Annotated in this window: 40 protein-coding genes and 3 pseudogenes; 17 read left to right on the top strand and 26 right to left on the bottom strand. The window is 47.5% G+C overall.

The genetic code is table 11. The annotated features are described in order from the left end of the window. Positions 1-537: hypothetical protein (locus tag Q0537_RS09600; protein ID WP_299227584.1), on the bottom strand; the 537-nt coding region annotated here is incomplete at its 3' end. Positions 538-651: 114 nt separating this feature from the next. Then, positions 652-768 carry a helix-turn-helix domain-containing protein gene (locus Q0537_RS10450; RefSeq protein ID WP_366811470.1) on the bottom strand — a complete coding sequence of 39 codons (117 nt, stop codon included), beginning with the start codon at positions 766-768 and terminating at the stop codon, positions 652-654. A 121-nt stretch (positions 769-889) separates the two neighbouring features. On the opposite strand from Q0537_RS10450, the gene Q0537_RS09595 reads away from it, so the two are divergent. Beyond that, complete coding sequence (locus tag Q0537_RS09595; protein ID WP_299227582.1) at positions 890-2,050, top strand: PepSY-associated TM helix domain-containing protein; 1,161 nt, start codon at positions 890-892, stop codon at positions 2,048-2,050. Positions 2,051-2,154: 104 nt separating this feature from the next. Here Q0537_RS09595 and Q0537_RS09590 read toward each other — a convergent pair. The 15 genes and pseudogenes from Q0537_RS09590 to Q0537_RS09520 all read right to left on the bottom strand — a co-directional run. Continuing rightward, positions 2,155-2,271: pseudogene (locus Q0537_RS09590) on the bottom strand (hypothetical protein); the annotation flags it as partial. Continuing rightward, positions 2,229-2,372 carry a hypothetical protein gene (locus tag Q0537_RS09585; RefSeq protein WP_297944854.1) on the bottom strand — a complete coding sequence of 48 codons (144 nt, stop codon included), beginning with the start codon at positions 2,370-2,372 and terminating at the stop codon, positions 2,229-2,231. The gene Q0537_RS09585 and the pseudogene Q0537_RS09590, both read right to left, overlap by 43 nt. Continuing rightward, positions 2,369-2,644: a hypothetical protein gene (locus Q0537_RS09580; protein ID WP_297944858.1), complete on the bottom strand. Its 276-nt coding sequence runs from the start codon at positions 2,642-2,644 to the stop codon at positions 2,369-2,371. The genes Q0537_RS09585 and Q0537_RS09580 overlap by 4 nt, the downstream gene beginning before the upstream one ends. A gap of 63 nt (positions 2,645-2,707) precedes the next feature. After that, complete coding sequence (locus Q0537_RS09575; RefSeq protein ID WP_299227580.1) at positions 2,708-3,667, bottom strand: zeta toxin family protein; 960 nt, start codon at positions 3,665-3,667, stop codon at positions 2,708-2,710. Beyond that, complete coding sequence (locus Q0537_RS09570; RefSeq protein ID WP_297944863.1) at positions 3,627-3,827, bottom strand: hypothetical protein; 201 nt, start codon at positions 3,825-3,827, stop codon at positions 3,627-3,629. Before Q0537_RS09570 ends, Q0537_RS09575 begins: the two co-directional genes overlap by 41 nt. Before the next feature lie 306 nt (positions 3,828-4,133). Continuing rightward, positions 4,134-4,625: a threonine/serine exporter family protein gene (locus Q0537_RS09565; protein WP_298028923.1), complete on the bottom strand. Its 492-nt coding sequence runs from the start codon at positions 4,623-4,625 to the stop codon at positions 4,134-4,136. A gap of 1 nt (position 4,626) precedes the next feature. After that, positions 4,627-5,442 (bottom strand): threonine/serine exporter family protein, encoded by an 816-nt coding sequence (locus Q0537_RS09560; RefSeq protein WP_299227578.1) that lies wholly within the window; start codon positions 5,440-5,442, stop codon positions 4,627-4,629. A 25-nt stretch (positions 5,443-5,467) separates the two neighbouring features. After that, entirely contained in the window at positions 5,468-5,938 is a 471-nt protein-coding gene (locus tag Q0537_RS09555; protein WP_297960555.1) for a hypothetical protein, read from the bottom strand. 2 nt (positions 5,939-5,940) lie between these two features. Next, positions 5,941-7,323: a peptidoglycan DD-metalloendopeptidase family protein gene (locus Q0537_RS09550; protein ID WP_299227576.1), complete on the bottom strand. Its 1,383-nt coding sequence runs from the start codon at positions 7,321-7,323 to the stop codon at positions 5,941-5,943. Then, entirely contained in the window at positions 7,320-8,135 is an 816-nt protein-coding gene (locus tag Q0537_RS09545) for a hypothetical protein (protein ID WP_299227574.1), read from the bottom strand. Before Q0537_RS09545 ends, Q0537_RS09550 begins: the two co-directional genes overlap by 4 nt. Then, positions 8,122-8,811: an ATP-binding cassette domain-containing protein gene (locus Q0537_RS09540; protein WP_299227571.1), complete on the bottom strand. Its 690-nt coding sequence runs from the start codon at positions 8,809-8,811 to the stop codon at positions 8,122-8,124. The genes Q0537_RS09545 and Q0537_RS09540 overlap by 14 nt, the downstream gene beginning before the upstream one ends. Further along, the gene (gene trmB, locus Q0537_RS09535) at positions 8,799-11,006 is read right to left on the bottom strand and encodes a tRNA (guanosine(46)-N7)-methyltransferase TrmB (RefSeq protein WP_299227569.1); all 2,208 of its coding nucleotides are present in this window, start codon (positions 11,004-11,006) and stop codon (positions 8,799-8,801) included. Before trmB ends, Q0537_RS09540 begins: the two co-directional genes overlap by 13 nt. Positions 11,007-11,009: 3 nt before the next feature. Further along, complete coding sequence (locus Q0537_RS09530) at positions 11,010-11,675, bottom strand: fibronectin type III domain-containing protein (RefSeq protein ID WP_298051325.1); 666 nt, start codon at positions 11,673-11,675, stop codon at positions 11,010-11,012. After that, positions 11,605-11,931: pseudogene (locus Q0537_RS09525) on the bottom strand (RluA family pseudouridine synthase); the annotation flags it as partial. The pseudogene Q0537_RS09525 and the gene Q0537_RS09530, both read right to left, overlap by 71 nt. A gap of 642 nt (positions 11,932-12,573) precedes the next feature. Beyond that, a pseudogene (locus tag Q0537_RS09520) lies at positions 12,574-13,206 on the bottom strand (RluA family pseudouridine synthase); the annotation flags it as partial. A gap of 53 nt (positions 13,207-13,259) precedes the next feature. On the opposite strand from Q0537_RS09520, the gene Q0537_RS09515 reads away from it, so the two are divergent. Beyond that, positions 13,260-14,366 carry an FtsW/RodA/SpoVE family cell cycle protein gene (locus Q0537_RS09515; protein ID WP_298051326.1) on the top strand — a complete coding sequence of 369 codons (1,107 nt, stop codon included), beginning with the start codon at positions 13,260-13,262 and terminating at the stop codon, positions 14,364-14,366. Between the two features lie 103 nt (positions 14,367-14,469). Here the strand turns inward: Q0537_RS09515 and Q0537_RS09510 are convergent, their stop codons facing one another. The 9 genes from Q0537_RS09510 to Q0537_RS09470 all read right to left on the bottom strand — a co-directional run bounded on the left by Q0537_RS09510 (position 14,470) and on the right by Q0537_RS09470 (position 24,827). Continuing rightward, positions 14,470-14,796, bottom strand: a complete 327-nt coding sequence (locus Q0537_RS09510; protein WP_299227567.1) for a hypothetical protein — start codon at positions 14,794-14,796, stop codon at positions 14,470-14,472. After that, the gene (locus Q0537_RS09505; protein ID WP_299227565.1) at positions 14,793-15,485 is read right to left on the bottom strand and encodes a hypothetical protein; all 693 of its coding nucleotides are present in this window, start codon (positions 15,483-15,485) and stop codon (positions 14,793-14,795) included. Before Q0537_RS09505 ends, Q0537_RS09510 begins: the two co-directional genes overlap by 4 nt. Before the next feature lie 669 nt (positions 15,486-16,154). Next, positions 16,155-17,996, bottom strand: a complete 1,842-nt coding sequence (locus tag Q0537_RS09500; RefSeq protein ID WP_299227563.1) for an N-acetylmuramoyl-L-alanine amidase — start codon at positions 17,994-17,996, stop codon at positions 16,155-16,157. After that, a complete protein-coding gene (locus Q0537_RS09495) occupies positions 17,980-19,068 on the bottom strand; it encodes a nitronate monooxygenase (RefSeq protein WP_299227561.1) in 1,089 nt (362 codons plus the stop codon). Before Q0537_RS09495 ends, Q0537_RS09500 begins: the two co-directional genes overlap by 17 nt. Then, complete coding sequence (gene tyrS, locus Q0537_RS09490) at positions 19,068-20,273, bottom strand: tyrosine--tRNA ligase (protein ID WP_177389336.1); 1,206 nt, start codon at positions 20,271-20,273, stop codon at positions 19,068-19,070. The genes Q0537_RS09495 and tyrS overlap by 1 nt, the downstream gene beginning before the upstream one ends. Before the next feature lie 14 nt (positions 20,274-20,287). Beyond that, positions 20,288-22,480 (bottom strand): RelA/SpoT family protein, encoded by a 2,193-nt coding sequence (locus Q0537_RS09485; protein ID WP_299227559.1) that lies wholly within the window; start codon positions 22,478-22,480, stop codon positions 20,288-20,290. After that, positions 22,458-22,676: a DNA-directed RNA polymerase subunit omega gene (locus tag Q0537_RS09480; protein ID WP_005872285.1), complete on the bottom strand. Its 219-nt coding sequence runs from the start codon at positions 22,674-22,676 to the stop codon at positions 22,458-22,460. Before Q0537_RS09480 ends, Q0537_RS09485 begins: the two co-directional genes overlap by 23 nt. 23 nt (positions 22,677-22,699) lie before the next feature. Further along, the gene (gene pyrH / locus Q0537_RS09475; RefSeq protein WP_005872284.1) at positions 22,700-23,419 is read right to left on the bottom strand and encodes a UMP kinase; all 720 of its coding nucleotides are present in this window, start codon (positions 23,417-23,419) and stop codon (positions 22,700-22,702) included. Positions 23,420-23,483: 64 nt separating this feature from the next. Beyond that, positions 23,484-24,827, bottom strand: a complete 1,344-nt coding sequence (locus tag Q0537_RS09470) for an apolipoprotein N-acyltransferase (RefSeq protein WP_299227557.1) — start codon at positions 24,825-24,827, stop codon at positions 23,484-23,486. On the opposite strand from Q0537_RS09470, the gene yajC reads away from it, so the two are divergent. From yajC to Q0537_RS09395, 15 genes are all read left to right on the top strand, one after another. Further along, a complete protein-coding gene (gene yajC, locus Q0537_RS09465; protein WP_005872282.1) occupies positions 24,803-25,075 on the top strand; it encodes a preprotein translocase subunit YajC in 273 nt (90 codons plus the stop codon). The two genes, Q0537_RS09470 and yajC, sit on opposite strands and share 25 nt — an antisense overlap. Further along, positions 25,065-26,669 (top strand): protein translocase subunit SecD, encoded by a 1,605-nt coding sequence (secD, locus tag Q0537_RS09460; protein WP_298041906.1) that lies wholly within the window; start codon positions 25,065-25,067, stop codon positions 26,667-26,669. The genes yajC and secD overlap by 11 nt, the downstream gene beginning before the upstream one ends. Further along, positions 26,653-27,621, top strand: coding sequence for a protein translocase subunit SecF (secF, locus tag Q0537_RS09455; protein ID WP_299227555.1), 969 nt, complete (start codon positions 26,653-26,655; stop codon positions 27,619-27,621). The genes secD and secF overlap by 17 nt, the downstream gene beginning before the upstream one ends. A 9-nt stretch (positions 27,622-27,630) precedes the next feature. Further along, positions 27,631-27,972 (top strand): DUF6394 family protein, encoded by a 342-nt coding sequence (locus Q0537_RS09450; protein ID WP_005872279.1) that lies wholly within the window; start codon positions 27,631-27,633, stop codon positions 27,970-27,972. 9 nt (positions 27,973-27,981) lie between these two features. Continuing rightward, positions 27,982-30,429, top strand: coding sequence for a leucine--tRNA ligase (gene leuS, locus Q0537_RS09445; protein ID WP_299227553.1), 2,448 nt, complete (start codon positions 27,982-27,984; stop codon positions 30,427-30,429). Between the two features lie 6 nt (positions 30,430-30,435). Beyond that, a complete protein-coding gene (gene lptE, locus Q0537_RS09440) occupies positions 30,436-30,975 on the top strand; it encodes an LPS assembly lipoprotein LptE (protein ID WP_297961050.1) in 540 nt (179 codons plus the stop codon). 7 nt (positions 30,976-30,982) lie between these two features. Then, entirely contained in the window at positions 30,983-32,527 is a 1,545-nt protein-coding gene (locus Q0537_RS09435; RefSeq protein ID WP_299227550.1) for a bifunctional folylpolyglutamate synthase/dihydrofolate synthase, read from the top strand. Then, entirely contained in the window at positions 32,520-33,413 is an 894-nt protein-coding gene (locus Q0537_RS09430) for a M23 family metallopeptidase (protein ID WP_299227549.1), read from the top strand. The genes Q0537_RS09435 and Q0537_RS09430 overlap by 8 nt, the downstream gene beginning before the upstream one ends. Next, positions 33,413-36,373 carry a DEAD/DEAH box helicase gene (locus Q0537_RS09425; RefSeq protein WP_299227547.1) on the top strand — a complete coding sequence of 987 codons (2,961 nt, stop codon included), beginning with the start codon at positions 33,413-33,415 and terminating at the stop codon, positions 36,371-36,373. The genes Q0537_RS09430 and Q0537_RS09425 overlap by 1 nt, the downstream gene beginning before the upstream one ends. Continuing rightward, entirely contained in the window at positions 36,357-37,340 is a 984-nt protein-coding gene (locus Q0537_RS09420) for an ATP-binding protein (protein WP_299227546.1), read from the top strand. Before Q0537_RS09425 ends, Q0537_RS09420 begins: the two co-directional genes overlap by 17 nt. Beyond that, a complete protein-coding gene (locus tag Q0537_RS09415; RefSeq protein WP_299227543.1) occupies positions 37,337-37,462 on the top strand; it encodes a hypothetical protein in 126 nt (41 codons plus the stop codon). Before Q0537_RS09420 ends, Q0537_RS09415 begins: the two co-directional genes overlap by 4 nt. Then, positions 37,459-38,157 (top strand): 3-methyladenine DNA glycosylase, encoded by a 699-nt coding sequence (locus Q0537_RS09410; RefSeq protein WP_299227540.1) that lies wholly within the window; start codon positions 37,459-37,461, stop codon positions 38,155-38,157. Before Q0537_RS09415 ends, Q0537_RS09410 begins: the two co-directional genes overlap by 4 nt. A 149-nt stretch (positions 38,158-38,306) precedes the next feature. Further along, positions 38,307-39,443 carry a UDP-N-acetylglucosamine 2-epimerase (non-hydrolyzing) gene (gene wecB, locus Q0537_RS09405; RefSeq protein ID WP_299227538.1) on the top strand — a complete coding sequence of 379 codons (1,137 nt, stop codon included), beginning with the start codon at positions 38,307-38,309 and terminating at the stop codon, positions 39,441-39,443. Next, entirely contained in the window at positions 39,437-40,630 is a 1,194-nt protein-coding gene (gene wecC / locus Q0537_RS09400; RefSeq protein WP_299227586.1) for a UDP-N-acetyl-D-mannosamine dehydrogenase, read from the top strand. The genes wecB and wecC overlap by 7 nt, the downstream gene beginning before the upstream one ends. Beyond that, positions 40,627-41,610: acyltransferase (locus tag Q0537_RS09395; RefSeq protein WP_299227536.1), on the top strand; the 984-nt coding region annotated here is incomplete at its 3' end. The genes wecC and Q0537_RS09395, both read left to right, overlap by 4 nt.

Here is a 41,610-nt window from a genome sequence, read left to right as displayed (position 1 = left end):
GCCTCTTATAAACCATGTGGCGTAGTTCATCTCATCAAAGTATATCTTTTCCGTATGCCTAAACGGCAGAACCTCCCATTCTTTGCAGATGCCGCTTTTATCTATTCTGATTCCTTTTTGAATTAGCACGATAAATGAAAAAATTATGGCGCAGACAGATATGATTTTGCCGAGTATTAGTCTAGGCTCGCTTATTTGCAGATATCCATCCACACATCTGGGATCGCCTTCTTCGAAGCATCTTAAATTTATGCCTGCCGCTTTGTATTCCTGCGAACAAATTTTATCGTGGGTGTAAAAGCAGGGTATCGGCTCGCCGTTATGTTTTGCTACGTGCGAGCTGGATAGAGTGACTACGCCGAAGCTTAGGAATATTATAAACATCTGCATTTTTAAAAGCGGATCGGTGGAGATAAACAGAGTTCCGTGATCTACGGTTTTGAATGATCTGTTTTTATCAAGCAATGAAACAAGAAGGCAAAAGCCTATCGTAACATAAAGGATTATCGAAGCAAACTCGGTTATACTTTGCGACATAATAATGACCTTGTTTTTTGGATTACGCAAGCTCGCGTCTTTGGTAATTTTAGCGCAAAATTTCTAAATTTACGAGATTCTAAGTGCGCTTTTTATAAATTTGAGATTAGAATTTTATCTCGCTAGCGTGATTTTGCCGCGCGAAAGGCGGATTAAATTTTTAGCTTTGAGATCTTGAAGTACGCGGTTTATGACATTACGCGAAGTGCCTAAGCGCTCTTGTGATATCATAACACGCCTTAAAATTTCGCAGCCTAAATCTTAATGATAATTATCTAAATATTTAAAATCGCACAATATAATTGCGAACCTCAATCAAATAAAGATTAAATTTATCTCGCAAGGATCTACAATGAGCTCGCTTTTGAGGCAAAACAAAATTTTGTTTAACATCCATCTGATTTTGTCGATCGTTTTTTCTATCCCGCTGCTTATTATAGGCATTACAGGCGCGATTTTGTCGTATCAGCACGAGCTTGAGGCGCTAATAAACGCGGGCTCTAAAAAGGTCGAAAAAACGGGCGAAATGCAAAGCGTGGAGAAAATCCTGCAAAGCTTTAGCGAGCAAACAGGCGCTAAGCAGCCCGTAAGGCTCGTCGTGCCCAAAAGTGATGACGAAGCCTTCGTCATTTACGCAAACAGAAATGATGCGTATCTGGTCGATCCATACACTGCGCAGATCATTGGCAAGGATCGCGGCACGAGCTTTGTGCTAACGGTGATGGCGTTGCATCGAAATTTGGGTCTAGCGCTAAGTGGCAATAAAACCGCAGCCGAGGTCGGCAAACAGATCGTGGGTGCGAGCGTCGTGGCGATGATACTGCTCGTAATAAGCGGCGTATGGCTGCATTTCCCAAGGCTTAGGCGCAAATTTATCGAAGCTATAAGACCAAATTTTAAACTCAAAAAATACGCTCTTTTTTACAATCTGCACACGAGTCTAGGCTCGCTGAGTGTAGTGATTTACCTACTTATCTGCCTAACCGGGCTTAATTGGTCGTATAGCTGGTATAACGATGCTGTGATGAAGCTTTTCGTAAGTTCGCAAAATTTACCGCAAGCTAGCGCGCCTAAAGCCGCTGCTTCTAAAGATCACGCCGCCGCACCTGCTAAAGAGGAGAGCAAAAAGCCCGCTACGTATAAATTTAGCGACGCGCAGAGGGCTTATGAGATATTCAGATCAAGTGGCATAGAGTATAAAGAATTTACCCTAATGCTCGCAGCCGGAGATAAGATCGGCGTCAGGTATTATGAGCCCGATGCGCCCGCTACCGCCCGTCCAAAAGGCGCGAGCGTGAAGCTAAAGGAGGGCAAGGTCGCGGAGCAGAAGCAGACGGAGGGTATCACCGTGGGCGAGTTTAAAGATGCGAACTATCAGCTTCACACGGGCTATTTTTTCGGGCTAGCGGGTAAAATTTTATGGTCGCTCGTTTCGCTTTGTATGGCGCTTTTTATCTTTAGCGGCTTTTATATGACGGCAAAAAGGGCGTTTAAGTCAGAAAAGCCCGGCTAAATTTTACCCTCTCGGTAAGAGGTGCGACGAGCGGCGCAAGAGAGCCGAATATCTACGAATCATTGAGATGAAATTTGCCGAAGCGGATCAAGAAAAGCCCTGATTTAACGATTAGAAAAATTTTGTATGCTCGATGGCGTGGAGCAGCAATCATCAAGATTTATCGCAATACAATCATTTATTGTGGTGCTTTTCCCAGCGCCAGGTTGACCACCAATAAGATAAAGTTTTGGCGTGGAAGTTTGATGATGACAATATCTTGTTCAGAAACACGCTTTACATCTTCTTGGCTAAATTTTGATAATTTTTCAAGGTCTGTCATTTATACAAATCCTTTCCGTATTTATTTTCCAAAGCATCCATAAGTTCCGTGATTTTATTATCCCAGTATTCTTCTGTTTTATCTTTTTCATCAAAAATTCTTTCTTTAATTTTACTCAATTCTATCCATAAGTTTTCACTCCAGCCATCTACACCTATTTTTGCTAATTTTGCAAATGAATTGGAGGCTGCACTTTTAGCTTCAGCTACAACTGCCTCTAGCTCATCTCCACTCATTGCGTAATCCCATTGGATAGTGTCAATATTTTTCATTTTTTAATCCTTTCGTGCTATTCAAGGTATCTTATATATCGTATTAAGTTAATAGAAAATATATTAACTTAATGTTATTCCGCCTGATTTATCTCTATCTTTTTTGCTTGAGTTAAGGACTTTGCGCGCGTTTCGCTCTAGCTCGCTTTTAAATTTTGCGATTTCGGCTTTATCGATTTGGATAGACATGATTTTATTTAGCTTCGTTTCGTTCGCCTGAGCAAAACAAGCTTTGTCGATTCTGCCTTTTTGAAAATCTTGGTCTAATTTGACTTTTAAGCGTTTGAAAATTTCTTCTTTTGAGCCGATACTGATTAGTTTGTAGATCTCTTTTTCGTCGGTTAAAATTTTATTCTTATCGCTATTTCTATTAATGGCGATAATATTAATTTTATCCCCGAAATGCTCTTTTAGCTTTTTTAAACCGCTCGGCAAGTTGCCTTGGATGCTAGACATAACTTCAATGCTCCCGCCGCGCCCATATTCGTTAAAGCGCTTAAAAGTATTGTCTAAAGCCTTTTCGGGCTCTATATGCACTGCAGCAATTGTAACGTCTAATCTCTTTTGCAAGCATTGCTCTATTTTTGGGATAGTCGGCGCCGGGTTTGCCAACTGCCCTTCAAAAATAAGTTTAATTTTATCATCGTTCATACAATTTTTAACCGAGGTTGTTTTCCCGGCTCCAGGAATTCCGGTGATGAAAATTGCTTTGGTTTTATTAGGCTCATCGCGTTTCAGAACCTCTTCAAACCGCGTCGCCGCCAAAACAGCGGAGGAATTATGTATCGCGTCATTTACTAGAGCCCTATTTTCTTTTGCTTCAAAGCAAGGAAAAAGTTCTTTGAATGTATCGGAACAAATATAACGACCACCCATGGTATCAGAGTGTTCATTATATTCTTTCAAAAAATCCTCTAGAGAATTCTCAGCAAGAGCAATCGCTTCGTCTTGAATTCTTCCCAATTCGGCATTAGAGCCGAAATCAATCTTTTTTATTGCGCTTACTAACTTTGATTGAGCCATTTTTTATACCTGCTTGTCGTATTCTTTCAATACTCTCTTTTGGAGCACCGCGATAAAGTTGCTTTTCGATTTTCTTGCGGTATTCGTCGTCGTTTTCCATTCGCGTCAAATGATCGCTCACGCCCTGCCACATTTTCATATCTTCTTCTGTTAAAGCCATTTCAAGTCCTTTCTAAGAAATTTGTAGTATTTTAATACATTCTAATTATAGCATTTATCTTTCTAATAATTATGCAACAAATGTATCTTGGGCCGCAGGAATACGCTTTTGAGTTATATGGGATATTACTACGATGAAAAAGAGAAAACAATAAAACAAATATTGGATAAGGAGCGATAAATGGCGGATATAACTAAATTTTACCTTCGCGGCAAGAGCGGTAAATTTATAAAATTTTACCTCGGTAGAGAAGATCATAAATTAAAATTTACCCGCCGCGCCTGCTTTAAAATTTCTTGCTTAGCGTTATTTGCCTCTTGCGCCGCGAGTGATCATCAAGGACTGCTCGTAGAAAATTAGCAGCGTTATTGAAACGCCCGTGCCTAGCGCCAGCGAGATCGAGATCGTGGCGAGGGCGTTGTCGAAAAACGAGATGAGGTGGGCGAGTTTATGCTCTGCGCCCACGGCTCTGATATAAGAAAACAGCGCCAAAACCGCCTTGTAGGCGTAGATGCCAGGTATCATCGGAAGCAGCGCAGGAAAGGCGATGATCTCTGCGGGCACCTTGAGGCGCTTGGCGCAGAGCATTCCCAAAACGCCGATCAGAAACGACGCAAAAAGCGTCGCGGCGGCGATTGAAAAAATTTGGCTCTGTATCAGCAAAAACCTGCATGAATGCGCTACCGCGGCAAGCAGCGCCGAGAAGGCAAGCGTCTTTTTGGGTGGCATGCACGCATACGCAAACCCGAGTCCCGCCGCAGCGGCAAAGCAAGCGTCCTTAAATACCAAAAGTGCTATATCAAACATTTACAAGCCCCAAATTTGAGATGCTAAGTGTCAGAAAGAGCCCGATCGCGATGCAGATGATCAAAAGCCCGGTGTTCAGCCCTCTGCTGATACCTACGAGCATATTTTCGTTTAGGATGTCAAATACGGAGTTGATCAGCCAGACGCCGGGGATTAAAAACAATATGCTCGATCCCACGGCTACGTCGGGCGTGGCGCTAAGCCCGTAGCGAGCGCCTAGCGAGACGATGAATGAGACTGCGAACGAAACCGCGATGTATTGGATTTTTAGATTGATTTTGAGCCTACTAAGCAGATAGCGGGCGCAAATTCCAAAAGCCGTAGCCGCAAACACTAACGCCATCGCGCCGCTATCGCCGCCGAAAAGCTCGCAGAATGCGGCATTTGCGACGCTTAGCAAAACAAGAGTTTTGGCAAAGCTTTTCTTCTGCGAGGCTAAAATTTCGGCAAATGAGGCTCTGGCGCGCGCAAGAGGGATTTTCTCATCGTAAATTTCCCAGCTAAGCGCGCTTAGCTCCGAGATCAGATCGAAGCTGATACGCGCTGCAGCGCCTGTTTTGACGTAGGTGCGGCGGATAGAGTTGTCCGCAGGGTCCATCACGCTGATGATGAAGTGGCGCACAAAGATCATCAGGCTAGCCTCATAGTCGTAAGCGTCCGCTATCCTGCGCACGCAGCGCTCGATGCGCGCGGTGTAAGTGCCGATACTAAGCATCTTGGCGGTGTATTCGCTAAGAAAATTGGTGAGCTCTTGGATTTGCGGCCTCGCCGCTTCTGCTTCTTTTGCTGCCGCTATTTCTGTTGTCATTATTTCCTCCGCTACTCTTGTAATCTCAATATCGTTTTGCGCTGTTTTCGTCGTTTTTACTTCTACGACGCTCGTTGTAGCTTCCTGTTTTTGCGGCGCCCGCCATCGTTTTTGATGTCGCTATGATGTCCGCCGCCGCGGAATTTTTATTTTTAAAATTTAATGCAGTAGCGCCCGTGGCGGAATTCTCGCCATCTAAATTTGACATGGAGGCGATACCTATGGCGGCAAAGCTTTGGTTGCTTAAATTTTGATCGTTTAAATTTAACGTCGCTTTGGAATTTTCGTCATTCAAATTTAACGCTGAGGTTGAATTCTCGCCGCTAGAATTTTTTGTCGCAGCAGCGGAGCATTCATCGCTCAAATTTGAAGCGGCGGAATTTTGCTCTTTTAAAGAATTCTGCTCACTTAAATTTAAATCGCAGCCCAAATTTTGCTCACTTAAATTTAAACTTTCGGCATCCTCGCAAGATTCGCTAAATTTAGAATTTTTCACGCTTACCTCAGGCTGATGAGATCGAGCGGGTTGATGTGGTAGTTCTGCTGCGTCACTTCAAATGTCAGATCCGAGCCGATGCGCCCGATGATGTAGCCCTTTTTGACGTTGGAGCCTACGCGCACGGTAGGCGGGATCTGATTTAGATGCGCGTAGATCGTGTGGATGCCGCCGCTGTGCTCTAGGATCACGACCTTATCGAGCACGGCGGTTTCTTTAGCAAAGACCACTTTGCCCGGTAGCACCGCCTTAACCTGCGTGTCGCCGCTGTTTGAGCCCAGCACGATATTTTCGTTGAAAAGCTTGATGTTATAAACGGGATCGTTGTAATTGCCGAATTTTCGCTTCAAATACGCGCCGCTTAAAGGCGCTGCGGTCTTGGCTCCGCTGTATTTTTTAACGCGCGAGGACTGATAGCTAGAGCCGTACTGCTTGACCTTTTGGTTGATCTTGCTTACGCGCTCATCCGCTGGTTCGTTCACTTCGGGCTCGGGCTCGCTAGGAGGCGCAGGCTCGGGCTTGCCCGCCTTTTTGGCAGCCGCCTTTGCTTTGGCGTACTCTTTTTCGCGTGCCTGGCGCTCCTTTTGCTTCTGCGCTTCAAGCTTTGCTTGGCGCGCCGTTTCCTCCTTCTGCGCTTTGGCTTTTTCCTCGGCGTCGTCGATGATCTTAAGCTCCTGCAGGGTCTTAGATATGGCGTCTTGCTCGTCGTTTATCTTCTCTAGGCGCGCGATATAGTCCTCTTTGTCCTTTTTCATCTGCGCGAGCTTCTCTTTTTGGGTGGTTTGCTTGGCGTTGAGATCGGTTTTTTTCTTGTCGTAGTCCGCCATGCTCGCCTGGATCGATTTGATCTTTTTGTTCTGCTCGTTGATAAAATTTTGATTATTTTCGTAGTCTTTGATTAACCCCTTCAGCTCGTCGTTCATAACGACGCCGAGCCCCTCTAAAATTTCGCTAGCCATGATAGAATCAGGCGTGGTTGTGGAATTTACGTCGGTGATGAGATCAAATGATAACTCTTGCGAGATCACGCTTGCGATCTTGCTTTCCAGATCGCTTTGCACGCTAAGGAGAGTGGCATTTTGGCTATTTAGCTTCTCAAGCTCCTGCGCTTCGGCGGCGTATTGATCTTTTAAGCCCTCGATCGCGTCGCTTAGCTGTTTGATCTCGCCCTCGCGCTTTTTAAAGCCCTCCTGCTCCTTTACGATCTGGCCTGCGATCTCGTCGATCTTTTGCGAGAGTTGCATCCCCTCCTTTTGCGAGCTTTTGAGCTCTTGACCCGCTTTGGCGATCTTATCTTTCGTGCTTTGTCCCTTTGCGGGCGCGGCATAAGTAAGAGCCGCGGCAAGCCCTAGCGCAAGAAGCGGCGCTAAAAAAGCCCTTTTCATGCTCGTTTATTTCCGATTTGCAGCATCACAAAACTTACCGCGATGATAGATAGCGCCAAGGCGACACCCAAAAGAATCAGCGCATCGTAAGGCAGCACTATGGCGGTGCGCAGATCGCCGATGCCCTTAAGCGTGGTCGAAAACACCTCCCAAGAAGGAAGCGCAATGTAGAAGCAGGTCACGATCAGCGTGGCGATGAAAGAGTCGATTATCGCCATTCGGTAGAGCTTGCCGCTTTTTATAAGAAACGACGCGCCGAAAAGCTCCATGATCTCGATGCGCTCTTTGTGTTCGTAAACCCAGATACGCATCTGGCGGTGAATTAACATCACGCCTAAAAGCACAATGAGAAACGCAAAGCCGTAAACGAGGCTTTTGATAAGCAGTAAAATTTTAAAAATTTCATCGTGGGTTTTTTTAAAAATTTCTACCCTCGTAAGCGAGCCAATAGATTTTAGATCCTGCTCGATCTTGGCAAGCTGCGCGGCGTCGGGGAAGCTTTCAAGCTTGACGCTATAAAATTTAGGCAAATTTTTACTAAGCTCGGCAAAGGCGTTTTGTGAAATTTTATCCTTCAGGCGCTCGGTGATGCCCGCTGTGGAAATTTCGCTAATCGAGCTGATTTTAGGTACCGCTTTTTGCGCGTCTTGCAGGCTGAGCGGGGTTTTGGAGACTAGCACGATGTTGTATTCGTTTTGGATCGAGCGCTCGTAGCTTTTGGTTAGATTGCTCATAAAAATTCCAAACTGCACGGAAAAAAGCAGCGCGACGAGCGAAAAGATCACGCCGAAATGGGTTTTAATCGATTTCATTTACTTTAGCGTCCTTAATCTCAAAATGTCGGTGCCTAAAACGCAGCGTGGCGGGCATTTTGTGCGTTACGATGACGACGCAGGCGTTCCACGACTCGCACGCCGAGCGCAGCAAATTCCAAATAATGGCGCTGGAGTAGTCGTCCAAATTTCCCGTAGGCTCGTCGCACAGCAGCAGGCGCGGATTATGCGCCATCGCACGCGCCAAAGCCACGCGCTGCTGCTCGCCGCCGCTAAGCTCGAGCGGATACTTGCCCATCTTGTGCCCGAGTTCGACATGGCGCAGTAGCTTTTTGGCTTGGTCTTGGCAGACCTGCTGATTGTAGCCCATTATCATTAACGGAAGCATTATATTGCGCTCGATCGTCCATTCGTTGATCAGGCGGTAGTTTTGAAAGATAATGCCGATACGCTGGCGCAGGGTGCGCAGATCGGAGTTCGTGATGCCTTTTAGATCGCACAGACAGACGTTCAGCTCGCCGCCGATGATGTCGATGCCGCCGTAGAAGGACTTAAGCAGCGTGGATTTGCCGCTGCCGCTCTTGCCCGTGATGATGACGAAATCCTTCGCGCCGATGCCGAAATTTGCGTCTTGGATGACCGCGCCCGCCTTTTCGTAGCCCAGCGTGAGGCCCGCTGCGGTGATGATGTTGTAATCGTCCGTTATCTCTGCCATTGTGAAAATATCTCCGAAATTTTTTGATGTGCCGCGTGATTTTCGCGCGTAGGAAGCGGGCGGCAGATAAAGTAGCGCGTACCGCTTGCGTTTACGCGGATGAAACACTGCTGCGGAAAGTCGAATGCACCTAGCGAAAGCAGGATTAGCACGTCTTGCGGCTCAGCGGTGCACGGCTTGCTTTGCTGTTCGTTTTGCTGCTCGGCGCAGCACGGCTTGCTTTGCTGTTTATCTTGCGGCTCGGCACGATTTAATTTGTCTTGGTGTTCGGCTTGTAGCTCGGCTCGCTTCGGCTCACTTTGGCGCTCAACTTGCGACTTGATAGAGTTTGACTTATTTTGTAATTCTGCTTGCGATTCGACAGCGTGGTTTAGCTCGTTTTTTAGTTCGGCTTGCAATTCATTTTTGCAAAGTAAGACGCTTGCGTTCGTTGTATTTCTAGCACTCACTGCGCCGCCGTCTGTTAAATTTATGCCCTTTACGCTCAAGCGATCCTCGTTTAAATTTGCGCCCGTTTCATCTGCATGGTTTGTATTTAGTGCGTCGCTCGCTTTTTTTAGAATTTGCGTAACGTTCGCTTCATCCGTGTGGGTTGCATTTGATGCGGCGCTTGCTTTTGCTGCACGGGTCGCTGCGAATGAGCCATCCAAATTCGGCACATTGTTTGTATCTATTGTGCTGATCGCTTCGGGTGTAGTGCTTGTGCCTGTCGCGCCGATAGCTGCAAGCGTGCCCTCCGTGTCGCTAGCATTTAGCGCGCTGCTTGTCGCGATCTGCTCGCAGGCTAAAGCGCGCTTTTCGCTTGGGGCGGGGCGGCTAAATTTAGCGCTTACTGCGACAGGAACGTCACTCATTAAATTTACGCCGTTTGAGCTAGAGCAATTTTGATTTAAATTTATACTCTCTTTTGCGCCCGTCTTATCCGCGCGGTTTGTATTCAGTGCGCCGCTTGCTTTTTTTAGAATTTGCGTAGTGTTCGCGCAAGCTGAAATTTTATCGCCCGCTGTCGTAGTTAAAATTTTGCCGCCGCTTGCCGAAATTTTATCCATGCTCGCGCGCTCGGTTAAATTTTTGTCGCGCGTCGCGTCTAAATTTATAGCTTTGTCGTTTATCGCTTCTCCCGCGCCGCTTAAATTTACGCCGTCCTCTGTGCAAGCCCCACCCGTGCCTAAGCTTTTCTGCGCGTCAAAGTAAAAAATTTCCTCAAAATGCACGAAAAAATCCTCACCTTTGAAGGTGAAATTTTTAAAATTTCGCGCAATTGCCGCCGCGTCAAATTTTAAAAATTCCATCTCAAACTGCTGCGGCTCGCCACGGCTCGCGGTTTTGTTCTCGTAGATCAGATCGTAGATATCTTTATCCATTTTGCGCCATCTATCCTCGTATTTGCTAGCTACCGCGGCGTCGCGGTTTTTGAAGTGCGAAATTTCACCCGCTTTGCGCTGCACGTAGGGCGAGAGTTTTTGCATCGCGTAGAGGAAGTACTCCTCGCTGTCGGTACGAAGCTCGAAGCGGCCGCCGAGCCCGAGCGTGCGCGCGATCTGCGAGGCGAACTCGTCGCTTATGACGCGGCGGTGCGGTGCGTCGTCCCACGGCACGGGGAAGTGCAAAAACACGCGCTGCAGGCAGCCCGCGGGAAGCAGGCTCAGTAAAACCCGCGCGTCAGTGGCTATGAGAGCGATGTTTTGCAGCCCCTTGCGGATCGCTAGCTTTGCGACCTGCTCGATTGCGGGCTTGTAAATTTCGATGCCGATTAGCAGCGCGTCTTGATTTGAGCGCGCTTGATGAAGTAGGTGTCTGCCCGAGCCGAAGCCGATCTCGATGAAAATTTTATCAAATTTAGAGCTTTTTACGAGGGATAAAATTTCATTCTCGTCCAAAATCAGCGGCGTTTTTTCGGTAAGCGAACTGTCTTTGTAAGCAAACGCTTGCGAAATAATCCGCCCGCAGAAGCGCTCTTTAAAAATTTCAAGCGCTCGCTGCAGATGACCGATCTTGGCGGGTTTGGTGATCTTTTCGCCCTTTACTATCACCTTGTCGCCGCTGGGCTTCAGGGTGATAAAAAACTCGCTATCAAAGCTCTTGGTTCGCACAAGCGTTAAATTTCTGCCGAGAGCCGTCTCTAAAAACTCGGTCTCGCCGAATTTCGCAGGCAGCGGCGGCAGACTCACGCTTTGGGCTATGAAATTCGGCAAACTTTATTCTGCCTGCGCTGCGGCAATGACTGCACTAGGCTTGGACAGCTCTCCGTTTTCGGTTTTGACGGTAATACGGTATTCGTATCCTTCGCCGTAATCGATATTGTCGATATACTCAGCGCTAAGTCTGCCGCGAACCTCTTTAATCGTGCTCCATGACTCGCCTCCCTTAGGACGGCGCTCGATTAGATAGGAGCTTACGCGAAGATCCGGATGCGGGCGCCAGATGATCTTAACGCGGCCCGGAAGCCCGTAGATCGCCTGCGCAAACGGCACGGACTCTAGCATCTTAGCGGTGCTTGCGATAGCGACCGGAGAAGGAGCCGAAACGCCCTTGGCGCCGTATGTGCGCACCGTGTATTTATACGAAGTGCCCGGCTGCAGCCTCGTATCTACGTAGTGAGTGGAGTATGGGTCTGCGATGGTGGCGATCTTTTTGGCTTCGCCGCCGCTTGCAGGCGCTCGGTAGACTACAAACCCCAGCACGGCGGTATTGCTGTCATATCTAGGCCACTCAAGTCCGATTTCATTGTCGCTTGTGATCGTCCTAATACCCTCTACGCGCGGCAGGCTTTCGTCGCTTGCGCTAGGCGCGCTAGACGTAGCGCAGCCAGCCACTAGTATCGCTAAAGTAGCGCTCAACGTTAGTTGGTAAAATTTTTTCATAAATTTCATCCTTTACCTTTTGATTTGTCGTAAAATTTAGAAATTCGCTCGGCAAGCCCGCGCATATTTTCACCTCTTTGCCGCTTCGCGGATGGATGAAATAGAGCAAATAGGCATGGAGCAAAATCCTGCTAATTTTAGCGTTTTCGCTCTTAAATCCGTATAAATGATCGCCCAAAATGTGCCGATTTATCGAGCTTAAATGCACGCGGATCTGATGCGTGCGGCCCGTGAAGAGCTTTGCCGCGACGAGATTAAAGCTCTTTAGACTTAGCGGCGGCAGAATTTGGTTTTGAGCGGGATTTTTAAAATTTAAAAATTTATTCTCGGCGAGACGGGCGGGGTGGGTTTGATCCGCGCTCATTTTGGCGGTTAAAATTTTATCTGCGTTATCCGCGCGGCTGCTTGGAATTTTATCTGCGCTTTGGATTGAAATTTTATCCGCGCTCCGCATGCAATTATTTGAAATTTCATCCGCGTTATTCGCGCCTGCGTAGTCGTTTAAAATTTCATCCATGCCCGCGTTGGGATTCGCGCTTGCGTCGGTCGCTAAAATTTTACTCGTATCCGCACCCCTGCTAGCGCTTAAAATTTTATCCTTGCCTGTGGATACGGCTGAAATTTTGCCTATATCTGTGGTCGCATCTGAAATTTTATCGGTCGCCGAAATTTTATCCGCATCACCCATTGAAATTTTATCCGTAGCGTCACCCAAAATTTTGTCCTTAGCCGAAATTCTACTTGCGCCTGCGTTCGCAGCTAAAATTTTATCGGCGGCTGAAATTTCATCCATGCCCGCGTTATTGCCCGCAGCTGTACTATCGCCCGCGCTCGTACTTAAAATTTCATCGCACTTCTGGGCGGAGTTTTGAAGCTCGCTTAGTTCCGCTCCGCTTAAAATTTCATAAAACGCGCTCTTTGCATTGCGTCCGCCGGGCACGATCCCCATTTTTAGACGGTTTGCGGGGTTGCGAGCGATCGGGCGCTCGATCACGCAGGGCTCTTTCAGCGGTAGGTCGATGAGCGCGAGGTATATCCGCCCCATGCTCTTGTCGCTTAGCTGCGCCGAGAGCGCGGCGTGCGCGGCGTTGTTTTTGGCGACGAGTAGGGCGCCGCTGGTGAGCTTATCCAGGCGGTGCACGATGCCTGCGCGAAGCTCGCCGCCGAGGCTAGAGAGCAGATAGCCGCGAGACTTGAGCCAGTCCACGAGCGTGGGCTCTTTGACGCTTGCGGCAGGGTGGACGGTAAGGCCTGCGGGCTTGTTTACCACTAGCAGATCCTCGTCCTCGTATAAAATTTCAACGTCGAAATCTAGCCGCTCTGCGCTTGTTTGCTGCGGCGCGGGCGCGGGGTAGTCGATGTGCACGAGTTCGCCCGCGGATAGCTTGTAGCCAGGCCTGCTCTGCACTGCGCCATCCACTCTGACCGCAGCGGATTTGATTAAATTTGATATTTGGTTGCGCGAAATTCCAAGCTGCGAGCTTAAAAAAACATCGAGCCTTTCGCTGCATTGTGCTATTAGATTATCCAAATTTATACCTTTTTTGGCTATTCTTACGTCAAAATTTTAATTAGGATTAAGCGTTGTTTAAAATTGACAAAAAGATTTTAGCATATTTTGATTTCATTCAACCTTTTTTGATCGTGCCGATAGTGGTTTTTTCATACGTTTTAATAAGCGAGGCAAACGACGTGCTATCCTCGAAGCAGGTGGTTTATTTCGGCGTCGGATTTGCCGTTTTTACGCTGTTTTTTCTCTTTCCGATACGCAAATTTTTATATCTGATCCCGATATTTTATTGGACCAACATCATATTGCTGCTAAGCGTCGATTTTTTCGGCGTTAGCAAGCTAGGAGCGAGACGCTGGCTGGAGATCCCTTTCGTGCATTTTACGCTGCAGCCCAGCGAGGTGATGAAGCCCGCGTTTATCCTAATGCTGATGTATCTGATACACAAAAATCCGCCGCCGAAAAACGGCTACGGGCTGAAGGATTTTTTGCGCCTAAGCTTTTACATACTTCTGCCCTTTGTTTTGATCGCTAAAGAGCCTGATCTGGGCACCGCCGCGATACTTTTTTTGACGGGATTTGCGATCCTTTTCATCATCGGCGTCGATAAAAAAATCTGGCTTACGCTGATCATCGTTTTTGTGGCCAGCTCGCCGATTTTGTACGAAAACATGCACGATTATCAAAAAAAGCGCATCGCCGATTTTATCAGCGAGGAGCCCAATTATCAGGTCAAGCAGGCGATCATCGCTATCGGAAACGGCGGCATCTACGGCAAGGATAGAGATGAAGCGACGCAGACGCACTTTAAATTCTTGCCGATTGCGACGAGCGATTTTATCTTCGCTTATACGATCGAGCGCTTCGGCTTCGTGGGGGCTGCCGCGCTGATTGCGTTGTATGCGCTGCTGATACTGCATCTGCTGAGCCTGAACTACGATTTCAAAAGCGATTATCTGATACGGGTCTTTACGAGCGCGCTTGCCTCGCTTATCTTTATCTACGCGGGCGTCAATATCTCGATGGTGGTGGGCTTCGCGCCCGTCGTAGGTGTACCGCTGCCGTTTTTCAGCTATGGAGGCAGCAGCTTCATCACCTTTATGATCCTCTTTGGAATTTTACAAAATTTGCTGACGTTTAGGATGAAAGATAACTACAAGACCTACAAGATTAGGATGTAAATTTGCGCTTGCACGGATAAATTTTGAAATTCTACAAAATCGCGCGGGACTTGTTTTTAAGTCGGCGGTGAAATTTGAAGCAGCGGCGCTAAATTAAAACTCGCTACAAAATCACGTCGATACCGAGCGTAAAAACCACCGCGAAAAGGGCGTATGTAAAGGCAAATTCCAAAGTTTGCGAATTAAAAAATCCATAGTACAAAATGCTCGTGAAAAATCCGCCCACGAAGGCTACGGCAAAGATTCCGATCCGCGCCGCGACTGGCTTTGCGCCGCAAAATTTGTATAGATAAAAAACCCCGTAGAAGCTGATCGCAAACCAGATCATCGCAGGCACCGGCCCGCCTAGGTCTATCATGCCGAACAGATTGGCTAAATTTAAAAGCAGCAAAAATATCACCGCAAGCGCGATCAGCGCGGATTTGATCATCTATCGCGCCTTGCGCCATCCGCGGAATTTTCACCGCCCTGATTGAAATTTTGCGCAGAATTTTCGTCTGCGCCGCCTTCGCCCGCGCTACCGTTTGAAATTTTAAAATTTCCGTCGGAATTTTCATCGGCGCCGCTCGCGAAATTTTCACCGAGGTCGCTATTAGAATTTAAAATTTCATACTCGCTTTGAGAATTTGAAATTTCGCCGTTGCCTTTAAAGCTTAAAATTTCATCCGCCGCAGCGTCTTTGCTTTGCGGCTCCTGCGCCTCTTTTGCGCTGCCGAAATCCGCGTCTTTTAAATTTGCGCTCTCATCATTTTTAAAGCCTTCGTCCGCAGAATTTTTATAAGCTTTGTTTGAAAATCTTTTGTGCCTAATCTGCAGATAAAAGACGAAGGCGACGAACGCCACCGCCGTGATCGCGATGTAGTAGTGGTTCTCGAAGAGCAGTACGCCCTCTACCAGCCCCGAAAACAGCGCCAGCAGCGAGGCGGCAAGAAACGGAAAGCGCACAAGCTCCTTTTCGCCGATCGCTAAGGCGATGAGCGCGACGCCGAAGATCGTGGCGTTTAGCAGCGCGCCTAGGATTTTGATTTCGGCGAAAAGATTTGGATTTACGCGCGAAGTGACGTAGAGTGCGAGCGCAACGGCTGCGAAAAGCAGGATCAAAAATACGATTTTTTTCATTTTGTACCTTTTAAATTTTATCTTTAAATTTACGATTCAGCCGCACCTTTAATGCACATAGAGCGCAGGCATCGGCACGCTGTAACTGCCACGTTCGCAGCATTACGCAAATATTATTGCGCGTCCTGCGGACATAGAGCGAAATTTCAGGACGCCACTGCGCCGTTAAGCGCGACTGGCGCAATATACACGCTCATAACTTAAAGCGCAATCCTAATTGCGCGGACGCGGTTTGAAACACAGCTCGCATTAGTGCGACTAAATTGCTATTTTCGCGCGACTCAAATGCGATCCTATCGGTAAATTTAACCGCCAGCTCCGCTCTGCTGAGCAAGTAGCGCCAAGTCCGCGTTTAAAAATTTTACGCCGAGCTACGCTAGAAGTTCTGCGTAACCCGTACGCATCCCTAGCTCGCATACGCCGCAAGACGCTCCGCAAAATTTACCCGCCAGCAGTAAATATTTGGCACGCGGGCGGATTTTTGCGCGCAGCGCCGTACGTTTTGTTTTAAATTTAGCGCGGCGGATTTTAAAATTTTAAATTTACCGTTTTTGCGCTGCGTTTATCCGCAATATCCGTGCCGCTCACCAAACTTATATCCGCGGAGCAAATCTCGCGCCGAAATAAAATTTCATCCTGCTCTCAGAAAGCGCAGCGCGTGAAATTTCATCACTTGTTTTTCTGAAAGTACGCGTCTACGCCGTTTGCGATACCCTGAGCGATGCGATCTTGATAGGCGCTTTTGCCTAAATTTTTACCCTCCTGCGGGTGCGTGATGTAGCCCATCTCCACGAGCACCGCGGGCATCGTAGCGCCCACCAACACCCAAAATGGCGCCTCGCGCACGCCGCCGTCTCTGCTCGAGAAGCTCTTTTTGACCGAGCTTAGCATATAGCTTTGAATATCGATGGCAAGCTTGTTTGAGGAGATTATCTTCTCGCGGTTTAAGAAATTTAGGAAGGTCTGCTTCGAGAAGGTGTTCATATCCTCCAAATCGCCCCTGTTTTCGAGTGCGGCGGCGTTTTTACTGCGCTCGCTTCTAGCCGGACTTAAGAAAAAGGTCTCCACGCCGCTCATTTTAAGTGCTGAGCTAGCGTTAGGAGCGGCATTTGCGTGGATCGAAATAAACATATCGGCATTTCTTTTAGCGGCGAAAGCGGTGCGCGACCTTAAATTTATAAACACGTCGGTGCTGCGCGTGTAAAGCACCCTATAGCCGCGTTTTTGAAGCAGCGCGCCGAGCTTTTTGGATGTGGCTAGTACGACATTTTTTTCCTTCAGCCCGTTTCCGACCGCGCCCGAATCGCTGCCGCCGTGACCAGGATCGATTACGATGAGCTTGCCCTTGGTTGATTTGTAAATTTTACCGGCGGCCACGGATGCGGTTTTGGCACCTTGCGCATCATCTATCGTGCTGATTTGCGGCTCGCTATCTTGCTCTCGTCCGCGCTTGCGCCCTGATTTTTGATCCTTGTTTTTTTCTGCGCGCGCGGATTTTGCGGCTTTTAAGCCTTCAGCCGTACTTAAAATCATCATATTGCCGTTAATTTCTACGTTTGCGTTGAATTCTTTCGGGTCGCTAAGTACGACGCGCACGGTCTTGTCGTTGTATTGCGAGACGCGTACATCGCTAACAAAGCTATCTTTAAGCCGTGTTTTTTGCGATTTTTGCCGCGCGCTAAAATCAATCACGAAGCGAAAATTATCACTACTCGCGATCGTAAAATCTTTATAATCGCCGCGCTTTAGATCGCGGTTAAACTCAAGCACGATCTCGTTTTTATCGCCGCGCAGAGAATTTAGCGCAAGCTGGGCGTTTTTATCCGCTTTTTTGACGCTGCTTTTTTTAAGCTCGCTGCTTTGATCAGCGGCGTCATCGTCTTCGTTTTGCGTGGTCGCGTCCTCGCCGCCATCGTCCTCTTGGGCGTCTATGGCCTCGTCCGCGCCGATAGGTCTAGTCGAGCGTAGAAATTCCAAATCCTCTTTGGAAAGCGAGCTTAGATCGGCATTTTTTGCAGCTTGCGTTTTTTTGGCGGAGGAGTTTTTGGAATTTTCCGCTTTGGAGCTTTTCTCGCTTTTTATGGATTTTGTTTTGGAGTTGCCCGAAGCTTGGGAATCCTCGCTGCTAGCGGAGCTTGTTTTTTTGGAATTTTTAGAGCTTTTCTTTTCGGCGGAGTTTGAGTTTTGTTTGCTCTCGTCGCTAGAGCTTTTGGACTTTGTTTTATCCGCGCTCTTTGTATTTAGGCGCGCGAGCTCCTTTTCGTAGGGCAATGAGTCGAGCCCTAAATTTTTCGAGCTGTAAACCAGCCTTTTTAGCGCTTTTATTCGGACTTCCTTCTGCGACGCGCCTTCGTAGAGCGATTTTAGCTCCTTGTGCAGCGAGCGCTTGTAATTCGGCGTCGCTACGATGAAATCCTTATCGAATTTTGCAAAAAACGCCTCGCTAGAAGCCCCAAACGCCAATACGCAGCTAAAAGCCGCGATTAGAAAAATTTTAACTATCTTCGCCATTTACAAGTTTTTCTATCAATTCCTTTACGGATATTATCTCGTTTAATCGCCATCCGTTCGCACCGGTAAAAAACAGACCGCTTTGCGTTTTACCCAGATACGCGTCGCTTAGGCGGTCGGCGATGCAGTATCCTACGGCATTAGCGCCTTTGCCGCGCTCGCATGGGCTTACGCAGTTGCTGATACAGCGGATCTTAGGCGCCGTGCCTGCGGCGATCATATCTTGCAGATTGGTATGAATGCCGCGCGCGGGATAGCCTACGGGCGATTTTAGAAGCCGTATGTCCTCTTTTTTGGCATTAAGAAGTACCTGCTTAAATTCCTCCGCGGCGTCGCATTCAAAGGTGCCGATGAAGCGCGTGCCCATCTGCACGCCGTCCGCGCCCAAAGATTTCACGCGATCGATGTCGGTTTTATCCCAAATTCCGCCTGCGACAAATAGCGGGAAGCTGCCCCATTGCGAGATTTCCGCTTTTACTTGCGGGATTAGATTATCCAGCGCAAACGCGGGATCGCCGCACTGCTCGTAGGTAAAGCCCTGATGTCCGCCGCTAAGAGGACCCTCCAGCACTACGGCATCCGGAATGCGGTTATAGCGCTGCTTCCAGCGTTTGGCGATGATCTTAAGAGCCTTGGCGGAGGAGACGATGGGTACGAGCGCGACGTCCGGGAAATCTGCCGTAAATTCCGGCAGATTGGTAGGAAGTCCCGCGCCGCTTATGATAACGTCGATGCCTGCCTCACACGTGTCGCGCACGATGCATTCGTAGTCGTTCGCCGCGCACATTACATTCATCCCCAAAGGTGCATCGCCGCAAATTTTACGGGCGTTTTGCACGATGGCAAAAAGCGCCTCTTTGCTATAAAAATTCTCGCTTTGATATGGTCTGCCATCGAGCGATTTTTTGGCAAATTTAAGATTTTCGTAGTAGCCGGTGCCGACCGAGCTAATGACGCCTAGACAGCCGTTTAGGCTGACATTGCCGGCTAGCTTGTCCCAGCTGATACCAAGTCCCATGCCGCCTTGAATTATCGGGTGCGCAATCTCGTGTTTGCCTATTTTTATATTCATTAATCCACCTTTAATTTAGCGAATTTTTTCTTCCCTACTTGGAGTGTATATTCGCCCGAACTAAGCTGAAGCTGCTCATCTAAAATTTTATTTTGATCGATACTGACGGCGTTTGATTTTATCAGCCTGCGCGCATCCGAGCTAGAGACGGCAAGCTTGCAGCTGATGAGCGCCTTTACGATCCATGCAGGCGAGCTTACGTGGTACTCCTTGATCTCGCTAGGAAGCTCGCCGGCACCGTGGACGCGGTCAAATTCCTGCTTGGCCTCAAAGGCGGTATTTTCGTCATAAAATTGCGTGACGATCTCGGAGGCAAGCTCCTCCTTAACCGCCTTAGGATGGATCGAGCCATCCGCCACAAAGCCTTTTATTAGCTCAATATCTTCGCTACTCTTTTGGCTTAGTAGATTATACCAATCCCACATTAACGCATCGCTGATACTCATCACCTTGCCGTACATATCATGAGGCGTATCGGTTACGCCGATGTAGTTACCCAGGCTCTTGCTCATCTTATTCGTGCCGTCGGTACCTACCAAAAGCGGCATCATCACGACGCTTTGTTCTTTGCCGACATCATAAATTCTTTGTAGCTGGCGACCCATTAAAAGATTAAATTTCTGATCGGTACCGCCGAATTCTATATCGCATTTCATGCAAACGCTGTCGTATCCTTGCAGTAGCGGATACATAAACTCGCTGATGCTGATCGGCTGCTCGGCCTTGTAGCGCTTCTCAAAGTCGTCGCGCTCGAGCATCCTGGCAACATTAAAAGTGCTTGATAGCTCGATCATACCGCTAGCACCCAGGCGGTTGGTCCATTCGGAGTTAAACATCACTTTGGTTTTAGCGGGATTTAAAATTTTAAAGACCTGCTGCTCGTAGGTTTTGGCGTTTTGAAGCACAACTTCGCGCGCTAGTTTTTTGCGAGTCTCGCTCTTGCCCGTAGGATCTCCGATTTGAGCAGTAAAATCACCGATTAGAAATTGCACGATCGCGCCGTGGTTTTGTAAAAATGCAAGCTTATTTAGCACGACGGCGTGTCCTAGGTGCAGATCCGCAGCAGTGGGATCCATGCCGATTTTGACGTAAAAGACCTCGCCGCTGTCGTAGTAGCGCCTAATCAGTGCCTCTATTTGCTCTTCGCCGATGATCTCCGCGACACCGCGCTTAAAATTTTCCATAATGCCTTGAATGTCAGCCATTTGCTCTCCCTTATTTAGTTTTTATATACGTCCGTAAGTGATACGAAATCCACGATTTTAAAGCGGTTTTTGAGTTTGTCTTTAATCTCCGTGGAGTCTAAATTTTCGTTTAGCTCGATGATAATCTCAAAATAATCCGACGTCGTTTCGCTATTTTCGTTGAGGCTTATCGACACTAGATCGACCTCGAGCTTGACTAAATAGTTTAAAAACGTCGCTAGCGAGCCGCGCTTGTTTTCTAAATTTAATATGATCTTGTAGCGGTGCGGCGCATTGCGCGTCCATTTTACGAAGATCATCTCATCGGTTTTGATTAGCTCGCTTGCACGTTCGCACAGCTTGTGATGCACCGTTACGCCGTGTCCGTTGCGAAAGCCGATGATGTCGTCGCCACGCTTTGGGTTGCAGCAGTAATCAAACTCAACCTCGTCGATTTTAAAATTTGAATACACCACGATGTTGTCAAATTTTTGCTTCTCGATCTCATACTTGCTGCGAAATTTCATATTGAAAAATTTCTCTTTGAGCGGGTATTTTTTCAGCGCGTTTACGACGTCTTTTAAAAATACCGAGTCATAGGCTGCTTTGCCGATCTTTTTGCTTAAATTTTCTTTTTCAAGCCAGCTTAAAATGCTCTCCTTGCTCGTCGTAAAGATCGCGCATAAAATTTTAATTGCTACTTCAAAATTTATATCTCTGATCTTTTGCTTGCAAAATGCCTTTATCGTTGCGCGCGCCTTGCCCGTTTTTACAGAGCTTAGCCAGCTGCAGCGATAGTGTGGCTCGCTTCCGGTGATGATATGAACGATATCTCCGTTTTTAAGCTCCGTTAATAGCGGCACCTTGACGCGGTTTATAAAGGCCTCGGTCGCTTTTAAGCCCACTTGAGAGTGTATCTCGTAGGCGTAATCAAGCGCCGTAGCGCCGCGCGGCAATGTAAAAATTCCGCCCTTTGGCGAATACACGGCGATATCTTCGACGTAGAGGCTGTCTTTAGCGTATTCGTAAAGATCCTCGGCGTTGGCGTCGTCCTCTTCCTGCATGCCGATGTCGTTTAGCCAATCGAGCTTCGGATTTATCGAGCCGCTATATTTATACTTCCAGTGCGCTGCAACGCCGAATTCTGCGGTATTATGCATATCGAAGGTGCGGATCTGTACCTCTACGATCATGCTTTCGTTAAAGACGGTCGTGTGGATCGTCTGATATCCGTTTTGCTTTGGAAGTGCGATATAATCCTTAAAGCGCGATATAAGCGGATTAAATTTAGTATGGATGATGCCCAAAGCCAAATAGCAATCCATCGGCTTTTGCACGATGATTCGGATAGCCAAAAGATCGAGCACCTCCTCGATCGAAATTCCTTTGCGCTGCATCTTTAAAAAGATCGAGTAGTAGTGCTTCATCCGCTTTTGGATCTCAAAGCTGCCCTCACTAAAGCCGTTTGAAAGCATATACTCTTTGATCTTTTCGCTAAATTTGTTCAAGCTCATCTGAAGCTGCTGCTTATGCTCTTCGACGTATTCGGCGATCGCCGCGTACTCTTTAGGCATGACGTATTTGAAGCTAAGATCCTCAAGCACATTTTTGATTGATGAAATTCCAAGCCTGTGCGCGATCGGCGCATAAACCAAAAGCGTCTCCTCGCCGATACGTTTTTGCTTATCGGGGCGGAGTGCGTCTAGGGTTAGCATATTGTGCAGCCTGTCGCAGAGCTTGACTACCAAAACGCGCTGATCGTTAATGGAGATCATCAGCATCCTACGGAAAGTAAGCGCCGTGGTGCGTAGCTTGGCGTTACTATCGCCGGATGGGGCTAATTTATCCTCTCTGATGTTTACGATTTTAGTAAGCCCTTCTACGATTTTGGCTACTTCGTCGCCGAATCTTTGTCTAACCTGCTCGATGCTGTAATCTGTATCCTCTACTACGTCGTGTAGTAGCGCAGATATCACCATTGCGTCGTCTCCGCCCATAAAAGATACGAAGCAAGCTACCAAAATCGGATGGATCGCATACGGCTCGCCGCTTTTGCGAAACTGCCCGTCGTGCTGTGCGATGCATAAATTTATAGCATCCACCAGTAACGGAGTGGGCTCTTTTAGATTATAAAGCAGCTGCTTGGCGCTTTGAATGTCTTTGGTATCGACGACATCGTCGATGAGACTTTCTAAGAAGTTATCATTAATCCTTGTCAACGATTCCATCTAATGCGATCTTACCTTCGGCTAGTTCCAAGATTGCTATATCGGCAAATTTCATCCTGCGAGTATCTACGTTATCTATTAACGGCGGTTCGCCTGCAGCTAGCTGCTCGGCGCGTTTGCTTATCATCAAAGATAGCTTATATCGGTCTCCACCCGTTACTTTTAAAGCCTTGGCTACAATTTGTTCGGTTCTCATCAATTCTCCTTAAATTTAAAATTTCAGTTTTTTACGATCGAGCAGGAGCTTAGATCTCCGCCATCGACGATTTTGTATAAATTTCCGCTCTTAAACATATTGCACACGATGATCGGAAGCGCATTGTCTTTAGCAAGCGCGATAGCCGTATCGTCCATCACCCTGATGTTGTCGTGCAGGGCTTGATCGTAAGTGACTTTGGAAAGCAATTTCGCGTCTTTAAATTTTTGCGGATCCTTGTCGTAGATCCCCATAACTTTGGTGGCTTTTATGATAGCGTCGGCTCCGATCTCGATCGCGCGGAGAGTGCCCGCAGTATCGGTCGTGAAGAATGGATTTCCCGTGCCCGCGGCAAAGATCACGACGCGGCCTTTTTCGAGGTGCCTTTTAGCGCGGCCGATGATGAAGGTCTCGCAGATCGCTTCCATCTTTATCGCGCTTTGCACGCGTACATCCATACCTGCGTATTCTAGCGCCTCTCTCATCGCGATTGCGTTGATGACGGTGGCTAGCATGCCCATATGATCGCCGCTGGTGCGTTTGATGATACCGCTAGCTGCGGCGCTTACGCCTCTTATGATGTTGCCGCCGCCGATTACGATGCCTACTTCGATGCCGCCCTCTACGAGCTGCTTGATCTCTTTAGCGATAAATTTTAAAATTTCGCTGTCGATCCCAAAGCCGTTCTCTCCCGCTAGCGCTTCACCCGAAAATTTTACGAGTATGCGATTGTATTTAGCCATAAATTTAGCTCCTAATAAAATTTTAAAATATTACCCAAAAGTCGTTTAAAAATAACTTTTTAGGCTATTTTAGATGATCTTTAAGGCGATTTATCCAGATCTTTTTCGGAGCGATTATCTCGCTAGCGCTGCCGTTTACGGCGTGATAGATCAATGTACCGTGCAAGCTCGCGTAGTAGCGGATTATGAGGCGCTGCAAATAGGGCTCGTAGCTCGGCACGAACCAGCCGTTATTACTGATCGCTACGACGTATTTGGGCGAGCCTTCGTAAAGCTCTGCGCGCGTAGCCTCGTAGCAAACGGCGCTTCTTACGCTTCGCCCGCCAAGCTCGTAGTCGCTAAAACCGCTAGCCGTCGAAAAATCGGTCACGCCGCCTAGTAGCACGCGGTTGATGAAATTTCGCGCAAATTCTGGCAGCGGCACCATTTCGCCAAACGGCACCAAAATGTGTTTATCGAAGCGCTTCATTTCCCCGTTCGCAAAAAGATAGGCGCTGTTGTAAAATTTCCCGTTCTCATACGCTTCCGCGCCCGCTACGATAGTAATTGCGCGCGATTTTTCCTTTAGAGCTTCAACTAGCACGTTTTCTAAATTTAGCGGCATCGCAAAGGCGCTCTCGGGCAAGATTATCGCGTCTTGTCCCTCTGCGATCGCATCATCAATCCGAGCCAAATTTGCCAACGCGGCGGATAAAATTTTATCTTTCGCCCAGATGTCATGCTGCGAAATATCGGTGTTTGCGAGTGAAATTTTAATCGGTAGCGGCTCGGGCTCTTTTTGGCTGAATTGCAGCGCGCAGATCAAAAATGCCGCGAAAATTAAGGCGTTAAGCTTAGCTGCCGCGCCGCGCCCGCGCAGATACAAAACCGTGCAAAGCCCCGCTAAAATCAGAGCCAGCGCGCTAAGATCGGCTCTGAAAATTCCATGGCTTAGCAGCAGTTCAAAATTTAGCCAATCAAAGCCGAAAGGATGGATAAATTTTAGAATCAAAAGGCACGCAGCGCGCAAAACCGGCGCGTCAAAGATCGCAAAGATGCGGAAAATAAAGGCGTAAACGAGGCAAATTCCAAGAATTTCAATCGGGATCAAAAATGCAAGATCGAAATAGATCAGGCTGAAGCTGATCCAGTGCATCCACAGCGCGCCGATAAAAAACCCGCACCAAAACCACTCCGCCTTGCTTGCTTTTAGCAGATAAAAAAGTGCCGCTATCGCAATTAGAGGCGAGAAAAATTCCGCCGCCAAAACAGCCAAGCCGTCAAATTTAGAGCTTAAAATTTCTACGAAAATAAAATTTGAAAGCGCAAGGGCAAGAACAAAGCCTTTATTTATGTAACTTAATGTAAAATAGCTACTTTTTAAATTTCTAATGAAGGAAACACATGGAACAAGGAAACTTCTTTGCATCAATCCTGCCTATCGTCGTAATCTTTGCGATTATGTATTTTTTGATTATCAGACCGCAGCAAAAGCAGGCCAAGGATCATAAAGCGATGGTCGATGCGCTCGGCAAAGGCGATAAGATCATAACTAGCGGTGGCATAAAATGCACGGTCGTGAAAACAAACAATGATTTTATCACAGTTAAGCTTAACGATGAGGTCATGGTTGAGCTGGATAAACAATTTGTGGCAAGAAAATTAGATGAGCAGTAAAATTTCATACCGCCTACTGATCTTTTTGGCTGCGGTAATTTTTTCGGCGATTTTTGCCGCGCCTTCGATCTTTCAGACCGAAAAGGGAAGCAAGATAAACTTGGGTCTGGATCTACAAGGTGGTCTGCATATGCTTTTGGAAGTTCAAAGCGACGAGGCTGTCGTTTCAAAGATCAAATCGATCGCCGCTAGCGTTAATTACGCCGCCAAGCGCGATGATCTGCTGATGGACGGGCTAAAATTAGAAGGCGATTCGTTTGAGTTTGAAATTTTAGACGCGGACGAGGCTTCTAAATTTGATGCGATTTTGCATAGTGCCGCAAGCGGATTAGACATTCAAAAATCTGGCGAAAAATACCGCGTCACACTAACACCTGAGGAGGTCGAAGCGACTAAAAAATACGCGATTGAACAGGCCGTCGAGACTATCCGAAACCGCCTAGATCAATTCGGACTTGCGGAGCCGACGGTAGCAAAGCAGGGCGAGAGTTATATTTTGGTTGAGCTTCCGGGCGTCAAAAGTGCAGCGGATGAGCAACGCGCCAAAGATCTGATCGCCAAAGCAGCTCACTTGCAGCTTATGGCGGTGGACGATGTGCGCCAAGACCGCGCGCAGACTATCAGCGCAGCGGATGCCAGAGCTTACGGAGACGTGATCTACCCGGACGTTAAAAATCCGAATTACAAGTATCTCATAAACGAAATTCCAGTGCTAGACGGCGCGATGTTAGTTGATGCGAAGGTAGCTTTCGATCAGCACACCAATCAGCCCGTTATAAATTTTACGCTGAACTCCCAAGGCGCTCAAATTTTCGGCGATTTTACCGGTAAAAATGTCGGCAAACGTCTAGCTATCGTGCTTGACGGTAAGGTTTATTCCGCGCCGCGCATAAACGAGCGTATCGGCGGCGGCAGCGGTCAGATCAGCGGCGGATTTAGCGTCGAGGAGGCGCATGACGTAGCGATCGCGCTTAGAAGCGGCGCGCTTTTGGCTCCGGTCAAAGTCTCAGAAACGCGCAGCATCGGTCCTAGCCTCGGACAGGATAGTATCGATAAAAGTATGGCAGCGCTTAGCCTTGCGGCAGTTGCGATTTTAATCTTCATGATTTTATACTATGGCGTAGCGGGGCTTTTTGCCGACATCGCGCTTGTAGTCAATATTTTATTTCTGATCGCTTGTATGGCGCTTTTTGGTGCAACGTTAACGCTTCCTGGAATGGCTGGAATCGTACTAACTATCGGAATGGCGGTAGATGCGAACGTCATCATTAATGAACGCGTTAGAGAGGTGCTAAGGACGGGAGTTTCGATCCGCCAAAGTATAAATAAAGGCTATGAAAATGCGATGAGCGCGATCGTGGATTCAAATATCACTACGCTAATTACTTCTGCTGCGCTTTATGCTTACGGCACGGGTCCAGTGAAGGGCTTTGCCGTCACGATGAGCATCGGTATCGTAGCGTCGATGATAACGGCTATTTTAGGCACTCACGGAATGTTTGAGTTAGTAATGGATAAGATGGAAAAGAGCAAAAATACCGCGCTTTGGCTCGGTTATAAAGTAAGAGGAGGCGCAAATGCAAGTGTTCGATAAGGGCAAAATTTATGATTTTATGAAATTTAGATATTTTACCTTTGCGCTTTCTGCTGTTTTGATAATAGGCTCTATTGCGCTGTTTTTCATTAAGGGCATTAATTACGGCATCGATTTTAGCGGCGGTACGCTCATTCAGGTTAAATACGACTCCAAAGCACCGCTTGATGAGATCAGAAAGCGCTTCGAAGCGGCAAATTTAGGCAATATCAACGTTACGGAATTCGGTAGCGATCAAGAGGTCACGATTAGATATTCAGGCGCTGCGAGCGAACTGGGTGATAATCCCGCTTTAGCGGCGCAAAAAATTTTGCAAGGCAGCGGAAACTTCGACATTCGCAAGGTCGATATCGTAGGTCCTAAAGTCGGCGAAGAGCTTCGCACAAACGGAATTTTAGCGGTATGTGTGTCGTTTGCGCTCATTTTGGTTTATATCACCCTGCGGTTTGAGTGGAGATTTGCGATTGCAGCCGTACTATCGGATCTGCACGACGTCGTAGTTGCCGTAGGTGCGATGATTTTAGCTGGCGTGGATTTCAACCTTGAAATTCTAGCCGCACTGCTAACTATAATGGGCTACTCGCTTAACGATACTATCGTTGTTTTCGATAGAATTCGAGAGGGTGTAAAAGATAGTAAATCGATTAAGCTTGATGAGGTTATAAACGAATCGATCTCTCACACGCTATCGCGCACACTGCTTACTTCGCTTACGACTCTCATCGTCATCGTGATTTTATTCGTCTGGGGCGGCGAGATGATCCACGGCTTTAGCTTCGTGATGCTAATAGGCGTCATAGCAGGAACTTTCAGCTCCGTATTTGTAGCTGCTCCAATGCTGATTTTGTTTAAATTTAACGTTGAAAAGTACCGCGCGTTTTTAGCCGAAAAACAGCGCCGTATCAAAGAGAAAGAAAAGAATCGCGCCATGTATGAAAAAGGCACGGTGTAAGGATAGAAGATGAACTGGGGAAGGGTAATTTACATATTTTTTGCGCTGATGAGTATGACTACGATAGGCGGGTTTTTGTATGAGAAGAATGAAATTTTACTTTTCATAGCAACCAGCGTAAATGCAGTCTCGACGCTTTTGAAGGTAGGCGTGCGAAATATGCTAGCAGCTGAGCTTTTTGCAAGCTCGCTCGTAGCGGATCTGCATCTCATACCGGCGTTCGTTTTGATTGTAGTAGCGCCGGGGGATCTGTCGATCGTGACCTCGCTTGCCATTGGCGCGCTACTTGCAAACTTTTTCTCGCTAATTTTAATAGCGATCGAATCGGCAAAAACTAAAGACGAATTCTAGGAGCGCAAAATGCCTTACGATAGTAAAAGTATTGAGCTTAAATGGCAGAAAATTTGGGACGAAGAGGGAGTTTTCGAGCCTAAGGATGATTATAGCCTGCCTAAAAAATATATCCTTTCGATGTTTCCCTACCCAAGCGGCCGCATCCACATGGGGCACGTGCGAAACTACAGCATCGGCGACGCTTTGAGCCGATACTACAGGCTGCGCGGATACAACGTGCTTCAGCCGATCGGCTTTGACAGCTTCGGTATGCCCGCAGAAAACGCGGCGATCAAACACGGCATCCACCCTAAAACTTGGACTTACGAAAATATCGATTATATGAAAAACGAGCTGCACCGCCTGGGCTTTAGCTTTTCGGCTCGTCGTATGCTCGCTACCTCCGATCCGCTTTATACGCGCTGGGAGCAGGAATTTTTCATCAAACTTTTTGAAAAAGGGCTTATATATAGAAAGAGCGCCGTGGTAAATTGGTGCGAGCACGATCAGACGGTGCTTGCCAACGAGCAGGTCGAGGAGGGCAGGTGTTGGCGCTGCGGCAGCGAGGTCGTGCAAAAGCAAATGCCTGGCTACTACCTAAAAATCACCGCTTACGCGCAGGAACTTTTGGACTGCCTAAAACAGCTTGAGGGCAAGTGGCCTGCTCAGGTGCTTACGATGCAGGAAAACTGGATCGGACGTAGCGAAGGTTTGGAATTTAGCTTTAAATTTGACGAGCAAAGCAGCGCCAAACTTGGCGGCATCGAGGGCTTTAAAGTTTTTACGACGCGCCCCGATACGATTTACGGTATGAGCTACGCGGCGCTTGCGCCAGAGCATGAGGTTGTAAAGAGGCTTTTGGATGAAGGCTTACTCGACGTGGAAGCTACGGCGAAGGTGAGAGAAATTTTAAATCAAAGCCCGCGCGAGCGCCAAGCAAGCGATAAAGACGGTGTGAGCCTCGGAATCAGCGTGCTTCATCCGCTAAGCGGCAGAAAAATCCCCGTTTGGACCGCAAATTTCGTCCTAGCAGAATACGGCGGCGGCGCAGTTATGGCGGTGCCTGCGCACGATGAGAGAGACTTCGAGTTTGCGAAGAAATTTAACCTGCCGATCATTCAAAGCATCGCTCCAAAAAGCGGCGATTACGACGCTAGCAAGGCTTATGTCGAGCCTGGAATTTTAATAAATTCCGCGGAATTTAGCGGCATGGATAGCGAGAGGGCAAAAAGCGCCGTCATCTCAAAATTTGAAGAGCTAGGGCTCGGGCGTCGCGTGGTAAATTTTAAACTGCGCGATTGGGGAGTGAGCCGCCAGCGCTACTGGGGCGCGCCGATCCCGATGATCCACTGCCCAAAATGCGGGCTAGTAAGCGAGGAAATTTCAAATCTGCCCGTAGAGCTTCCGCAGGATATTAAGATCACCGGCAAGGGCAATCCGCTCGACGCGCATCCTAGCTGGAAGTTTTGCAAATGCCCTAAATGCGGCGGCAACGCGATGCGTGAGACCGACACGCTCGATACATTTTTTGAAAGCTCGTGGTATTTCGCGCGCTACGCAAGCGACGAGCGGACGTGGCGGCAGCGGGCGTTTGACGAGCAAAGCGTGAACTACTGGATGAACGTCGATCAATATATCGGCGGCATCGAGCACGCGATATTGCACCTTTTGTATGCGAGATTTTTCCAAAAGGCTCTTCGCGACATAGGCTATCTGCGCGATAGCGAGCCGTTTGAGCGACTGCTAACCCAGGGCATGGTGCTAAAAGACGGCGCGAAGATGAGTAAAAGCAAGGGAAATACCGTCGATCCCGACGACATCATCGAGACCTACGGCGCTGATACGGCGAGGCTTTTTATACTTTTTGCCGCGCCTCCGCAAAAGGAGCTTGAATGGAACGACAGCGCGGTAGAGGGCGCGTATAAATTTCTTAGCCGCCTCTACGATCGCGCCGAAAACGCTTATGCTACGGATAAAATTCCGCAGATCGACCACGCCGCTTTAAACAAAGAGGAAAAATACGCCCGCCTCAAAGTTTACGAGGCGCTTAAGAAATCACAGCAGGTTTATGAGAGCAGCTTTGCTTTTAATACTCTAATCGCCGCGTGTATGGAGGCGCTAAACGCCCTAAACGCGCAGAGCAACAAAGACGTATTCACCGAGGGCTATTTCGTGATCTTAAACCTGCTCGAGCCTATCGTGCCGCACATCTGCGCCGAGCTTAGCGAGAAGCTGTTTAAGAGGCGGAATTTCGGTGAGCTGAGAGTTTGCGAAGAGGTTTTTGAGAGCGATACGATAAAGCTTGCCGTCACGATTAACGGCAAAAAGCGCGCTGAGTTTGAAGCGGGCGCGAGCTTAAGCGAGGGCGAAATTTTAAGCCTTGCGAAGCAGAACTGCGCTAAATGGCTAGAGGGCAAGAGCGTCGTAAAAGAAATTTACGTCAAAAACAAGCTTGTAAATTTGGTAATAAAGTAGGCGAAGATGAGAAAAGTTTTAACCGTTTTTTGTTTGATTTTTTTAATCAGCTGCGGCTACAAGCCCGTTTCGAGGATCGCGAAAGAGACGATGAGCGGAAGCGTATTTGTGGATGTGATGATGAGCAAGACCGATCCGCAAAACACCGTTGCGATCAAAGATGCGATCAGGCAGGGTATAGTCCAGCGCCTAGGAATGAGCCTTGCGGATAAAAACTCGGCGCAGACGATTGTAGTAGCGAGCATAAAAAGCCTAAGCTTTAGCGAGCTTTCATACGATCAGTTCGGCTATGTCACTAGCTACCGCGCAAATCTCATCGTAAATTTTAGCACCAAGCTTAAAAACGGTGAGGTTTTCAGCAAGGATTGCGTTGGCGATTACGATTTTAAAGTTAGCCGCTTAGTCAAAAATAGCTACGATACGAGCTCGATCATTAGCGATAAGGACCGCTACAAGGCGATCGAAAATGCCTCCGCGCAGGCGTTTGACGAGTTTATTTCGGCGCTTGCGATTAGGGGATTCAGACTTGAGCGGGCGCAGCATTAAAGAATTTTTGCAAAATCGCCCGATTTATTACAAAAAAATCGACTACGAGCGCTTTCCGCGGGCATATGCCGCCATTAAAGATAAAATTCCGCTCAAAAATGTCATTCAGATCATCGGCACCAACGGCAAGGGCAGCACCGGGCGGTTTTTAGCTAACGCGATCGCCGCAGCGGGCTTTAACGTCGGGCACTACACTAGCCCGCACGTTTTTAAGCTCAACGAGCGCATCTATCTAGGCGGACGGATCGCGCAAAACCCCGTTTTTGCGTTGAATTCCGACGCTTCAAATTTTAAAAACGAGCAAAATTCCGCTTCGGCGTCAAATTTTACGGAAAAACAAAATTCCGTAAAGATGCAAAATTTTGCGAACAGAGAAAATTCCGCCTCTCAAGTTTCTATTTCTAATTTGCAAAATTCCACCACGCAAAATTTTTGTAGCGAGCAGAATTCTATCGCGCAAAATTCCATAGATACACAAAATTCTGCTTCTACACAAAATTTATGGAATTCTCAAGATCTAAAATCTCCGTCTGAGCAAAATTTAAAAATCTCGCCAGAGCAAAATTTTAAATCTCCGTTAGGATCAAATTTTAAATCCGCTCAAAGCTCGCTTCCCATTTCGCTAGGTCGCGATGCTACGGATGAGGAGCTTGATTTCGCGCATGAGTTTTTGCAAGAGAGCTTGCCCGCGGAGTTTAAAGATAGCCTCTCGTATTTCGAGTATCTCACGCTTGCGGCGGCAGTGCTTTTTAGGGATTGCGATTACTGCGTGATCGAGGCTGGGATGGGCGGCGAGTTTGACGCTACATCGAGCTTCGGGCGCACGCTGTCGCTTTTTACACCGATCGGCACCGATCATTTGGGCATGCTAGGACAAAATCTAGAGCAGATCGCCCACACTAAGCTCATTACGATGGATAAGGAAGCGATTTTAAGCGACGAGATGAGCGAGGTTCCGCTTCGTATCGCGCAGCAGATCGCAGAGCAAAAAGGAACTCATTTGAGGTTTGCAGCAGAGCTTTTAAGCAAGAGCGAGCAAGCGCAGATTGCATGGTTTTGCGCGTGCAATAATCTGCCTAAATTTCAAATTTCAAATTTAGCTCTAGCGCTTGCTGCGATGAAATTTTTAAATTTGAAATTTGAAATTTCGCAGCTGCCGCCTCTAAATTTACGCGGCAGGATGGAAGTTTTGGCGCCAAATTTACGCGTGGATGTCGGACACAACGAGCTTGCGGCACAGCAAGTTGCCCGCGAAATTACCGAAATCTACGGGGGCAGAAAGATCGTGCTGATTTACAACGCTTTTGCCGATAAGGACGTAGTCGCGGTGCTGCGAGCTTTAGCACCCGTGGTGAAGCGCGTGGAGATCTTTAGCTACGAGGTTGCGGATCGCGAAATGGCAGCAGAGGCGATAACCCGTGCGCTTGACGCGCTTAAAATTCCACATTCGCCGTTTCGCGGCGAGCTTAGAGCGGACGAGGAGTATTTGGTTTTCGGCTCGTTTCATTTGGTAGAAAATTTCATTTTATGGCTTGAGGCGCGCCGTGGCTAAAACTAAACTCACCCTAAGCGATCACTTTGGCACCAAGACGCTGTATTTTGGCGAAAATTTTAGATTTCAACTTAAAATTTTATCCGCGTTTTTCATAATTTTTCTGCTCGTTCTGTTTTTTGCGATATTTAAACTCGCTAGCGACCGCTCAAATTTAAAGGAGCTGAACAAAACCCTATACGCCGAGAATCTCGCGCTTAAAGAGCAAAATATCGCGCTTGAGGGCAAAAACGAGGAGGTGCTTGCCAAGCTGGACGGACGCGAGGACGATGGAGGCGGACTGGATAGTGATATTCAGGTAATGCTTGCGATGAATGAGATGAAAAAGGAGCGCAAAAAGGGCTCCGGCGCGCACATTGCAGCTAGCGAAAAAACGGCGAGTGCGATTCTTAGCGCTGTGCCTAACGGACTTCCGATGCAGTATCGTGGCGTCACTAGCCCTTTTGGGATGCGCACTCATCCGATCAGCGGCGTTATGAGGATGCACCACGGCATCGACTTGCGAGCGAGCGAGGGCACTCCGGTGTTTGCGACGGCAGAGGGCTTCGTGCAGTTTGCAGGTGGCAGTGGCAGCGGATATGGAATTTTAGTGATTTTATCGCACAATTACGGTTTTGAGACCCGCTACGGCCACCTTAGCTCCGCAGTCGTAACGCCTGGCTCTTGGGTTAAAAAGGGCGATCTCATCGGCTATAGCGGTAACACCGGCTACAGCACCGGTCCGCACTTGCATTACGAAGTTAGGTTTTTGGCTCAAAGCGTCGATCCTGCAAATTTTATGAGCTGGAACGCGCAGAATTTTAAAAATATCTCAACCTTGGAGCCTAACGTATCGTGGCAGGAGATCGCAAACGTCGTGCAGCACCAGATCGAAAGGTTTAAATAATGCAAGCCGAGGTTTACGAATACTTTTTGCAAAACCAAAAAGAGCTTTTGATCTGCGAGGACGATAAAGAGGCTGCGGCGTGCGAGCAGGTGCTTAAATTTATGGGCTACGCGGTCTTTTGCCTGCCAGATTTTAGAGCGAGCTTTGGCGAGGATCTACGCAGCTACACGGGCGAGCTTGCGGGTATCAGCACCGCTCTTAGCGCGTTTTACAAAGCAAGCGGCAAAAAAATTTTAATCTCTCCCGTCCGCACGATCCTAAACAAACTCCCCGCCGCAAGCCATCTGCGCTCGCTAAATATAAAATTTGGAAGCGAGTTAAACTTAAGCGAGCTGAAAGAGGAAATTTTGCGCCTCGGATACGATGTGCGCGATATCGTCGAAAGTATGGGCGAGGTTAGCTTCCGTGGCGAGATCATCGATGTTTTTTCGGTAGGGAGTGAAAGTGCGGTTAGAATTCTGCTCGACGGCGAGACGGTCGAGAGTATCAGGCGCTTTGACGTCGCGACGCAAAAAAGCGAAAAAGATGAGCTTTCGCAAGCCGAGATAGCACCGTTTTTGGCAAATTTAAGCGAGGACGAGTTTGAGAGCGTGAGCGAAAAGATATCGCGCGCGGACAGCGACGCGCTAGCGCGCGATCTGGGCTCGCTCGGGTTTTGGTTTATCGAGGGCTTCGTCGATTACACGGAGGCGTTTGATTGCGTCTTGCTGCATGAGATCAAAAAGGATGAAATTTTTTCCGAGCGCAATTTGGATTTTTTAGACGCGATCGAGGTACTGCCCGCGGCGCGTAAATTTAAAGACCTCGCCGTGACGCCGTCGCAGGAATTTTTTGAATTCCACCGCAGCGAGACTATCACGCTGATCGCGCGAAATGACGCGCTGCTCGCGCCGTTTGATCTTAGCGGATTTAGCAATATCGAAATTTTACGCGAGGATTTCGTCGTAAATTTAATAAGCGCCGAGCGTATCATCCTTTCGCTAAACAAAGCGGCGCCCAAAAAGCGCGTGCGAAGATCGAGCTTGGCTCTGGATGAGCTAAACGTGGGCGATTTTGTCGTGCACGAAGATCACGGTATCGCTAAATTTAACGGACTTGAGCTCATCGAGGTGATGGGGCGCAGCAAGGAGTTCGTATCCCTGCTCTACGAGGGTGGCGACAAGCTGTTGCTGCCGGTAGAGTATCTAAATAAGATCGATCGCTACGTCGCAAGCGGCGGCGCCGTGAGCTTGGATCATCTGGGCAGGGTGAGCTTTTCAAAAATTAAAGAGAGAGTGCGCGAAAAGCTCTTTGCGATCGCTTCAAAGATCATCGCACTGGCGGCAAAGCGCGAGCTGGTGCGAGGGCTCGTCATCAAAAACGAAAGCGCGGATTATGCGAAATTTTTAAGCGCGAGCGGATTTAGTTACACGAGCGATCAGCAAAAGGCGGTGAGCGCGATTTTGGCGGATCTGCAAAGCGGCAAGGTGATGGATCGCCTACTTAGCGGTGACGTGGGCTTTGGAAAGACCGAGGTTGCGATGAATGCGATCTTTGCCTGCATCCGAAGTGGGCATTCGGTGCTGTTTTTCGTGCCTACGACGCTGCTTAGCTCTCAGCATTACGCCACGCTTAGCGAGCGCTTTAGGGAGTTTGAAATTCCCGTTTTTAAGCTCGATCGCTTTAGCAGCGCGAGGCAAAAAAGTGAAATTTTAAAGCGTCTGCAAAGCGGCGAGGCGATCGTCGTGGTCGGCACGCACTCGCTTTTAAATTTAAACCCCGCAAATTTAGGGCTCATAATCATCGATGAGGAGCATAAATTCGGCGTTAAGCAAAAGGAGCGGCTCAAAGAGAAAAGCGCCGCCTCGCACCTGCTTAGTATGTCCGCGACGCCTATACCGCGCAGCCTAAATATGGCGCTAAGCTCGATTAAAAGCTACTCCACGCTGCTTAGCCCGCCGCAGGACCGCTTGGACGTGCGCACCTTCGTCAAGCAGTGGGACGAAAAGATCATAAAAGAGGCGATCTCGCGCGAGCTACGACGCGGCGGGCAGATTTTTTACGTCCACAACCACATCGCGACGATGCAAAGCGCCAAAAAGAAGCTGCTTGAAATTTTGCCGAGCCTTAAAATTCTGATCCTGCACTCCAAGATCGACGCTAAAACTACGGAGGATGAAATTTTAAAATTTGTAGCGGGCGAATACGATCTGCTGCTTTGCACCAGCATCGTAGAAAGCGGCATTCATATGCCGCGCGTAAATACGATCATCGTCGAAAACGCCGATAAATTCGGTATCGCCGATCTGCACCAGCTACGCGGTCGCGTCGGGCGCAGTAACAAACAGGGCTTTTGCTACTTTTTGATCGAGGATAAAACTGCCCTTACGCAGGACGCGCTAAAGCGGCTCGTAGCGCTTGAGAGCAACTCATTTTTGGGCAGCGGCTCGGTGCTAGCGTATCACGATCTGGAGATTCGCGGCGGCGGGAATCTGCTCGGAGAGGCGCAGAGCGGGCATATCGAAGCGATCGGCTACTCGCTTTATCTAAAGATGCTCGAAGAGGAGATCGGCAAGCTGCTAAGCAGGAAGAGCGCCGCTGCGAGCGTGGAGCTTAAAATTTCCGTAAACGCCTTTTTAAACTCGGAATTTATCAGAGAGGATCGCCTGCGCTTGGATCTTTACAGGCGGCTTAGCAAGTGCGCCGAGGTGGGCGAAGTGCTTGAAATTTTCGGCGAGATCGAGGATCGCTTCGGGCGCGCGGACATTTATACTAAGCAATTTATCGACGTGATGATGATTAAAGTTTTGGCTACGAAGCTCGGCTTGCGCGTGATTTCGAGCATGGACGAAAATATCTTGATCACCCTTGCAAACGGCGATAAGGTGCGATTAAAGGCACAGACGCGCGACGATGACGACGTGATAAATGAAATTTTGATCTATCTGCGAAGGGAGCTAAAAAATGCGAACTTGCGATGAAAATATCAAAAAAAGCGCGAGCAAAAGCAGAAGCGAAGAGTTAAATTTGGACGCGGCGAGCGGTTTAAATTTAGCGCCGCAAGCCGTCCTAAAAAGTGCGCAGAGCGGCACCGGCGAGCAAATTTATTTCAGCGATTTTAGCGCGATTGATTGGCGCACGGTACAGGTCGCCGTCTTTCGCGCAAATAAAAAGGCGCTAAAGATTGTCCGTGATATCGATTTCACGGGTATTGACGCGCTTGTGGGGCTAGAGAGCCAAAAATCGGCTCTTATAAAAAATACGGACGCCTTCCTGCGCGGCCGCAGCGCCAACCACGCGTTGTTATGGGGCGAGAGCGGTTGCGGCAAATCAAGCCTTGCGAAGGCGGTTTTTTCTAAATTTATCCCGCAGGGTCTTAAGATTATCGAGATCGGCAGGGACGATCTGGGCTATCTCGTGGATATAATCGACGCGATCCGAGAAGCAAGCTTTAAATTTATCATCTTTTGCGACGATTTGAGCTTTGAGCTCGGCGAGAGCGGCTACAAGCACCTAAAGCCTCTGCTAGAGGGCTCGCTGGAGCGCGCGCCGCGTAACGTGCTGATGTATGCGACGTCCAACCGTCGCCATATCGTAGGCGAATGCGCAAGCGACAACGACGCTGCGCAGATAAGCCGCGGCGAGTTGCACCTAAGCGACGCGGCGAACGAGCGAATCAGCCTGAGTGAGCGCTTCGGGCTACAGCTAAGCTTTTACGGCGGGAGCATGCGGGAGTATTTAGGGATCGTAGATGCCTATTTTGCGGCTGCGCAAGGTATGAGCGCGGCGGAATTTCGCTTGAGCTTTGCTGCAAATTTAGACGCGCTGCACGCAAAGGCGCGTGAGTTTGCGATGCTTCGCGCAAGCCGTAGCGGCCGCGTGGCAAAGCAGTTTTTCTTGAGCTTTGGCGAGGAATTTTTTACAAATTTAAAAGGTGGTGACAAATGAATACGGCGCGGGAATTTAAATTTGGCGTAAATTTTATCGCGGTAGCGAAATACGTGCGACAAACTGCCGCTACTGCGCGAAATTTTAGAAACGACGCCAGAAATTTCGGAGGCGCGAGATGAGCGCGACCGAGCTTTTTATCGCGCTTTTTCGCGCCGTGAAAATCATGGATTTTCGCTGGTGGCCCGCGTTTGGAAGCTTTGAGGTGGTCGTGGGGGCGATTTTGATCCAAAATACGGCGTGGCGCAATGCCGATGCAGCACTGCAAAACCTGCGTAGTAAGGGGCTTTTGAGCCTAGAAAGCATCGCCGGATTAGAGGAAGCGGAGCTTGCGCAGATCATCAAAGTAAGCGGATTTTATAATCAAAAAGCTAGACGCCTAAGCTTGCTTTGCAAAGCGATAATCGCGGATTTTGGGGATTTTGAGAGCTTTAAATCGGGCGTTAGCCGCGAGTGGCTGCTAGCGCGCAAGGGGATCGGCGCGGAGAGCTGCGATGCGATCTTGTGCTATGCGTGCGAGCGCGCGGTGATGGTCGCGGACAGCTACTCGGCGCGGCTGCTCGGGGCTTTGGGCTATGAGTTTGAAAGTTACGACGAGCTTAGCGCGTGGCTCGGCGAACTGGAATTTGAGCGGATCTATGAGTTTGTAAATTTCGCTAATTTTCCCTGCGATGCGGCGGCAAAAGCAGATAAGCTGGAGAACGAAAACAGCACGTATGTGTTATTTCATGGACTCATCGTGGAATTTTGTAAAGCGCATTTGAAAGGTAAAATTTTTGATGATTTTGCGATGGAATTTTTTGATAATTTAAAATAAATCTTAGCCAGCTTTAAAGCAAAGAACATTTTATACCATCCAAATAGCGACAAATAGGTAATTCTAAGTATCACTAAGCGCCGATATAGCAAAATTTAATTAAAATTATGGTGATAAATTCGGTTAAAAATCGATATTTAGGGGAGTTTATGACGAAAAGAAAAATTTTAATAGTATTTGGGACGCGCCCGGAAGCCATTAAGATGGCTTTGTTGATAAAGGAATTTCAAAAGTACGCGGAATTTGAAGTGAAGGTTTGCGTCACGGCGCAGCACAGACAGATGCTAGATCAGGTGCTTGAATTTTTTGAGATCAAGCCTGATTTTGATCTAAATTTAATGAAGCAGGCTCAGGATCTATACGACGTCACGTCGGGGGTGCTGCTCGGCATGCGCGGGATATTCGAGCGCTACAAACCGGACATCGTATTTGTCCACGGCGATACGACTACGACAAGCGCGGTATCGCTAGCCGCATTTTATCAAAAGATCGATGTGGCGCACGTCGAAGCGGGTCTTAGGACGCACGATATCTATTCGCCGTTTCCAGAGGAGATAAATAGGCAGATCACCGGCTTGATAGCCAAATATCACTTTGCGCCGACCATCGATGCTAGAGACAATCTATTAAAAGAAGGCAAAGATTCAAGAAATATAGTTGTTAGCGGCAACACTGTCATAGACGCACTTTTGTGGACGATAGATAAAATCGGAAACAACGAGCTGCTAAAAAATAAAATTTTATCCTTTATAAATGCCAAATATAAGCTTAGTGATAGAAAATTTATTCTCGTTACGGGACACAGGCGAGAGAATTTCGGAGAAGCTTTTGTTAATATTTGTGAGGCTTTACGTGAAATAGCGCTAAAAAATGAAAATATCGACATCGTTTACCCCGTGCATTTAAATCCAAACGTAAGAAAGCCTGTGGGAGAAATTTTATCGGGTATTCCGAATATATTTTTAATCGATCCGCTAGAGTATGATAGTTTCGTCTATCTTATGAGCAAGGCATATCTGATAGTAACCGATAGCGGCGGTATCCAAGAGGAGGCGCCGAGCCTGTGCAAGCCCGTTTTAGTTATCAGAGAGACTACCGAAAGACCCGAAGGGATAAGGGCAGGATGCGTGAAGCTTGTCGGAACGAAGCGAGAAAATATCGTAAAAGAAGCGCAAAAATTATTAAATTCAAAAGACGGATATGATAAAATGAGCCAAAGCATCAGTCCTTACGGCGACGGAAAAGCGTGCGGAAGGATACTCGATTTTTTGAAGGAAACATTGTGAAAAAAATTTGTATAGTAGGTCTTGGATACATCGGCCTGCCGACGGCGGCGCTTTTAGCGAGCAAGGGCTATAAAATCCACGGGGTCGATGTAGTGCAAAGCGTCGTAGATACGATCAATCAGGGCAAAATTCATATCGTAGAGCCTGAACTAGGGGAACTTGTAAAAAAATCCGTAGAAAGCGGAAATTTAAAAGCGGACGTTAAACCTGATTTCGCAGACGTTTTTATCATAGCCGTCCCTACGCCGTTTCGAGACGGATACATTCCGAATATCGACTACGTCATAAGTGCGGCAAAATCGATAATACCATATGTAAAAGACGATAATATGGTCGTTTTAGAATCCACTTCGCCGGTAGGTACTACAGAAAAGATAGGTGAAATTTTAAAAAATGGCGGTGTTGATATTTCTAAAATTTATATCGCTCATTGCCCGGAGAGGGTTTTGCCAGGTAAAATTTTAAAAGAGCTTACGCAAAACGATAGAATCGTGGGTGGAACTACAGAAATTGCTACTAAAAAGATAGCGGAATTTTATGGAGAATTCGTTAGTGGTAACGTTTTACAGACGGATTCTAAGACTGCAGAGATGTCAAAGCTTGCAGAGAATTCTTTCCGCGACGTAAACATAGCCTTTGCAAACGAACTTAGCATTTTGTGCGATAAATTCGGCATCAATGTTTGGGAGCTTATCTCGCTAGCAAATCGCCATCCGCGAGTTAATATTTTAAACCCGGGCTGCGGCGTAGGCGGGCACTGCATAGCGGTCGATCCGTGGTTTATCGTCCATGCCGGCGGCTACGAAGCGAGGCTGATCAAATCCGCAAGAGAGGTCAATAACCACAAAGCCGAGTGGAGCATAGAAAAGATCAAAAACGCCGCTTTGAAATTTGAGCTGCAAAATGGCAAAAAACCCAAAGTCGCGTGCATGGGACTTGCTTTTAAGCCCGACATCGACGATTTGCGGGAGTCGCCTGCGCTAAATATAACCAGACGCCTGATTGTAGACGGCGTCGATGTGGTCGCTGTAGAGCCTAATATCAAGGTTCACAAAGATTTTGAGATAGTGGATTATAAAAAGGCTATCGAAATTTCGGATATTATCGTATTTTTGGTCGGACATAAGGAATTTAAAGGGCTAAAAATAGAAAAAGAAGTTTTGGATTTTTGCGGAATTTGTAAATGAGCTTTCAAAAAGCAATAGATAGAAATAACCATCTGAATTTTTTTAGATTGCTTTTTGCTTTACAAGTGGTATATATGCACTCGACGGAATGGCTAAAAATACCGCTTTTATGGGGGGGGCACGTGGATAAGTTTCTTAGGCTATTTCCCGGCGTCCCATTATTTTTTCTGGTTTCGGGATTTTTAATTACCGATAGTTATTTAAATAGCGGGAATTTAAAAGAGTATTTTATAAAAAGAGCGCTTAGGATATATCCGGCTCTATTCGTAAATATTTTAGTACTTGAGCTAGCTATGTACGTGGGTAAAAATTTTAATGATATTTCGGTATTAAAATACATAGAATACTTTGTTCTCTATGCCATTACTGCCGCCTCAGGCATAGCGGGCTCTATAATCGGTATAAAAAACGATGCTTTATATAATTACGACGGCTTTTTTAGCTCCTATCCGAGCGGCGTTTTATGGACGCTTAGCGTCGAGTTATCGTTTTATATCGTCCTTCCATTTATTTTGTGTATTAGAAAAGCAATTATAAGAAATTTATTGTTAGTTTTCCTATTTTTTACATCAATTATAATTCCCGCAATCGCCGATGAAAATTTTTACTCCGCTTCAAATTTAAATAAGCTTCTTGAGCTTATATGTTTGCCGTTTTTGTGGATATTTATCATCGGCATGGTTATGAGGCTTTATTGGCTGGATATAAAAAAATATCTCGTAGGCTACGGCTTATATTATATTGCGCTCTATTTGATATTTTATTTTGCGGCTATAGAGTTTGGAAACGGGCTTGGAGATTATAAGAGAGGCTTGGAAATTTCTACTGTATTTCAAATTTTCCTTTTGGCGTTAGTGATCTTTAGCATGGCTTTTTCCTACACAAATTTAAAGATAGCTAGAAGCACAGATCTCTCTTATAGTACGTATCTTTATCATATGCTGATAGTTCAAATTTTAATTAGTCTGGGCTTCGGCGGC

It is taken from the genome of uncultured Campylobacter sp., from assembly GCF_938017775.1.
GTDB lineage: Bacteria > Campylobacterota > Campylobacteria > Campylobacterales > Campylobacteraceae > Campylobacter_B.
Note: the sequence above shows the minus strand (reverse complement) of the source record. Positions and strands in the feature narration are given on the sequence as shown.

What these genes read in the sequence shown, in the direction of transcription:
- Q0537_RS10450 (WP_366811470.1), bottom strand. Translation starts at nt 768, where the DNA reads ATGATATCACAAGAGCGCTTAGGCACTTCGCGTAATGTCATAAACCGC.
- Q0537_RS09595 (WP_299227582.1), top strand. Translation starts at nt 890, where the DNA reads ATGAGCTCGCTTTTGAGGCAAAACAAAATTTTGTTTAACATCCATCTG.
- Q0537_RS09585 (WP_297944854.1), bottom strand. Translation starts at nt 2,372, where the DNA reads ATGACAGACCTTGAAAAATTATCAAAATTTAGCCAAGAAGATGTAAAG.
- Q0537_RS09580 (WP_297944858.1), bottom strand. Translation starts at nt 2,644, where the DNA reads ATGAAAAATATTGACACTATCCAATGGGATTACGCAATGAGTGGAGAT.
- Q0537_RS09575 (WP_299227580.1), bottom strand. Translation starts at nt 3,667, where the DNA reads ATGGCTCAATCAAAGTTAGTAAGCGCAATAAAAAAGATTGATTTCGGC.
- Q0537_RS09570 (WP_297944863.1), bottom strand. Translation starts at nt 3,827, where the DNA reads ATGGCTTTAACAGAAGAAGATATGAAAATGTGGCAGGGCGTGAGCGAT.
- Q0537_RS09560 (WP_299227578.1), bottom strand. Translation starts at nt 5,442, where the DNA reads ATGACAACAGAAATAGCGGCAGCAAAAGAAGCAGAAGCGGCGAGGCCG.
- Q0537_RS09550 (WP_299227576.1), bottom strand. Translation starts at nt 7,323, where the DNA reads ATGAAAAGGGCTTTTTTAGCGCCGCTTCTTGCGCTAGGGCTTGCCGCG.
- Q0537_RS09545 (WP_299227574.1), bottom strand. Translation starts at nt 8,135, where the DNA reads ATGAAATCGATTAAAACCCATTTCGGCGTGATCTTTTCGCTCGTCGCG.
- Q0537_RS09540 (WP_299227571.1), bottom strand. Translation starts at nt 8,811, where the DNA reads ATGGCAGAGATAACGGACGATTACAACATCATCACCGCAGCGGGCCTC.
- Q0537_RS09530 (WP_298051325.1), bottom strand. Translation starts at nt 11,675, where the DNA reads ATGAAAAAATTTTACCAACTAACGTTGAGCGCTACTTTAGCGATACTA.
- Q0537_RS09510 (WP_299227567.1), bottom strand. Translation starts at nt 14,796, where the DNA reads ATGATCAAATCCGCGCTGATCGCGCTTGCGGTGATATTTTTGCTGCTT.
- Q0537_RS09505 (WP_299227565.1), bottom strand. Translation starts at nt 15,485, where the DNA reads ATGAAAAAAATCGTATTTTTGATCCTGCTTTTCGCAGCCGTTGCGCTC.
- Q0537_RS09500 (WP_299227563.1), bottom strand. Translation starts at nt 17,996, where the DNA reads ATGGCGAAGATAGTTAAAATTTTTCTAATCGCGGCTTTTAGCTGCGTA.
- Q0537_RS09495 (WP_299227561.1), bottom strand. Translation starts at nt 19,068, where the DNA reads ATGAATATAAAAATAGGCAAACACGAGATTGCGCACCCGATAATTCAA.
- tyrS (WP_177389336.1), bottom strand. Translation starts at nt 20,273, where the DNA reads ATGGCTGACATTCAAGGCATTATGGAAAATTTTAAGCGCGGTGTCGCG.
- Q0537_RS09485 (WP_299227559.1), bottom strand. Translation starts at nt 22,480, where the DNA reads ATGGAATCGTTGACAAGGATTAATGATAACTTCTTAGAAAGTCTCATC.
- Q0537_RS09480 (WP_005872285.1), bottom strand. Translation starts at nt 22,676, where the DNA reads ATGAGAACCGAACAAATTGTAGCCAAGGCTTTAAAAGTAACGGGTGGA.
- pyrH (WP_005872284.1), bottom strand. Translation starts at nt 23,419, where the DNA reads ATGGCTAAATACAATCGCATACTCGTAAAATTTTCGGGTGAAGCGCTA.
- yajC (WP_005872282.1), top strand. Translation starts at nt 24,803, where the DNA reads ATGGAACAAGGAAACTTCTTTGCATCAATCCTGCCTATCGTCGTAATC.
- Q0537_RS09470 (WP_299227557.1), bottom strand. Translation starts at nt 24,827, where the DNA reads ATGCAAAGAAGTTTCCTTGTTCCATGTGTTTCCTTCATTAGAAATTTA.
- secD (WP_298041906.1), top strand. Translation starts at nt 25,065, where the DNA reads ATGAGCAGTAAAATTTCATACCGCCTACTGATCTTTTTGGCTGCGGTA.
- secF (WP_299227555.1), top strand. Translation starts at nt 26,653, where the DNA reads ATGCAAGTGTTCGATAAGGGCAAAATTTATGATTTTATGAAATTTAGA.
- Q0537_RS09450 (WP_005872279.1), top strand. Translation starts at nt 27,631, where the DNA reads ATGAACTGGGGAAGGGTAATTTACATATTTTTTGCGCTGATGAGTATG.
- leuS (WP_299227553.1), top strand. Translation starts at nt 27,982, where the DNA reads ATGCCTTACGATAGTAAAAGTATTGAGCTTAAATGGCAGAAAATTTGG.
- lptE (WP_297961050.1), top strand. Translation starts at nt 30,436, where the DNA reads ATGAGAAAAGTTTTAACCGTTTTTTGTTTGATTTTTTTAATCAGCTGC.
- Q0537_RS09425 (WP_299227547.1), top strand. Translation starts at nt 33,413, where the DNA reads ATGCAAGCCGAGGTTTACGAATACTTTTTGCAAAACCAAAAAGAGCTT.
- Q0537_RS09420 (WP_299227546.1), top strand. Translation starts at nt 36,357, where the DNA reads ATGCGAACTTGCGATGAAAATATCAAAAAAAGCGCGAGCAAAAGCAGA.
- Q0537_RS09415 (WP_299227543.1), top strand. Translation starts at nt 37,337, where the DNA reads ATGAATACGGCGCGGGAATTTAAATTTGGCGTAAATTTTATCGCGGTA.
- Q0537_RS09410 (WP_299227540.1), top strand. Translation starts at nt 37,459, where the DNA reads ATGAGCGCGACCGAGCTTTTTATCGCGCTTTTTCGCGCCGTGAAAATC.
- wecB (WP_299227538.1), top strand. Translation starts at nt 38,307, where the DNA reads ATGACGAAAAGAAAAATTTTAATAGTATTTGGGACGCGCCCGGAAGCC.